General features: G+C 70.2%; 56 protein-coding genes and 2 pseudogenes (2 of these 58 cut by a window edge). 34 read left to right on the forward strand and 24 right to left on the reverse strand.

The genetic code is table 11. The annotated features are described in order from the left end of the window. The 6 genes from Q9S36_RS20860 to Q9S36_RS20885 all read right to left on the reverse strand — a co-directional run. Window positions 1-758 carry the 5' portion of an ABC transporter ATP-binding protein gene (locus tag Q9S36_RS20860; RefSeq protein WP_311286777.1) on the reverse strand. 79 nt of this gene lie to the left of the window's left edge, so the window shows 758 of its 837 coding nt (coding positions 1-758); its start codon is at window positions 756-758; its stop codon lies beyond the left edge, outside the window. Between the two features lie 6 nt (window positions 759-764). Continuing rightward, window positions 765-1,880 (reverse strand): ABC transporter substrate-binding protein, encoded by a 1,116-nt coding sequence (locus Q9S36_RS20865; protein WP_311286778.1) that lies wholly within the window; start codon window positions 1,878-1,880, stop codon window positions 765-767. Between the two features lie 104 nt (window positions 1,881-1,984). Further along, window positions 1,985-4,762 carry a molybdopterin cofactor-binding domain-containing protein gene (locus Q9S36_RS20870; protein WP_311286779.1) on the reverse strand — a complete coding sequence of 926 codons (2,778 nt, stop codon included), beginning with the start codon at window positions 4,760-4,762 and terminating at the stop codon, window positions 1,985-1,987. Beyond that, window positions 4,759-5,598, reverse strand: coding sequence for an FAD binding domain-containing protein (locus Q9S36_RS20875; protein WP_311286780.1), 840 nt, complete (start codon window positions 5,596-5,598; stop codon window positions 4,759-4,761). The genes Q9S36_RS20870 and Q9S36_RS20875 overlap by 4 nt, the downstream gene beginning before the upstream one ends. 10 nt (window positions 5,599-5,608) lie before the next feature. Continuing rightward, window positions 5,609-6,967, reverse strand: a complete 1,359-nt coding sequence (locus tag Q9S36_RS20880) for an 8-oxoguanine deaminase (protein ID WP_311286781.1) — start codon at window positions 6,965-6,967, stop codon at window positions 5,609-5,611. Continuing rightward, window positions 6,964-8,202: an XdhC family protein gene (locus Q9S36_RS20885; protein ID WP_311286782.1), complete on the reverse strand. Its 1,239-nt coding sequence runs from the start codon at window positions 8,200-8,202 to the stop codon at window positions 6,964-6,966. The genes Q9S36_RS20880 and Q9S36_RS20885 overlap by 4 nt, the downstream gene beginning before the upstream one ends. Before the next feature lie 171 nt (window positions 8,203-8,373). On the opposite strand from Q9S36_RS20885, the gene Q9S36_RS20890 reads away from it, so the two are divergent. Next, window positions 8,374-8,937 carry an NTP transferase domain-containing protein gene (locus Q9S36_RS20890; protein WP_311286783.1) on the forward strand — a complete coding sequence of 188 codons (564 nt, stop codon included), beginning with the start codon at window positions 8,374-8,376 and terminating at the stop codon, window positions 8,935-8,937. A gap of 40 nt (window positions 8,938-8,977) precedes the next feature. On the opposite strand, the gene Q9S36_RS20895 is transcribed toward Q9S36_RS20890, so the two are convergent. Further along, a complete protein-coding gene (locus tag Q9S36_RS20895) occupies window positions 8,978-9,910 on the reverse strand; it encodes a 2-hydroxyacid dehydrogenase (RefSeq protein WP_311286784.1) in 933 nt (310 codons plus the stop codon). 59 nt (window positions 9,911-9,969) lie between these two features. On the opposite strand from Q9S36_RS20895, the gene Q9S36_RS20900 reads away from it, so the two are divergent. Further along, window positions 9,970-10,404, forward strand: a complete 435-nt coding sequence (locus Q9S36_RS20900; protein WP_251455272.1) for a DUF1761 domain-containing protein — start codon at window positions 9,970-9,972, stop codon at window positions 10,402-10,404. A gap of 11 nt (window positions 10,405-10,415) precedes the next feature. Here the strand turns inward: Q9S36_RS20900 and purQ are convergent, their stop codons facing one another. Together purQ and purS are read right to left on the reverse strand one after the other, a co-directional pair. Further along, entirely contained in the window at window positions 10,416-11,123 is a 708-nt protein-coding gene (gene purQ, locus Q9S36_RS20905; protein ID WP_251455275.1) for a phosphoribosylformylglycinamidine synthase subunit PurQ, read from the reverse strand. Continuing rightward, window positions 11,120-11,368: a phosphoribosylformylglycinamidine synthase subunit PurS gene (purS, locus tag Q9S36_RS20910; protein ID WP_251455278.1), complete on the reverse strand. Its 249-nt coding sequence runs from the start codon at window positions 11,366-11,368 to the stop codon at window positions 11,120-11,122. Before purS ends, purQ begins: the two co-directional genes overlap by 4 nt. A gap of 318 nt (window positions 11,369-11,686) precedes the next feature. Between purS and Q9S36_RS20915 the strand changes: the two genes are divergently transcribed. From Q9S36_RS20915 to Q9S36_RS20935, 5 genes are all read left to right on the forward strand, one after another. Beyond that, window positions 11,687-12,961: an ABC transporter substrate-binding protein gene (locus tag Q9S36_RS20915; protein WP_311286785.1), complete on the forward strand. Its 1,275-nt coding sequence runs from the start codon at window positions 11,687-11,689 to the stop codon at window positions 12,959-12,961. Window positions 12,962-13,054: 93 nt separating this feature from the next. Next, a complete protein-coding gene (locus Q9S36_RS20920) occupies window positions 13,055-14,068 on the forward strand; it encodes a carbohydrate ABC transporter permease (RefSeq protein WP_251455283.1) in 1,014 nt (337 codons plus the stop codon). Continuing rightward, a complete protein-coding gene (locus Q9S36_RS20925; protein ID WP_311286786.1) occupies window positions 14,065-14,964 on the forward strand; it encodes a carbohydrate ABC transporter permease in 900 nt (299 codons plus the stop codon). The genes Q9S36_RS20920 and Q9S36_RS20925 overlap by 4 nt, the downstream gene beginning before the upstream one ends. Before the next feature lie 86 nt (window positions 14,965-15,050). Beyond that, window positions 15,051-16,496: a family 1 glycosylhydrolase gene (locus Q9S36_RS20930; RefSeq protein WP_311286787.1), complete on the forward strand. Its 1,446-nt coding sequence runs from the start codon at window positions 15,051-15,053 to the stop codon at window positions 16,494-16,496. 46 nt (window positions 16,497-16,542) lie between these two features. Further along, the gene (locus Q9S36_RS20935) at window positions 16,543-17,556 is read left to right on the forward strand and encodes a LacI family DNA-binding transcriptional regulator (RefSeq protein WP_311286788.1); all 1,014 of its coding nucleotides are present in this window, start codon (window positions 16,543-16,545) and stop codon (window positions 17,554-17,556) included. Between the two features lie 45 nt (window positions 17,557-17,601). Here the strand turns inward: Q9S36_RS20935 and Q9S36_RS20940 are convergent, their stop codons facing one another. Both Q9S36_RS20940 and Q9S36_RS20945 read right to left on the reverse strand, forming a co-directional pair. Next, the gene (locus Q9S36_RS20940) at window positions 17,602-18,951 is read right to left on the reverse strand and encodes a solute carrier family 23 protein (RefSeq protein ID WP_311286789.1); all 1,350 of its coding nucleotides are present in this window, start codon (window positions 18,949-18,951) and stop codon (window positions 17,602-17,604) included. 48 nt (window positions 18,952-18,999) lie between these two features. Continuing rightward, a complete protein-coding gene (locus Q9S36_RS20945; protein ID WP_311286790.1) occupies window positions 19,000-19,920 on the reverse strand; it encodes a phosphoribosylaminoimidazolesuccinocarboxamide synthase in 921 nt (306 codons plus the stop codon). Between the two features lie 60 nt (window positions 19,921-19,980). On the opposite strand from Q9S36_RS20945, the gene Q9S36_RS20950 reads away from it, so the two are divergent. Beyond that, entirely contained in the window at window positions 19,981-20,499 is a 519-nt protein-coding gene (locus Q9S36_RS20950) for a hypothetical protein (RefSeq protein WP_311286791.1), read from the forward strand. A gap of 52 nt (window positions 20,500-20,551) precedes the next feature. On the opposite strand, the gene purD is transcribed toward Q9S36_RS20950, so the two are convergent. Continuing rightward, window positions 20,552-21,823: a phosphoribosylamine--glycine ligase gene (gene purD, locus Q9S36_RS20955; protein ID WP_311286792.1), complete on the reverse strand. Its 1,272-nt coding sequence runs from the start codon at window positions 21,821-21,823 to the stop codon at window positions 20,552-20,554. A 44-nt stretch (window positions 21,824-21,867) separates the two neighbouring features. Between purD and Q9S36_RS20960 the strand changes: the two genes are divergently transcribed. The 3 genes from Q9S36_RS20960 (at window position 21,868) to Q9S36_RS20970 (ending at window position 23,163) form a co-directional block, all read left to right on the forward strand. Further along, a complete protein-coding gene (locus tag Q9S36_RS20960) occupies window positions 21,868-22,227 on the forward strand; it encodes a sterol carrier family protein (protein ID WP_251455300.1) in 360 nt (119 codons plus the stop codon). A gap of 65 nt (window positions 22,228-22,292) precedes the next feature. Then, entirely contained in the window at window positions 22,293-22,724 is a 432-nt protein-coding gene (locus tag Q9S36_RS20965; protein WP_311286793.1) for a hypothetical protein, read from the forward strand. A 112-nt stretch (window positions 22,725-22,836) separates the two neighbouring features. Then, on the forward strand, window positions 22,837-23,163 hold the full coding sequence (locus tag Q9S36_RS20970; protein WP_311286794.1) for a potassium transporter Trk: 327 nt from the start codon (window positions 22,837-22,839) through the stop codon (window positions 23,161-23,163). An 81-nt stretch (window positions 23,164-23,244) separates the two neighbouring features. Here the strand turns inward: Q9S36_RS20970 and Q9S36_RS51645 are convergent. Beyond that, window positions 23,245-23,331, reverse strand: a pseudogene (locus Q9S36_RS51645) (zinc-binding alcohol dehydrogenase); the annotation flags it as partial. A 108-nt stretch (window positions 23,332-23,439) separates the two neighbouring features. On the opposite strand from Q9S36_RS51645, the gene Q9S36_RS20980 reads away from it, so the two are divergent. The 3 genes from Q9S36_RS20980 (at window position 23,440) to Q9S36_RS20990 (ending at window position 27,055) form a co-directional block, all read left to right on the forward strand. Beyond that, window positions 23,440-23,883 (forward strand): hypothetical protein, encoded by a 444-nt coding sequence (locus tag Q9S36_RS20980; RefSeq protein WP_311286796.1) that lies wholly within the window; start codon window positions 23,440-23,442, stop codon window positions 23,881-23,883. 254 nt (window positions 23,884-24,137) lie between these two features. Further along, window positions 24,138-25,214, forward strand: coding sequence for a FecR family protein (locus Q9S36_RS20985; RefSeq protein WP_311286797.1), 1,077 nt, complete (start codon window positions 24,138-24,140; stop codon window positions 25,212-25,214). A 50-nt stretch (window positions 25,215-25,264) separates the two neighbouring features. Continuing rightward, the gene (locus Q9S36_RS20990; protein ID WP_311286798.1) at window positions 25,265-27,055 is read left to right on the forward strand and encodes an adenylate/guanylate cyclase domain-containing protein; all 1,791 of its coding nucleotides are present in this window, start codon (window positions 25,265-25,267) and stop codon (window positions 27,053-27,055) included. Here the strand turns inward: Q9S36_RS20990 and Q9S36_RS20995 are convergent. Continuing rightward, window positions 26,999-27,841 carry a Crp/Fnr family transcriptional regulator gene (locus Q9S36_RS20995; RefSeq protein ID WP_311286799.1) on the reverse strand — a complete coding sequence of 281 codons (843 nt, stop codon included), beginning with the start codon at window positions 27,839-27,841 and terminating at the stop codon, window positions 26,999-27,001. The two genes, Q9S36_RS20990 and Q9S36_RS20995, sit on opposite strands and share 57 nt — an antisense overlap. On the opposite strand from Q9S36_RS20995, the gene Q9S36_RS21000 reads away from it, so the two are divergent. Then, entirely contained in the window at window positions 27,840-28,001 is a 162-nt protein-coding gene (locus tag Q9S36_RS21000; protein ID WP_311286800.1) for a hypothetical protein, read from the forward strand. The two genes, Q9S36_RS20995 and Q9S36_RS21000, sit on opposite strands and share 2 nt — an antisense overlap. Before the next feature lie 4 nt (window positions 28,002-28,005). Here the strand turns inward: Q9S36_RS21000 and Q9S36_RS21005 are convergent, their stop codons facing one another. Next, window positions 28,006-28,617, reverse strand: coding sequence for a zinc-binding alcohol dehydrogenase (locus Q9S36_RS21005; RefSeq protein ID WP_311286801.1), 612 nt, complete (start codon window positions 28,615-28,617; stop codon window positions 28,006-28,008). Window positions 28,618-29,182: 565 nt separating this feature from the next. On the opposite strand from Q9S36_RS21005, the gene Q9S36_RS21010 reads away from it, so the two are divergent. From Q9S36_RS21010 to Q9S36_RS21030, 5 genes are all read left to right on the forward strand, one after another. After that, window positions 29,183-30,046: a DUF559 domain-containing protein gene (locus Q9S36_RS21010; RefSeq protein ID WP_311286802.1), complete on the forward strand. Its 864-nt coding sequence runs from the start codon at window positions 29,183-29,185 to the stop codon at window positions 30,044-30,046. A 361-nt stretch (window positions 30,047-30,407) separates the two neighbouring features. Next, on the forward strand, window positions 30,408-31,532 hold the full coding sequence (purM, locus tag Q9S36_RS21015; RefSeq protein WP_396653806.1) for a phosphoribosylformylglycinamidine cyclo-ligase: 1,125 nt from the start codon (window positions 30,408-30,410) through the stop codon (window positions 31,530-31,532). 6 nt (window positions 31,533-31,538) lie between these two features. Then, window positions 31,539-32,999: an amidophosphoribosyltransferase gene (gene purF / locus Q9S36_RS21020; protein WP_251455319.1), complete on the forward strand. Its 1,461-nt coding sequence runs from the start codon at window positions 31,539-31,541 to the stop codon at window positions 32,997-32,999. 106 nt (window positions 33,000-33,105) lie between these two features. Continuing rightward, on the forward strand, window positions 33,106-33,528 hold the full coding sequence (locus Q9S36_RS21025; protein ID WP_311286804.1) for a glycosyltransferase: 423 nt from the start codon (window positions 33,106-33,108) through the stop codon (window positions 33,526-33,528). Beyond that, on the forward strand, window positions 33,525-33,659 hold the full coding sequence (locus Q9S36_RS21030) for a hypothetical protein (protein ID WP_311286805.1): 135 nt from the start codon (window positions 33,525-33,527) through the stop codon (window positions 33,657-33,659). Before Q9S36_RS21025 ends, Q9S36_RS21030 begins: the two co-directional genes overlap by 4 nt. 8 nt (window positions 33,660-33,667) lie before the next feature. Here Q9S36_RS21030 and Q9S36_RS21035 read toward each other — a convergent pair whose 3' ends face one another. The 3 genes from Q9S36_RS21035 to Q9S36_RS21045 are packed head-to-tail and all read right to left on the reverse strand — an operon-like array spanning window position 33,668 to window position 35,451. Beyond that, on the reverse strand, window positions 33,668-33,838 hold the full coding sequence (locus tag Q9S36_RS21035; protein ID WP_311286806.1) for a hypothetical protein: 171 nt from the start codon (window positions 33,836-33,838) through the stop codon (window positions 33,668-33,670). A gap of 46 nt (window positions 33,839-33,884) precedes the next feature. Beyond that, window positions 33,885-34,322: an alternative ribosome rescue aminoacyl-tRNA hydrolase ArfB gene (arfB, locus tag Q9S36_RS21040; RefSeq protein WP_311286807.1), complete on the reverse strand. Its 438-nt coding sequence runs from the start codon at window positions 34,320-34,322 to the stop codon at window positions 33,885-33,887. 1 nt (window position 34,323) lies between these two features. After that, window positions 34,324-35,451 carry a carboxylate-amine ligase gene (locus Q9S36_RS21045; RefSeq protein ID WP_311286808.1) on the reverse strand — a complete coding sequence of 376 codons (1,128 nt, stop codon included), beginning with the start codon at window positions 35,449-35,451 and terminating at the stop codon, window positions 34,324-34,326. A 113-nt stretch (window positions 35,452-35,564) separates the two neighbouring features. Here Q9S36_RS21045 and Q9S36_RS21050 point away from each other — a divergent pair, with 113 nt between their 5' ends. After that, window positions 35,565-35,942 carry a TIGR02611 family protein gene (locus Q9S36_RS21050; RefSeq protein WP_311286809.1) on the forward strand — a complete coding sequence of 126 codons (378 nt, stop codon included), beginning with the start codon at window positions 35,565-35,567 and terminating at the stop codon, window positions 35,940-35,942. A gap of 15 nt (window positions 35,943-35,957) precedes the next feature. On the opposite strand, the gene Q9S36_RS21055 is transcribed toward Q9S36_RS21050, so the two are convergent. After that, entirely contained in the window at window positions 35,958-36,143 is a 186-nt protein-coding gene (locus tag Q9S36_RS21055) for a DUF3073 family protein (protein WP_251455351.1), read from the reverse strand. A gap of 183 nt (window positions 36,144-36,326) precedes the next feature. Here Q9S36_RS21055 and Q9S36_RS21060 point away from each other — a divergent pair, with 183 nt between their 5' ends. Beyond that, window positions 36,327-36,866 carry a universal stress protein gene (locus Q9S36_RS21060; protein ID WP_251455352.1) on the forward strand — a complete coding sequence of 180 codons (540 nt, stop codon included), beginning with the start codon at window positions 36,327-36,329 and terminating at the stop codon, window positions 36,864-36,866. A gap of 8 nt (window positions 36,867-36,874) precedes the next feature. On the opposite strand, the gene Q9S36_RS21065 is transcribed toward Q9S36_RS21060, so the two are convergent. Beyond that, complete coding sequence (locus Q9S36_RS21065) at window positions 36,875-37,486, reverse strand: PadR family transcriptional regulator (RefSeq protein ID WP_311286810.1); 612 nt, start codon at window positions 37,484-37,486, stop codon at window positions 36,875-36,877. Next, entirely contained in the window at window positions 37,486-38,310 is an 825-nt protein-coding gene (locus Q9S36_RS21070) for a DUF4097 family beta strand repeat-containing protein (protein ID WP_251455355.1), read from the reverse strand. Before Q9S36_RS21070 ends, Q9S36_RS21065 begins: the two co-directional genes overlap by 1 nt. Before the next feature lie 152 nt (window positions 38,311-38,462). Between Q9S36_RS21070 and Q9S36_RS21075 the strand changes: the two genes are divergently transcribed. Then, complete coding sequence (locus tag Q9S36_RS21075; protein ID WP_311286811.1) at window positions 38,463-39,236, forward strand: MerR family transcriptional regulator; 774 nt, start codon at window positions 38,463-38,465, stop codon at window positions 39,234-39,236. 55 nt (window positions 39,237-39,291) lie between these two features. On the opposite strand, the gene Q9S36_RS21080 is transcribed toward Q9S36_RS21075, so the two are convergent. Next, the gene (locus Q9S36_RS21080) at window positions 39,292-40,542 is read right to left on the reverse strand and encodes an ROK family protein (RefSeq protein ID WP_311286812.1); all 1,251 of its coding nucleotides are present in this window, start codon (window positions 40,540-40,542) and stop codon (window positions 39,292-39,294) included. Window positions 40,543-40,683: 141 nt separating this feature from the next. Between Q9S36_RS21080 and Q9S36_RS21085 the strand changes: the two genes are divergently transcribed. The 4 genes from Q9S36_RS21085 (at window position 40,684) to Q9S36_RS21100 (ending at window position 45,561) form a co-directional block, all read left to right on the forward strand. Further along, on the forward strand, window positions 40,684-41,955 hold the full coding sequence (locus Q9S36_RS21085; protein ID WP_396653809.1) for an ABC transporter substrate-binding protein: 1,272 nt from the start codon (window positions 40,684-40,686) through the stop codon (window positions 41,953-41,955). Next, window positions 41,952-42,863, forward strand: coding sequence for a sugar ABC transporter permease (locus Q9S36_RS21090; protein ID WP_311286814.1), 912 nt, complete (start codon window positions 41,952-41,954; stop codon window positions 42,861-42,863). The genes Q9S36_RS21085 and Q9S36_RS21090 overlap by 4 nt, the downstream gene beginning before the upstream one ends. Beyond that, the gene (locus Q9S36_RS21095) at window positions 42,863-43,774 is read left to right on the forward strand and encodes a carbohydrate ABC transporter permease (RefSeq protein ID WP_311286815.1); all 912 of its coding nucleotides are present in this window, start codon (window positions 42,863-42,865) and stop codon (window positions 43,772-43,774) included. Before Q9S36_RS21090 ends, Q9S36_RS21095 begins: the two co-directional genes overlap by 1 nt. Before the next feature lie 95 nt (window positions 43,775-43,869). After that, a complete protein-coding gene (locus Q9S36_RS21100) occupies window positions 43,870-45,561 on the forward strand; it encodes an alpha-amylase family glycosyl hydrolase (protein WP_311286816.1) in 1,692 nt (563 codons plus the stop codon). Window positions 45,562-45,653: 92 nt separating this feature from the next. Here the strand turns inward: Q9S36_RS21100 and Q9S36_RS21105 are convergent, their stop codons facing one another. After that, the gene (locus tag Q9S36_RS21105; protein WP_251455363.1) at window positions 45,654-45,818 is read right to left on the reverse strand and encodes a hypothetical protein; all 165 of its coding nucleotides are present in this window, start codon (window positions 45,816-45,818) and stop codon (window positions 45,654-45,656) included. Between the two features lie 223 nt (window positions 45,819-46,041). Here Q9S36_RS21105 and Q9S36_RS21110 point away from each other — a divergent pair, with 223 nt between their 5' ends. The 6 genes from Q9S36_RS21110 (at window position 46,042) to Q9S36_RS21135 (ending at window position 52,784) form a co-directional block, all read left to right on the forward strand. Next, on the forward strand, window positions 46,042-46,929 hold the full coding sequence (locus tag Q9S36_RS21110; RefSeq protein ID WP_311286817.1) for an SDR family oxidoreductase: 888 nt from the start codon (window positions 46,042-46,044) through the stop codon (window positions 46,927-46,929). Window positions 46,930-46,966: 37 nt separating this feature from the next. Continuing rightward, window positions 46,967-47,236: a Rho termination factor N-terminal domain-containing protein gene (locus Q9S36_RS21115; RefSeq protein ID WP_251455365.1), complete on the forward strand. Its 270-nt coding sequence runs from the start codon at window positions 46,967-46,969 to the stop codon at window positions 47,234-47,236. A 22-nt stretch (window positions 47,237-47,258) separates the two neighbouring features. Further along, a complete protein-coding gene (locus Q9S36_RS21120) occupies window positions 47,259-48,227 on the forward strand; it encodes a DNA topoisomerase IB (protein WP_311286818.1) in 969 nt (322 codons plus the stop codon). 24 nt (window positions 48,228-48,251) lie between these two features. After that, complete coding sequence (locus Q9S36_RS21125) at window positions 48,252-48,665, forward strand: CrcB family protein (RefSeq protein ID WP_311286819.1); 414 nt, start codon at window positions 48,252-48,254, stop codon at window positions 48,663-48,665. After that, on the forward strand, window positions 48,662-49,042 hold the full coding sequence (crcB, locus tag Q9S36_RS21130) for a fluoride efflux transporter CrcB (RefSeq protein WP_311286820.1): 381 nt from the start codon (window positions 48,662-48,664) through the stop codon (window positions 49,040-49,042). The genes Q9S36_RS21125 and crcB overlap by 4 nt, the downstream gene beginning before the upstream one ends. 100 nt (window positions 49,043-49,142) lie before the next feature. After that, a complete protein-coding gene (locus Q9S36_RS21135) occupies window positions 49,143-52,784 on the forward strand; it encodes an efflux RND transporter permease subunit (RefSeq protein ID WP_311286821.1) in 3,642 nt (1,213 codons plus the stop codon). A gap of 181 nt (window positions 52,785-52,965) precedes the next feature. Here the strand turns inward: Q9S36_RS21135 and Q9S36_RS51650 are convergent. After that, a pseudogene (locus Q9S36_RS51650) lies at window positions 52,966-53,595 on the reverse strand (hypothetical protein); the annotation flags it as partial. Window positions 53,596-53,965: 370 nt separating this feature from the next. Here Q9S36_RS51650 and Q9S36_RS21140 point away from each other — a divergent pair. Next, on the forward strand, window positions 53,966-55,457 hold the 5' portion of the coding sequence (locus tag Q9S36_RS21140; RefSeq protein WP_311286822.1) for a DEAD/DEAH box helicase. 488 nt of this gene lie beyond the right edge of the window; 1,492 of the gene's 1,980 nt are visible here — the first part of the coding sequence; it begins with the start codon at window positions 53,966-53,968; its stop codon lies beyond the right edge, outside the window.

A 55,457-nucleotide genomic window follows, 5' to 3' on the forward strand; every position in this document is an offset into this window, starting at 1 on the left:
GTGCGCATCATGTCGGGGGTGCGGGGGCGGGGCAGGTCGACCTCGATGATCTTCTTGATGCGGCCGGGGCGCGGGCTCATGACGGCGACGCGGTCCGACAGGAAGATCGCCTCGGAGATGCCGTGGGTGACCAGCAGCGTCGTGGCGGGCTTCTCGGTCCAGATCCGCAGCAGCTCGAGGTTGAGGTTCTGCCGGGTCATGTCGTCGAGCGCGCCGAAGGGCTCGTCGAGCAGCAGCACCGAGGGCTTCAGCGCCAGGGCGCGCGCGATCGAGACGCGCTGGCGCATGCCGCCCGACAGCTGGGCGGGCTTGGCCTTCTCGAACCCGGTGAGCCCGACCAGCTGGATGAGCTCGTCGATGTACGCCTTGTCGGGTCTGCGGCCGGCGATCTCGAAGACCAGACGGATGTTGGTCAGCACGCTCCGCCACGGCAGCAGCGCGTGGTCCTGGAAGGCGATCCCCAGCTCGCTGTCGCGGCGCAGCTGCGCCGGGGTCTTGCCGTCCACGAACACCTCACCCGTGGTCGGGTGCTCGAGGTCGGCGAGGATGCGAAGGATCGTCGACTTGCCGCAGCCCGAGGGGCCGAGAAGCGCCAGGAACGATCCCTTGTCGGTGTGCAGGTGGGTGTCCTGCAGTGCGGTGACGGTCTTCCCGCGCCCGGTGTGGAAGGTCTTGCTGAGGCCGTCGATCCGGATGCCGGTACCGCCGGCCCGCGAGGGGCTGGAGGTACCGGCATCCGATGTGATGTCCGTGGTCATGAGTCCCTAGGGGAGGTAGTCCTTGAGCTCGGGCATCTCGGTGTAGATCTCGTCGATGATGGTCGTGTCGAAGAGGTCCTCGACCGACACCTCCCAGCCGGCGGCGGCGAGGGAGTCGACGGTCTGCTGCTTGAGCTCGTCGGAGATGGTGAACAGGCCGTTCGCCTCGGTCTCCTCGGTGGAGATGAGGAGCTTCTCGGCCTCGAGGCCGAGCGCCGTCTTCTCGGGGTCGAGCGCCCCGAAGATGGCCTCGAGGCCCTCCTCGGACTCGGCGGCCGCGGCGTTGTAGTACTCCTCGACCAGCGACACGGTGTCCTCGGTCGACTCCTGGAAGACGTCCGTCCAGCCCTTGATCTCGGCGATCAGGAACGCCTTGAGAAGCTCGGGGTTCTCGGCCAGGTACTGGTCGGTGACGCTGAAGGTCTCGGCGACGTAGGGCACGCCGTTGTCGGCGTACGACAGGTTGGTGATGTCGTAGCCGGCCAGCTCGACGGTCAGGGCCTCGTTGGTCAGGTAGGCCATGAAGCCGTCGACCTCGCCGTTCATCAGCGGGGTCGGGTCGAAGTCCACGGGCACGACCGTGACGTCGCCCTCGTCGATGCCGTTGGCGTTGAGGAGCGCGGCGAAGACCGAGGCGTTGGAGTCCTGCACGCCGATCGTCTTGCCGATGAGGTCCTCGGGGCTCTGGATGTCGCCGCCGTCGGCGAGCGACAGGATCGTGAACGGGTTCTTCTGGAAGGTCGCGCCGATGATCTTCAGGGGGGCTTCCTGCTCGGCGATCGCGGCGCCGATCGAGGCGGCGTCGCTCAGGGCGACCTGGACCGATCCCGAGAGCAGCTTGGCCACGCCGGTGTCGGGACCCGAGATGCCGATGACCTCGTCGAAGCCCGCCTCGTCGTAGTAGCCGTTCTCGTAGGCGTAGAACTCGCCCGCGAACTCCTCGTTCTTGATCCACGAGTACTGCACGCTGATCTCGCCGTACGAGGCCTCATCGGTGCCCTCGGCTCCGCCGGTCGACGTCTCGCTGCCGGCGCAGCCGCCGAGGATCAGTGCGGATGCGGCGATCGCCGCTGCGACCGTGCCCAGCCGGGCACGCCGCTTCAGGTTGCTGTGAACTGCCATCGGGCTGGCTCTCCCTTGAAAAGTGGGTGATAACGGCATGACGCTAGTCCCGGCACGTTTCGGCGCCCGCCCCGCCGTGTTTCCGAGATGTGACGCGAAGCCGGTCAGGATGCCGGGGTCTGCGCGACGCGCCACACGCGCTCGCGGGTGAACGGCAGCTCGAACGGGCGGCCGCCGAGGGCGCGCGCGATGGCGTTGCCGACGGCGGGAGCCACCGGGTTGTACGGCGACTCGCTCATCGACTTCGCGCCGAAGGGGCCGACGGTGTCGTGGGTGTCGGCGAGGTACACCTCGGTGTCGGGCACGTCGGCGGACTGCGGCACGCGGTACAGCCGGAAGACGGGGTTCGACACCGCGCCGGTCTCGTCGATGAGCACCTCTTCGTAGAGCGCGCTGCCGAGTCCCTGCGCCGCGCCCCCCTCGATCTGCCCGCGCAGCTGGGCGGGGTTGAGCGCGACTCCGGCATCGGCGGACTGCACCGACTGCAGCACGCGCACCGAACCGGTCTCGCGCTCGACCGCAACGCGCACCGCGTGCACGTTGAACGCGAGGCTCCGCCGAGCCCCGGATTCGGATCCGTGGGCGGTCAGTCCCTCGTCGGTGCGCTCCGCGGCATCCGCGGCGGCGACGATCTCGGCGAAGCCCACCACGCGGCTGCCGACGCGTACGCCGTCCGCGGTCAGCTCGGCCGCGCCGTCACCGGCGATGCCGACCGCCAGCGCCAGCATCCGCTCGCGCAGCGCCGTGCAGGCAGAGGCCAGCGCCTGGCCGGCGATGACCGTGCCCGCCGAGGCGAAGGCTCCTGTGTCGTGGCGCACGAGATCGGTGTCGCTGGCCCGCAGCACGAGCCGATCCGCGGATGCCGCGAGCACCGACGCCGCGATCTGCCGGTGCACGGTGCTGGTGCCGTTGCCGAACTCGGCGGTCCCGACCGCCAGGACGAACGTGCCGTCGGAGCGCAGCGTCGCGGTCGTGTCGGAGAAGTGGCCGCCGGGTGCGGCGCCCGCGATGAGCGAGATCGCCATGCCCTCGCCGACCGCCCACCCGGCAGGGGCCTGAACGCCGTTGCCGCGGCGGAGGGCGGACTCGGCGAGGTCGAGGCACTGGTCGAGGCCGTACGAACCCCACACCAGGTCGGGCTCGGGGTGCTCGTGCACCGTCAGCAGCGGGTCTCCCTCGCGGACGGCGTTGATGCGGCGCAGGTCGAACGGGTCGATGTCGAGCTCGTCGGCGAGCATGTCCATCGCCGACTCGACCGCGAGGATCACCTGGCCGAGCCCGTATCCGCGGAACGCCCCCGAGGGGACCGTGTTCGTGTAGACGGCCTCGGCGTCGATGCGCATGACAGGCGTGCGGTAGACGTTGAGCGACTCCGACACGCTGTGGAAGAGCACGCCGATGGCGTGGTTGCCGTAGGCGCCGGTGTCGCTGAGGACGTCGAGGGCCATCGCGGTCAGCGTGCCGTCGGCATCCGCGCCCAGCGACACCGAGACCCGGAACGGATGCCGCACGGACGTGCGCCGGAACTCGTCGGTGCGCGAGAGCTCGTACGCGACAGGGCGTCCTGTGGCGAGCACGGCGAGGGCGACGATGTCTTCGGCGAAGATCTCCTGCTTGCCGCCGAAGCCCCCGCCCACCCGCGGCGCGAAGACACGCACGCGCTCGGGAGGCAGGCCGAAGATGTGGGCGAGCTCGTCGCGCGCGAGGAACGGCACCTGGGTGCTGGAGCGGATGACGAGACGGCCGCCGTCGTCGAGCCACCCGATGGCCCCGTGGGTCTCGAGCTGCGCGTGCGACACGCGTCCGGTGCGCCACGTGCCGCTCACGCGGACCGCGCTCGCCGCGAGGGCGGTCTCGGGGTCGCCGCCGCGCCCGGCGTGCAGGGTCGCCACGACGTTCCGGTGGGCTTCGGCGACCCGCTCGGCCGGCGTGCGGTCGGGGTGCAGCAGCGGAGAACCCGGTCGGCGGGCGTCCTCGGGGTCGAACACGGCGGGGAGCACGTCGTACACGACGTCGATGAGCGCGAGCGCGGCGTCGGCGATCTCGGCCGTCTCGGCGACCACCGCCGCTACCCGCTGGCCGACGAAGCGGACGACGTCGTCGAGCACGCGCGTGTCGTCGGGGTCGTCGGTGCGGTGCTCGTGACGGCCGGTCGAGTAGCGCGTGGCGGGCGCGTCGACGTGGGTCAGCACGGCGACGACGCCGGGGAGCGCCCGTGCGGCGGCAGCGTCGATCGCCGTGATGCGCGCGTGGGCGTGAGGCGAGCCGAGCACGCGGAGCACGAGGGCGTCCGGCGCCTCGGGACCGTCGAACGTGAACGGCTCGAGACCCTGCACGATTCGTCGGGCCGGCTCGGGCGACACCGAGCGACCGACGCCGACGTCGAGGGAGCCGGGTGCGCGGCTGCTTTCAGGCGCGCCGTCGCGTGCCGGGCCGGTGTCGCGCACGGGGCCCAGCACGGACTCCCGGATCGCCTCGCGTATGGGGCGGTACCCGGTGCAGCGGCACAGGTTGCCCTTGAGGCGTCGGTCGAGGTCGTCGAGGTCGTCGGGGGTGAAGGTCGACGCGGTGACGCTCATGCCCGGAGTGCAGAACCCGCACTGGAACCCGAAGTGCTCGACGAGCGCCTCCTGCACCGGGTGCAGTGCGTCAGCGGGGGCGAGGCCGGCGGCTGTCGTGATGACCGCGCCCTCGGCCCGCTGGGCGGGGATGATGCACGAGTGCACGGGGACGCCGTCGAGGATGACGCCGCATGCGCCGCAATCCCCGGCGTCGCAGCCCTTCTTGACCTCGATGTGGCCGTGCTCGCGAAGGAGCGTCCGCAGGCACTGACCCGGCCGCGGCTCGGTCTCCAGCGGCGTCCCATTGACCTCGATCCTCATCGGCGCGACCCTTCTGCAGCCAGCTCCGCGCGGACGCGCTCGGCCAGCACGATGCTCACGCCGCGGCGCCAGTCCGCGGCCCCGAGCGAGTCGGTGAACCAGCCCGATGCCGCCCCCACCGCCTCGGCCAGGGTGGCCTCGTCCGGCATCCGGTCGAATCGCAGCACCACGGGCCGCTCCACGGCAGCGGTGATCGCGATCACCGTCTCGCCGTCGTCCGCGGTGCGCCCGGTGACGACGGCGCCCGAGCGGCCGAGCTCGGCGAGGGCGATCTTGCGGAGGGCGGCGCGCGCCCGCAGCGCGCCGGCGGGGATCACGATCGCCCGCAGCACCTCGCCGGACGCGAGCGCGTTCGTGGCGTTGCCCGTCACGAATTCCGAGACCGGCATATTCACGGTTCCGCCGTACGGCGTCCAGATCTCGGCGACGGCGTCGAGCGCCACGGCGAACGAGATCATCGACCCGGCGGGGAAGGCGCGGCACAGGTTTCCGCCGACGGTGGCGGTGTGCCAGATCTTGTACGAGGCCAGCAGTGCGTCCGCGGCATCCGGGATCATGCGGATCGCGCGCCACGAGGGCGGCACGGGCTGCGTGCCGCGGCCCTCGGCCCACGCCCGCAGGGTCGCGATCGTGCAGGTGGCTCCGATCCGCAGCCCCGCCTCGGTGATCTCGAGGTCGGGCCAGCCCAGCGTGGTGAGGTCCACGAACCCGGTCGTGCCGGGCTGCGGCTCGCTCATCAGCCACGTGCCGCCGCCGAGCACCACCTCGCCGGGGGCGAGGGTGAGATCCTCGCGCGAGCGGGCGCGTCGGAAGGATGTGACGCCGGTGATGTCCATGCGCTGCGCCTCAGAGTCTCTCGGCCAGTTCGCGCGAGGCGCGGGCGACCTCGCGGGCGAGGGCGTCCTCGTCGGTGGTGACGAGTCGGGTCTTCTCGACGACCGGGCGGCCCCCCACGAGCAGACGCTCGAGGGGCGGCAGCGCGCCCAGCCCTAGCGCGGCGACCGGGTCGAGGATCCCGGCGTGCTCGACGCCGTCGACGCGCCACACGGCGATGTCGGCGAGCTTGCCCGCCTCGAGCGATCCGAGCTCATCGTGGCGCCCGAGCACACGGGCGCCGCCGATCGTGCCCATGCGCAGCGCGTCGCGCACGCTCATCGAGTCCGACCCGGTGCGGAGCCGATTCATCAGCACCGCCTCGCGCACCTCGACGCCCAGCTGTCCGGACTCGTTCGAGGCCGCGCCGTCCACTCCGAGGCCCACGGGCACCCCGGCGTCGAGCATCGCCCGCACGGGAGCGATGCCGGCTGCCAGCCGCGCGTTCGACGACGGACAGTGCGCCACGCCCGTGCCGGTCGCGGCATATCTTGCAATCGCGGGATCGTCGAGGTGCACCGCATGCGCCATCCACACGTCGTCGCCGAGCCACCCGAGGTCTTCGAGGTACTGCGTGGGGCTCTTGCCGAAGTGCTCGAGACAGTAGGCGTCCTCTTCGACCGTCTCGGAGGCGTGCGTGTGCAGCCGCACATCGAGGGACCGGGCCAGCACCGCGGCCTCGCGCAGCAGGTCGGCGGTCACCGAGAACGGCGAGCACGGCGCGATGGCCACCCGCACCATCGCGTCGCGCGCGCGGTCGTGGTAGCGCTCGACCGCCTCCTGCGACGCGGCGAGGGCGGCGTCGGTCGTCTCGACGGCGAAGTCCGGCGGCAGACCGCCCTGCGACGCTCCGAGATCCATCGAGCCGCGCGTGGCATGAAGGCGCACGCCGACCCGCGACGCCGACTCGACCAGGGCTCCGACGATGTCGCCCGAACCCCGCGGGAAGATGTAGTGGTGGTCGCCGACCGTGGTGCAGCCCGATCGCGCGAGCACGGCCATCGCCCCGGCCGCACCGGTGCCGGTGAGTCCGGCGTCGATGCGCGACCACAGCGGGTACAGCTCGGTCAGCCAGTCGAACAGGATCGCGTCCTGCGCGTACCCCCGGGTCAGCCACTGGTACAGGTGGTGGTGGGTGTTGATCAGTCCCGGGGTCACCAGGCACCCGGTCGCGTCGATCACCTCGGCGCCGTCCCGCAGCATCCGGTCCGCCGGCCCCGCACCGACCGCCGTGATCACACCGTCGTCGATCACGACATGCCCGCCGTCGAACTCCGCGCCCGAGGCGTCGACGGTGGCGACATAGCCGTTCTCGATGATGGTGCGGGTCATGCCGGGGCTCCTGTCGGAAGAGTGTCGTCGGGGGATGCGCACGCGGCGGATGCTGCGACGACGGCATCCGGGTCTGCGGCCTCCGTGCCCGTCGAAGCGGGCCGGCGGTGCAGCGGACCGGTGCGCTCCCGCAGCGGCACGCCCGAGCCGCCGTGGCGGGACGCGACGATCTCGGCGAGGACCGACAACGCCGTCTCGACGGGCTCGGCGCCGCCGAGGTCGAGCCCGAGCGGCGAGTGCAGCCGGGCCAGGTCGACCTCGCTCACGCCGGCCTCGCGCAGCAGAGCGGCGCGGTGATCGACGGTGCGTCGCGCACCCATCGCGCCGACGAAGCCGACCGGCATCGCCAGCGCCTGGTGAAGAGCGGGCACGTCGAGGCGTTCGTCGTGGGTGAGGACGCACACGGCGGTGCGGGCGTCGACCTCGTCGTCGCCCAGCGAAGCGAGGTACTCGTGGGGGAGTGCTGTGATGAGCCGGTCGGCGTCGGGGAAGCGCTCGGGTGTCACGAGCGTCTGCCACGGGTCGCAGACGGTGACGGCGAATCCCGCGGCGGCGCCCACGCGGCAGAGCGCCGCCGCATGCTCGCCGGCCCCGAGGACGATGAGCCGAGCGCGTGGCGCGTGCGAGAGAAGCAGGATGTCTGCGCTTCGATATGCCGCCGGAAGCATGATGCTGTCTCGCATGGCGATGGCCCGTGCAGCGAGGTGCGTCGCCGACGGGTCGCCGTTGCCGATCGTCACGTCTGGGGCCGCTCGGTTCAGCGTGCTTCGGTCGAGTGCGACGTCGTCGAGTGCGGTTCCGGCCGGCGCGACGCCGGGCAGGGGGATCACACGGCCGGCGGCGGCACCCGATGCCACCAGGGCCACCGACGTACCGCGGTCGTCGGCGGCCCTCTCGAGTGCGGCCATGGTGGCCGCGTCGGCCGGATCGATCCGGTAGGCGATGACGTCGACCTGCCCGCCGCATGCCAGCCCGGCGGCGTGCGCGGTCTCGTCCGAGAACCCGAACCGGGCGCGAGGGGCCGTGCCCGTGGCCAGCGCCGTGTGGGCGAGCACGATCGCGTCGCTTTCGACGCAGCCGCCCGAGATCGAGCCCAGCACCGCGCCGTCCGCGGTGACCGCCATGGTGGCGCCCACCCCTCTCGGGGCGCTGCGGGCCACGTTCGTCACCGTCACCGCCGCGACGGAGACCCCCGCACGCAGCAGCGGCAGCAGGTCACGGGCCAATTCGAGCATGTGGCAACGCTAACCCGCCCTGTGTTACGTGCGCACTACGCTCGAAACCTGGCCGGGCTGGAACCCGGCTGGGCTCGGATCCTGCTCGGGCTCGATGTCGGTCGGGGCTCGCAAATGGTAGAGGCCCACAGAGGGATCGCGGCTCGGACGTCGTGCGGAAGAAGGAAAGCCATGCGGGTATGCGGGCTCGTCCTCGCCGCCGGCGCGGGCACCCGCTTCGGCGGGCCCAAGGGACTGGCCCGCGACGCCGACGGCGAGCCGTGGGTCGCCCGAGCGGTCCGGATGCTGCGCGCCGGTGGCTGCGACGAGGTGCTCGTGGCGGTGGGAGCCGCGGGCGACGCGGTGGCCGCCTTGGTTCCGTCCGAGGCTAGCGTCGTCCGCGTGCCGGAATGGCGGGCCGGCGTCTCCGCCACCCTGCGAGCGGGTTCGGCCGCGGCATCCGAACGATCGGCCGACGTCGTCGTCGTGACCCCCGTCGACACCCCCGACGCTCCCGCCGACGCCGTCACCCGGGTCCTCGCCGTCCTCGGCGACGACCCCGCGGCGGGACTGGCGCAGGCGGTCTACCGGGGCCGGCCCGGGCACCCGGTCGCCATCGGCCGAGCGCATCTGGCCGCGCTCGGCGCCGCGGTGTCCGGAGACCGCGGAGCGCGACCCTACCTCGCCTCACACGACGTGATCGAGGTCGAGTGCGGCGACCTCTGGTCGGGCGAGGATGTCGACGCCCGCGCGTGACCGCACGTACCGGTCGCCCTTGCGGCAACCGGGCCCGGCGTCAGCTTTCGATGACGACGTTGAGCGGCTCGTCGCCGGCCAGCATCCGGTCGATCTGCCGGCGCACCAGCCGGGCGATGCGCGGGCGCATGGCCGTCGACGCGCCGCCGACGTGCGGCACCACGAGTGCCCCGGGCATCGACCACAGCGGATGGCCCTCGGGGAGGGGTTCGGGATCCGTGACGTCCAGCGCCGCCCGCATCCGCCCGCGGCCCAGGTGATCGACCAGCGCGCCGGTGTCGACGAGCGACCCGCGTCCCACGTTCACCAGCAGCGCGTCGTCGGGCAGGGCGGAGAGGAAGGCGTCGTCGACGATGTGCCGTGTGGACTCACCGCCGGGCAGCGACACGATGACGATCTCGGCGCGCGGCAGCAGGTCGGGCAGTTCGTCCACGCCGTGCACCGGCATCCCGTCCTCGGTGCGTGCGCTCGAGGCGACGGCGGTGATCTCGACCTCGAAACCGGCGAGGCGCGCGGCGATCGCCTTGCCGACGCCGCCGTAGCCGAGCAGCAGCACACGCCGGTCGGCGAGGCTCTCGGCGAACTCCGGTGCCCACCGGCCGTCGGTCTGGGCGCGGACGTACGCGGGGATCCGGCGCTGCGCCGCCAGGGCGAGCGCGACGGCGAGCTCGGCCGTCGAGGTCTCGTGCACCGACGCGGCGTTCGCGAACACGTGCCCGGGAGGCAGGTGATCGGCGATCCCCTCGTAGCCGATCGACTGGCTCTGCACGAGGCGCGTCTCGACGCCCGCGAGGTGGGGGAGCATGACGCTCGCACTCATGTACGGGGGCACGACGATGTCGATCCGCTCACGGGGTGCCGCGGCATCCATTCGCCACTGGATGACCTCGACACCCTCGGGGAGCGGTTCGAGGTCGGTGGCCAGTTCGGCGCTCGGGACGGACACGATGAGATTTCGGATGCCGGTGCTCACCGTTCCACGCTACCCGGCGCTACGCTCGGCGCGACGGCAACCGAGAGGCTGGAGGCGCCATGCAGGTTCCCGAGATCAACTACTGGGCGGTCATCCTCGCGACGCTCTCCACCCTCGTCGTCGGCACCGTCTGGTACTCGCCGAAGGTGTTCGGCACCCGCTGGGCGGCGCTGGCGAAGGTCGACATGGACCGTCCCGGAGCCTCCGCGCTGTGGCCGATCATCACCACGGTCATCGTCAGCTTCATCTCCGCCTGGGTGCTGGCCGGCTCCACCTCGATCGCATGGCACTTCTACGGCGGTGGATACCTGCTGGCGGCGCTCGGCACCGCCGTGATCCTGTGGGCGGGCTTCACCGCCGCGCGCTTCATCACCCACGACGCCTTCGAGGGGCGCCCGACGTCGCTGACCGTGATGAACATCGGCCACGAGGTCGTGACGTTCGTGGTGATGGCGCTCATCATCGGGCTCTGGCCGCCCGCCGGAACCGTCTGACCCGCGAGAACCTAGGCGGCGGCGCCCACCACCGCGCGCACGGCGGCGGTGAAGAAGCTCAGGCCGTCGACTCCGGAACGGGTCGCGGCGGCCGTGTCGGGACCGAAGCCGGGCTCGACCGCGTGCTCGGGGTGCGGCATGAGGCCGACGACGTTGCCGTGCTCGTTCGTGAGGCCTGCGATGTCGTCGAGCGAGCCGTTCGGGTTCACGCCGACATAGCGGAAGGCCACGAGGCCTTCGCCTTCGACCCGCTCCAGCGTCTCGGCGCTGCAGATGTAGCCGCCGTCGGCGTTCTTCAGGGGGATGACGATCTCCTGGCCGCGTGAGAAGTGGTTCGTCCAGGCGGTGTCGGAGTTCTCCACGCGCAGGCGCTGGTCGCGGCGGATGAACTGCTGATGCGCGTTGCGGATCAGACCGCCCGGCAGCAGGTGCGCCTCGACCAGCATCTGGAATCCGTTGCAGATGCCGAGGATGGGCATGCCCTTGGCCGCGGCGTCCTTGACCTCCGACATGATCGGCGCGAGCGCGGCGATCGCCCCGGCGCGCAGATAGTCGCCGTAGCTGAAGCCGCCGGGCAGCACGAGCGCGTCGACGCCCTCGAGGTCGTGCGAACCGTGCCACAGGGCGACCGGCTCTGCGCCGGCGAGTCGCACGGCGCGCTGCGCATCGCGGTCGTCGAGCGAACCGGGGAAGGTGATGACCCCGATGCGGACGGTCACTCGACCACCTCGACGCCGACCACGTCCTCGATCACCGCGTTCGAGAGGATCTCGTCGGCGACCTTGCGGGCCGCCGCGAGCACGTCCTCGGTGACCTCGCCCTCCACGGCGAGCTCGAAGCGCTTGCCGATGCGGACCGAGCTGAAGTCCTCGATTCCGAGCCGGGACAGAGCCCCGGCGACCGCCTTGCCCTGGGGGTCCAGGAGCTCGGCCTTGGGCATGACGTCGACGACGATGGTGGGCATCTGAATTCTCCTGGCGGCCGCAGGCCGCAGCTATCGGTCGTTGAGCGACGAGCGCAGCCAGAAGCCGAACGCCGGATGTCGCGGGCAGGGAACGCCGACAAGTCTACGGCGCAGGGCGATGCCACGACGAAACGGTGTCGTGATCAAACCGTGACCACCTCGTGGGAGCGCTCCCTTGACAGACGTGGGAGCGCTCCCGTAACGTAACCCGCACATCGTGAGAGCGCTCCCAAACGCACTCGCGTTCGATCGGCCGATAGGGAATCGGCCGCATCCCGTCACCTCACACGACACCACCCACACCACAAAGGAGTGACAGTGAAATCACGCGCCTTCCGCAGGAGCGCAGCGGCCGTCGCCGCGTTCTCGGCCACAGCAATCGTCCTCGCGGGCTGCTCGACCGGCGACACCGCCGGCGAGGGCTCGAGCGAGGGTGGGGAGATCACCCTCACCGTCGCGACGTTCAACGACTTCGGATACACGGACGAGCTCTTCCAGGAGTACATGGACGAGAACCCCGACGTCACGATCGTCCACAACCGCGCCGCCGAGTCCGGCGATGCGCGTGCGAACTACTTCCAGAAGCTCGGCAAGGGCGGTCTGGCCGACATCGAGGCCGTCGAGATCGACTGGTTCGCCGAGGCCATGCAGTACTCCGACCTGCTCGCCGAGGCTCCCGACAGCGTCAAGGGCCGCTGGCTCGACTGGAAGGAAGCCGCCGCGACCGACGCAGACGGCCGCCTCGTGGGCTTCGGCACCGACATCGGCCCGCAGAGCATCTGCTACCGCGCCGACCTGTTCGAGGCCGCCGGCCTGCCCAGCGACCGCGAGGGCGTCGCCGAGCTGTTCGACGGCGACTGGGAGAACTTCCTCGACGTCGCCGACCAGTACCGCGAGGCCACCGGCAAGCCGATGATCGACTCCGCCAACTCGGTGCTCCAGGGCATCGTGAACCAGATCGAGTACACCTACTCCGAGGCCGACGGAACGTCCATCGCCACCTCGAACCCCGAGATCGCCGATGCCTACGAGCTCGTCATCGAGCGCGCCGTGCCGAACTCGGCCTACTCGGGCCAGTGGTCCGACGACTGGTTCGCCTCGATGGCCAACGGCGAGTTCGCCACCATGCTGTGCCCGGGCTGGATGCTCGGCGTGATCTCGGGCACCGCGCCCGACGTCACCGGCTGGGACATCGCGGATGTCTTCCCGAACGGCGGCGGCAACTGGGGCGGGTCGTACCTGACCGTCCCCGCCGACGGCGAGAACGTGGATGCCGCACTCGCACTGGCCGACTGGCTGACGGCTCCCGAGCAGCAGATGAAGGCGTTCGAGGCTGCGGGCACGTTCCCGAGCCAGCTCGAGGCCCTCGAGAGCGAAGAGCTCACGAGCGCCACGAACGAGTACTTCAACGAGGCGCCCACCGGTGAGATCCTCTCCAACCGCGCCGCGGCCGTCACGGTCACGCCCTACAAGGACGCCGACTACTTCAAGTACCACGACGCCCTGCAGAACGCGGTGAACCGCGTGTTCGACGGTCTCGAAGACCCCGAGACCTCGTGGAACACGTGGGTCGCCGAGGTCGAGGCCTTCTGATCCCCAGGCGGGTGCGGGCCCACAGCCCGCACCCGCCCTCCCGGGCAGCTCCGGCCGCCCCCCCTGCCACACCACAGATCGACCGGAGTCATCGTGACCGCCACCGAAACGCGCCCGCCGGCGACATCGGCGCCGTCGAAGACGGAGCGCCCCGTCCGGGTCCTTTCCTTCAGCCAGCGCCTGAGCAAGTGGGACCTGAAGTTCTCGCCCTACCTCTACATCTCGCCGTTCTTCATCCTCTTCGCGATCGTCGGACTGTTCCCGATCGTGTTCACGGCGATCATCTCTTTCCAGGAGTGGGACCTCGTCCGCAACTCCGGTGAGTTCGTCGGCTTCGACCAGTACAGCTGGATCCTCGCCAACCCGCAGTTCTGGACCGCGCTGCGCAACACCTTCAGCATCTTCCTGCTGTCCACGGTGCCGCAGCTGATCGCCGCCGTGTTCATCGCGGCCCTCCTCGACCGCAACATCCGCGCCAAGACCTTCTGGCGGATGAGCGTCCTCATCCCGTTCGTCATGGCGCCCGTCGCCGTCGCCCTGATCTTCAGCAACATGTTCGGCGACAACTTCGGCCTGGTGAACAACCTGCTCCGCGACTGGTTCGGCATCGCGATCCCGTGGCACAAGGACCCGTTCTGGAGCCACGTCGCCATCGCCACGATGGTCAACTTCCGCTGGACCGGCTACAACACCCTCATCCTCCTCGCGGCGATGCAGGCCATCCCCCGCGACTACTACGAGGCGGCGACCGTCGACGGCGCCGGCCCCCTGCGCCAGTTCTTCAGCATCACGATCCCGTCGCTGAAGGCCACGCTCATCTTCGTCATCATCACCTCGACGATCGGCGGCCTGCAGATCTTCGACGAGCCCCGCATGTTCGACAACACCGGTCAGGGCGGACCCGCGCAGCAGTGGCTGACGATCACCCTGTTCCTCTACAACATCGGCTGGGGCGAGTCGAACTTCGGTCGCGCCGCAGCGCTCGCCTGGATCCTCTTCGTGATCATCCTGATCATCGGTCTCATCAACCTGCTGGTCACCCGCTCCCTCGTCCGCGACGAGGGCACCCGCAACCCGAACCTCGGCAGGAAGGCACGCCGCTCATGAGCACGTCCACCGCCACACGCACCACGGCCGGTCGGCCGGCTCGCATCCGCGCCGGTCGCACCACCCGCATCAAGGGCCAGCGAGCAGGCTTCTGGGTCTACATCGGGCTGGTCGTCATCCTCGTCGCCTCGGTGTTCCCCTTCTACTGGTCGTTCCTCATCGGCTCGGGCGACGCCTCGACCATCAACGACCCCGACATGTCGTGGCTGCCCGGCGGGAACTTCCTCGCCAACGCCGCCTCGGTGCTGAACGACCCCGCCGTGAACTTCTGGCGGGCGCTGTGGAACTCGATCTTCAGCTCGGCCGTCATCGCCGTCTCGGTCGTGGTGTTCTCGACGCTGGCGGGCTGGGCGTTCGCGAAGCTGCGCTTCCGCGGATCGGGACCCCTGCTGGTGTTCGTCGTGGCGACCATGGCGGTGCCGATGCAGCTGGGCGTCGTGCCGCTGTACATCCTCTTCAGCGACCTCGGCTGGACCGGCAACATCGGCGCCATCATCATCCCGTCGCTCACGAGCGCCTTCGGGGTGTTCTGGATGACGCAGTATCTTCGCCAGGCCGTTCCGGACGAGCTCATCGAGGCGGCGCGCGTCGACGGCGCGAACTCGTTCCGTACCTTCACCACGATCGGTCTCGTCGCGGCACGACCCGCCGCCGCGATGCTGGGGCTGTTCACCTTCGTCACCGCGTGGAACAACTTCTTCTGGCCGTTCATCGTGCTCGACCGCCGCGACCCCACCCTGCCCGTGGCGCTGTCGCTGCTGCAGTCGAACTACTTCGTCGACTACTCGGTCGTGCTGGCCGGTGTGCTGCTGGCGACCATCCCGCTGCTGATCCTGTTCGTCTTCGCGGGCAAGCAGCTGGTGAGCGGCATCATGGCCGGCGCGGTGAAGGGATGACCGCGCCGATGTCATCGAGTACGACAACAGCGAGCGAGAAGGCCAGGATGGACATGCTGACGACTCCGAGAGAGGACGTGGTCCCCATGACCTCGACCCCCGAACGCGGATTCCCGTCGAACTTCCTGTTCGGCGCCGCCACCGCCGCCTTCCAGATCGAGGGCGCCGCCCACGAGGACGGGCGCCGCGACTCCATCTGGGACGCGTTCTGCCGGGTGCCCGACGCGGTCATCAACGGCGACAACGGCGACGTCGCGTGCGACCACTACCACCGCTACCGCGACGACGTCGCGCTCATGAAGTCGATGGGCCTGCAGACCTACCGCTTCTCGACGTCGTGGGCGCGCGTGCGCCCCGACGGCGGCGCCGTGAACCCGGCGGGTATCGATTTCTACAGCCGTCTGGTCGACGAGCTGCTGGGGGCCGGCATCCTGCCCTGGCTCACCCTGTATCACTGGGACCTGCCGCAGGCGCTGCAGGATGCCGGGGGCTGGGCGAACCGCGACACCGCGGAGCGCTTCACCGAGTACGCGATGTCGATGCACGACGCGCTCGGCGACCGGGTAGGCGTGTGGACGACGCTCAACGAGCCGTGGTGCTCGTCGTTCCTCAGCTACACCGCAGGCATCCACGCCCCCGGGCATTACAGCATCGAAGAGGGTCTCCTCGCCTCGCACCACCTCATGCTCGGGCACGGTCAGGTGATCCGCGAGCTGCGGGCGCGCGACAGCACGCTCAACCTCGGCATCACCCTCAACCTGACCGTCGCCGACCCGGTCGACGCCGATGATCCGGCGGATGCCGACGCCGCCCGTCGCATCGACGGCCAGTTCAACCGCTGGTTCCTCGACCCCCTCTTCCGCGGCGCGTACCCCGCCGACATCGTCGAGGACGTCCGATCAGTGGATGCCGGGGCGGTCGCCGCCTTCGAGCAGGCGGTGCGCCCGGGTGATCTCGAGACCATCTCGACCCCCATCGACTCGCTCGGGGTGAACTACTACCACGGCGAGTTCGTCGGCGGTCACGCCCCTGAGGTGCCCCCGATCCCGGGCGACGCGCCGACCGTGCGCGTGGGCGGATCGCCGTTCCCGTCGCACGAGGGCATCTTCTGGCACGACCGCGGCCTTCCGCGCACGCCGATGCAGTGGGAGGTGCAGCCCGAGGGGCTCACGCGCCTGCTCGGACGCGTGTGGGACGAGTACGCCCAGCCTGCCGGGACCGTGCTGTACGTCACCGAGAACGGCGCCGCCTACGACGACGTCGCGGTGGTCGAGGACGGCGAGACCCGCGTGCACGACGCGGACCGGGTCGACTTCGTCCGCTCGCACCTGGGTGCGATCCTCGATGCGCAGGATGCCGGGGTCGACGTCCGCGGCTACTTCTACTGGTCTCTGCTCGACAACTTCGAGTGGGCCTGGGGCTACGAGAAGCGCTTCGGCATCGTGCGGGTGGACTACGCCACCCAGGAGCGTGCGGTGAAGGACTCGGGCCTGGAGTACCGTCGCATCATCGGCCGCCGCGCGCTCGACTGAGAGCCTGCGGCCGCAGCGCCCGCAGGCAGAGGAAGGCACGTGATCCATGAGCATTGACTCCGCCCGCGCGTCGGTGACGATCGAAGAGGTCGCCGCCGCCGCAGGGGTCTCGAGGTCGACGGTGTCGCGCGTGGTCAACGGGTCGACGGCGGTCAGCCCCGAAGCGCTCGACGCGGTGCGCAAGGCGATCGCCGAGCTGAACTACGTGCCCAACCGGGCGGCGCGTTCGCTGGCGAGCAAGCAGACCCACGCGATCGCCCTGGTCGTGCCCGAGGACACCACTCGCTTCTTCGGCGACCCCTTCTTCGCCGCGATCGTCTCGGGCATCAACGCGCGACTGGGGCGCACCGATTACGTGCTCAACCTCTTCATCGCCAGCGACGACCCGGGCGACAAGACCACGAGCTACCTGCGCTCGGGCGCGGTGGACGGCGCGATCGTCGTGTCGCACCACACCAGCGACACCTTCATCGACCGGATCGCCGCCGTCGTGCCGGTCGTCTACGGCGGCCGGCCCGTGCGCGAGCGCGAGCGCGACTACTACGTCGACGTCGACAACATCCGCGGGGGGCGCGAGGCCACCGAGTTCCTGATCGACCGCGGTCACACCCGTATCGCGACGATCACCGGGCCCTCCGACATGCCCGCCGCCGTCGACCGCCTCGACGGCTACCGGCAGGCGCTCGCCGCGCATGGGCTGACCCCGGCCGGCGTCGAGGACGGCAACTTCACCGCCGACGGGGGTGCGGCCGCGATGCGGCGGCTGCTCGCCGCAGGCGAGCGCCCCGACGCGATCTTCGTCGCCAGTGATCTCATGGCGCGCGGTGTTCTCGCGGTGCTTGCCGGGGCCGGCATCCGGGTGCCCGACGACATCGCGATCATCGGCTTCGACGATTCACCCGTCGCGACGAGCGTCACGCCGGCCCTCACCACGATGAAGCAGCCGTCCCTCGTGCAGGGCGAGACGATGGCCGGCGTGCTGGTCGACCTTCTCGCCGGCCGGAACCCGCAGCACGTCACGATCCTCGAGACCGAGCTGGTGGTGCGGGACTCCGTCTGACGCGCCCGCACCGGGCCGGCCGGGCACCCGCGCCGGGCCGCCCGGTCAGCCGCGGCGGGCGTCGCCCGGCTTGGAGTCGGCGGGGTCGCCGCCGAGCGGACCCACCGCCGGGATCGGGCCGCCGTCGTCCGCGCCGGTCTGCCGCCAGCGGGCGATGGCGTTGCCGAGGTGGTAGATCACGAGCGCCGCGGCCGCGCCCAGCACGATCGCGCCGAGCTGGAAGTCGCCCCACTGCATGGTGAAGCCGGCGATGGCGATCACGAGGGCGACGGCTCCGGTGTACTGGTTCACCGGACGCGAGAAGTCCACGCGGTTGTCGACCCAGATCTTGATCCCGATGATCCCGATGAGTCCGTAGAGCGCCGTCGTCACCCCGCCGAGCACGCCCGCGGGGATCGAGTTGAAGATCGCGCCGATCTTCGGCGACATCGCCAGCAGGATCGCGACCGTTCCCGCGACCCAGTAGGCCGCGGTGGAGTACACGCGGGTCGCCGCCATGACGCCGATGTTCTCGCCGTACGTGGTGGTTCCCGAGCCTCCGAAGAAGCCGGCGAGGGTCGTCGCGGCGCCGTCGGCGATGAGCGCCCGGCCGGTGTAGGCGTTCACGGACGAGTCGGTCATGGCGGCGACGCCGCGGACGTGACCGACGTTCTCGGCGATCAGCACCAGGACGACCGGCAGGAACATCGCGATCGCGCTCCACGTGCCGGGTGAGGCGAAGTCGGCGAGCTGGAACTCGGGCAGGCCGACCCACGCGGCCTCGCCGACGGCGGTGAAGTCGATCTCGCCGAACAGCAGCGCGGCGAGATATCCGACGATGACGCCGAGGAAGATCGAGATCCGACCCAGGAACCCGCGGAACAGCACGCTGAACAGGATCACCGACGCCAGCGTGATCGTCCCGACCACGGGGGACTGCTCGAAGTTGGACCATGCGACCGGCGCGAGGTTGAAGCCGATGAGGGCGACGATGGCGCCGGCGACCACAGGAGGCATGAGCCGGTCGATCCAGCCGAGTCCGGCGAACTGCACGATGAAGCCCACGGCGGCCAGCAGCACGCCGACGGCGACGATGCCGGCGAGGGCAGACCCCATTCCCGCGGATGCCGTCGCGGCGGTCACCGGCGCGATGAACGCGAAGGACGAGCCCAGATAGCTGGGCAGGCGGTTCTTCGTCACGAGCAGGAACAGCAGCGTGCCGAGCCCCGAGAACAGCAGGGTGGTGGCGACGGGGAAGCCGGTGAGCACCGGGACGAGGAACGTCGCCCCGAACATGGCGATGACGTGCTGCGCGCCGATGGCGATCGTCGCCGGCCAGTTCAGTCGCTCGTCGGGACGGACGACGCGTCCGCGCTCGACGGTCCGGCCGTTGCCGTGAAGGCTCCACACAGGCATCCGCGCTCCTTGCGCTCGTAGGGGTGGGGGGGGTGGTGGGGCCCGCCGTCAGTCGGCGGTCAGCAGATCGAGGAGCTCGTGGTAGCGGGCGGCGGTGCGCTCGACGATGTCGGCCGGCAGCGACGGGGGAGTGCCCTGCTTGTCCCAATGGGCCGCGAGCCAGTCGCGCACGATCTGCTTGTCGAAGCTCGCCATCCGCTCGGCCGGGGTGTCGCCGGTCGCCCAGGCGGCGGCGTCCCAGTACCTCGAGGAGTCGCTCGTGAGCACCTCGTCGGCGAGGGTCATGACGCCGGCGTCGTCGAGCCCGAATTCGAACTTCGTGTCGGCGAGGATCAGGCCGTGGCCTTCGGCCGTGCGGGCGGCGCGCGAGTAGATCTCGAGCGACAGGTCGCGCAGCAGACTCGCCCGCTCGAGACCCACCAGCTCGATCGACTGCTCGAAGGTGATGTTCTCGTCGTGCGCGCCCAGCGGCGCCTTGTACGCCGGGGTGTAGATCGGCTCGGGCAGCCGGTCGCCGTCCTGCAGACCCTCCGGAAGACGGATGCCGCACACCGTGCGGTGCTCGCGATACTCCGCCCATCCCGAGCCGGTGAGGTAACCGCGCACGACGCACTCGATCGGCTGCATGTCCAGCCGTCGCACAACCATCGCCCGATCGGCGACCGCGGCGGGCGGCGTCGCCCCGGGAACGAGATGGTTCGGGATGCCGCGACCGCCGTCGCCGCCGGCCAGCTGGTCGAACCACCACAGACTGAGCCGCGTCAGCAGCGCGCCCTTGTCGGGGATCCCGGGTTCGAGTACGTGGTCGAACGCGCTCACCCGGTCGCTGGCCACCACCAGCATCCCGTCGCCCTGCTCGGAGGAGGCGTCGCCGCCGGCCGGCTCGTACAGGTCCCGCACCTTGCCGGAGTAGACGTGCCGCCACCCGGGCAGCTCGAGCGGGGAGGCGGAGGCAGGCGAGGCGGTCACCCGCCCATTATCGCGGAGCGTCGCTGGAGGAGATGATCGAGTGCCTCCTAGTTTGTTCCCATGACCCTGTGCCGCCGTCCCCGCTTCCGCCTCATGTTGGGTGCCGCTATCGCGGCAGGGGTGCTGGTTCTCGGAAGCTGCGTGGCCGAGCCGGTCTCCAACGGGGTCTCGGCGTCCCCCACTCCCCAGACCCGGGCCGGTGGACCCTCCTCGCCCACTCGCATCGACCTCGCGATACCGGCGCGCAACGCCGCCGAGATCGCCCGCGTCGTGCTGACTGTCGACGACGGTGCCGCGAACTCGGAGGTTGAGGTCTCCGACATCCCGACAGCGGGTCGCGAGCACCTTGTGGAGGGTGCGTGCGCGCCTGCCGGCGAAACCGTCGATATCGATTTCCGGGTGCGCCTCGCCGACGAGGGGGGCCAGGACGTCCTGAGCGGGTCCTTCGTGTGCGACGGCGAACCGTTCTCTGAAACGTTCGTGGTGACCACCGACACCCCCTTGCAGATCGACTTCACCCACGCCGATGGCGCAGCCCTCGCGTGGGCGCGGGTGCTGCGTTCAGAAGCAACGGACTGAGCGGGTCGCCTCGAATCGCTTCCAGCGAGAACGGGCCCGCAGGCCAGCGAGATCAGTGCTCGACGACGCGAGCGGCGATGTCGGTGCGGAACTGCCCGCCGGCGAGTTCGATGTGCCCCAGCGCGCGGTAGGTGCGCTCCCGCGCCTCGGCGAAGGTCGTGCCGAGCCCGACGACGTTGAGCACGCGTCCGCCGGTGGCCACGAGGTGGTCGCCCTCGAGCGCCGTGGCGGCGTGCGCGAGGTGCACACCCTCGACGGATGCCGCGGCATCCAGTCCTGCCAGCGGCCGGCCGGTCAGCGGCGACGACGGATAGCCCTCGCTGGCGAGGACGACGGTCACGGCGACGGCATCGGCGAAGGCGGGGCGCGCGCGGTCCTCGAGGTGCCCCGAGGCGGCGGCCAGCAGCAGCTCCGACAGCGGGTCGACCAGGCGCGGCAGGACCACCTGGGTCTCCGGGTCGCCGAACCGGGCGTTGAACTCGATCACCTTGACACCGGTGTCGGTGAGGATCAGCCCCGCGTACAGCAGACCGATGAACGGCGTGCCTTCGGCGTCGAGCTGACGGATCACCGGCTCGGCGACCTCGCGGGTGACCAGGTCGACGAAGGCGTCCTCTCCGCCGAAGCGCTCCAGCAGCCACGGCAGCGGCGAGTACGCGCCCATGCCGCCGGTGTTGGGCCCGGAGTCGCCGTCGCCCAGGCGCTTGAAGTCCTGCGCAGGGCTGAGGGGCAGTACGCGGTCCCCGTCCGAGAGGAAGAAGAGCGACACCTCGGGTCCGGACAGGAACTCCTCGACGAGCACCGGACCGCTCGGCAGGTAGGTGTCGGCGTGAGCGAGGGCGGAGGCGCGGTCGTCGGTGACGATGACGCCCTTGCCGGCGGCGAGCCCGTCGGCCTTGACGACGTACGGCGACCCCAGCTCGTCGATGGCCGCCTCGACCTCGGCGCGCGTGCGCGCTCGCAGCGCGCGGCCGGTGGGGACCCCCGCGGCCTCCATGATCCGCTTCGCGAACGCCTTCGAGCCTTCCAGTTGGGCTGCGGCCTTGCCCGGACCGAACACGGGGATCCCGTGCGCGCGCACGGTGTCGGCGACGCCCGCGACGAGCGGCGCTTCGGGGCCGATCACGACGAGGTTGACGTTCTCGGCGTTCGCGAAGGACGTCACCGCCGCGGGGTCGTTCGCGTCCAGGTCGACCAGGGTCGCGTCGCGCCCGATGCCGGCGTTGCCGGGGGCGGCGAGGATCTCGTGCCCGGCCTCCTCCGAGAGCAGGGCGAGGATGATGGCGTGCTCGCGCGCGCCCGAGCCGAGGACCAGGATCTTCACCCTGCCCAGCCTAGCGAGGCGCACTCCCGCGTACCGTGGTGTGCATGGCAGCCCGCAGGATCACCGTCGACGACGGCCGCGCCGCGCTCGCCGCGGTCCGCGGCGTCGACGCGCCCGCCCGCACCGACCTCGCGACCGCCGTCCGCTACCTGCTGCAGCTCCTGGCGGAGAAGGCGCCCGGCCGCAGCGTCGAGGTGCGCGTGCCCCCGTTCGGCGCCGTCCAAGTGGTCGAGGGGCCTCGGCACACCCGGGGCACACCCCCGAACGTCGTCGAGACCGACCCGGCGACCTGGATCGCGCTGGCGCTCGGCGATGAGAAGTGGGCGGATGCCGCGACGAGCGGCCGCATCCTGGCGTCGGGGACGCGTGCCGACGTCTCTCACCTGCTGCCGCTGCGTCCCTGACACATCGTCGATTCCGGACCCGGATTTCCCGCCCGTCCCGTCTCGTCCGGTGGGACAATGAGCCCATGGCAGGCGCACGCGGTGCCGCGGCGGGCCGGGGAACCCCGTCCGAGCACGACCACATCGTCGACGACGAAGTGGTCTCGGTCGTCGTGCGCCGCTCGCCGCGCTACGGCCGCTTCCTCTTCCTCGGCGTCGTCGTGGGGCTCGTCGTCGCCGGGATCCTCACCGCCGTCGCCGCCGCGACCGGCGACCCCGGCGGACCGCTCACCGCCGGCGCCTCCGGTTTCCTGCGGGTCTACGGTGCGCTCGCCGCGGTGTGCGTGGGCGTCGGACTGCTGGTGTTCGGCACGCTCGCCATCGCCCTCGACCGCATGATCGGGCGACGCCACCGGGCCGAGATCGCGGAGCGGGCGACCGTGCTCACCGACGACCTCACGTCCCCCGTCTCGGACGATCCGCCCCGGTGGGGAGACGAGCCCGAACGGCGCCCCTGACCTTCCGGTGCCGTCCTCGCGGCGCCTGGCCTTCCGCGGCGAGCTGGGGCCGGTGCCTGCGGAGCCCGCGGCCCCGGATCTCGGCTCCCGCACCCGGGGGATAATGGACGACATGACCGACAGCCCGGGTGACCGCCGTGAACGCGTGAGCGTGCGGCGCGCTCCGAAGATCTCGGTGTTCCTCGTCGCGGGCGCCGGTCTCGGCATCCTCATCGCGATGATCCTCACCTTCGCGTTCGACGGAACCACGCAGGTGAGCGACAACACCGGGCTCGAATACTCGCAGGGACAGGTCTTCGGGTTCCTGGCGCTCATGGGCATCGCCGTCGGGCTCGCCCTCGGCGGGGCGGTGGCGCTCGTGTTCGACCGGGTCTCACGGCGCCGCGCGCGTGAGGTCGAGGTGCGGCATTCGTCGATCCACATCGACGAAGAGGCCTGAGCCGACCGCCGGCCCGCTCGGCCCGCCCTGTTCGGCTCGGCCCGCCGGGTTCGTCAGGCCCGGTTAGTCAGGCCATGCTCCTCAGGCCAGCTCGGCGATGATCGGGTGGATGGCCGCGTCGAACGCGGCGATGTCTCCGCGCAGCCCGTCGGTCACCGCGACCGTCAGCGGCTCGACGGTGGGTGTGTTCCCTCCGTGACAGAGCCGGCGCCTCGATGAGAGGACTCTGGCCTTGCGTCCGATGGACGTGTCGCCACTCTCACTCAAGGAGCCATCATGAACACCACCTCCCGCTCTATGGACAGCAAGCCCTCCCGCCGGTTCGGCCGCTACATCCGCAAGGTCGCAGTCGGCGCTACCCTCGCCACCGCGATCGGGCTTGGCGCGGGCGTGCTCGCCGCACCGCCCGCCTCAGCGGCGACGTCGATCGGCTACTGCTTCTTCTACACCGACGGCAGCCCAGCCGCCGGGATCTACACCCAGGTCAGCCGGCTTCTCTCCAACGGAAACTGGGAGCGAATCGGCTATGGCCGTACGGGCAGCACAGGGTGCGATGTCCGCGACACTCGGGCCTTCGCCAACAATTACATCAAGGTGTTCGCCGGCTCGGGCCAGGAGTGGGGTGTCCGGGTCACCGGGTCGACGCGGAATGTCGCATATCCCGGCTATCACCACGCGAACCTCGGGTGGAGCTACGTGAGCATCCTTCGCGCCTACTGAGGTGTTGTTGTCCCTGGCGTGTGGGAGGGGGGAGAGTACCGCCCCGGGCTGCGCCGAATGGCCTGACTCCTCTCCCTCCTTTCTTCCGGCCTGAGACCCGCTGAGCCGCCCGCCCCCCAGGTGAGCGGCTCAGCCGTGTTCCGGCACTCATTGACCCGCTGTGGGGGCGCCGATAAAATCGGGCCACCGTCGACGCAGTGCACGCTGGGGTGCGAGGCGAGACCTGACCCTGGGGAGTGGTCATGAGGCGACGTGTGGGTGTGCTCGCCGGGCTGGTAGCGGTGAGCGTCCTTGCCGGATGCGCAGGCGGGCCGTCGGCCGACATAGACCCGTTGGTGAGCGCGGTGATGCTGGCGTCGCAGGACAGCGAAGCGCGGGATGTCACCGAACGGACGACCGCATCCGAGGGTGACGTGGTGTCGACCGATCGTTCGGGGTTGGCCGAAGTGATCTTCCCCGATACCTCCTTCATGAGAGTCGGGCCGTCCAGCGAGGTCTCGATCACGGAGCTCGGATCCGCTGAGGTCCAACGCACGACGATCGAGCTCGATGTCGGCGAGACCTGGCACAGCGTCCGTGAGCTCGTCGCCGAGGACGCCGTGTACGAGGTGGTGACGCCGGTGGGTGTCGCCTCGGTGCGCGGCACCGTGTTCTCCGTGATCTGCACACCCGGCCCCGAGTGTGTGTTCATCGTCTACGAGGGCATGGTGCGAGTCATGACCACGGACGGGCGCGAGTTCGAGCTCGATGCTTACCGTCGGATCGTGCTGCCGGACGGGGAACCGGCCGTCATGCCGGCCGACGCGCTTCCCGACTGGGTGATGGAGAACATAGAGCGTGATGGCGAGCGCGAAGGTGCGACGCCTCTGCCGCCGCCGCCCGCAGAGGCGGCATCCGCTTCCGGGGAGTGGGATGTGACCATCACGACGATCGAGTCCAATACTTCCGACTACCCCGTCGGAGGTGTGGATGAGGTCGTGTGGACTCTCGAGCAGTCGGGATGCGAGCCGGAGTGCACGCTTTCGGTTGCCTCGGCCAACGGCTGGGAGGAGACGGCCCATTTCGAGGGGACCGAGATCGTCTTCGGCCGAACGGGCACCTTCGAGTGCGTCTATGACGACGGATCGCCCACGGGGGAGACCGGAACGATCGAGCTCGTCTATCGTTTCCAGCCCGATGAGACGAACGCCGGGGAGGCGACTCGGATGAGCGGAATGCTCTCGATCGTCGAAACGCTCGACCCGCCGTACACCAAGTGCGACATGCGGACGTCTGACGGGAGCAACGTGGTCGAGGCGGAGCGGATCCTCACGCTGGTGCGGCATCCGTAGGCGGCGACGTGACACCGGGTCGAGTAGCGGTCGCAGCCTACGGTGTGGCGGTGCTTCTGTCGCTGGGCCTGACACTCGCTGGCGCAGGTGGCGACTGGGCCAGGCGCGCCTCGGACGTGTTGTGGCCGATCGGCGACGCCGATCCGCGAGTGGTGGTGGTCGCCATCGATGCGGCGTCGCAGGCTGATGCCGGGGATTGGCCCTGGTCGCGCTCTCAGCAGGCGGCGCTGCTCTCGGCGATCGCGGACGAGCGTCCGCTCGCGCTGGGATTCGATGTCATAGCGGGGCCTGGGCCCGACGGCGACGGCACGGGCGAGCTCGCCACGACACTCGCCCGGGTCCCGAGCGTCGTGGCCACAGCCTTCGCCTCGGCGGTGCGCGCCGAGCGCGGAGTTCTCGTCGGATCCGAACCGCTCGCCCCTGACCCGCTGATCGCGGCAGCGGGGCTCGTCGGCCACACCCTTGTGCCTGCCGACGCTGACGGCGTGACGCGCACGGTACCTCTCGTGGTCCAGACGCCGAGGGGCCAGCACCTCCCTGGCTTCGCTCTGGCGCTCGCGGCCGCTGCTTCCGAGGCTCGCAATGGTGCTGCGCCTCCGCTGCTCCGTCCGCGGGCGGTGCAATATCGTGGGCTGACGGTCCCCGTCGAACACGGCGCGTTGCTCCGGATCTCATGGACGGACGAAATCCGTTCCGATGCGCGCGCCGTCGTCGCGGCGGCGGATGTCCTCGACGGCACGGTCTCGGACCAGCTGCGCGGAGCCATCGTGCTCGTCGGTGTCGCCGACGTGACCGTCGGGGACACACACGTGACGCCCCTGCAGCCCGGTGCCACGACTCCCGGTGTACTGGTGCAGGCTCAGGCGGTGAACACGATCCTCCACCGGTCCTGGGTGACGCCGGCGCCCTGGTGGCTGACGGCTGTGACGATACTCATCCTTGGCGCAGTCGCCGCGTTCGCCGCGTGGCGCCTGGCTCCGTGGGCGGCGTCAGGCGCGGTGCTCGCGCTCGTCGCGGCCTGGGTACTCGCAGCCATCGCGGCCCTGCCGCTCACCGGCATCCAGCTCGATCTGGTACGTGTGCCCGCGTCAGTCCTGGCCTGTGCCGCGGGGGGAGGGATTGTGCGGCTCGCATCGGAGCAGCGCGATCGGCGCCGCGCCGCCGACCTGCTATCTCGGTACGTCCCGCAGGGCGTGGCCCGCAGACTCCTTGACGAGCGTGGCGAGCGTGCTCTCGACCAGGGCATCCGCATGCCGGTTGCTTTGCTGTTCTGCGACCTTCGGGCCTTCACCCCGATGGCCGAGTCTCTCGATCCCGACGATGTGCGACACATGCTCGATGCGTATTACGGGTACGTCTGCGCGCGGGTCTTCGCTGCCTCGGGGACTGTGATGCAGTTCGTCGGCGACGAGGTCTTCGCGACATTCGGTGCGCTGCAGATCCTCGATGACCCTCGGGCGACGGCCCGCGCGTGTGCGAGCGCGCTCGTGGCTGACGTGGGACAGCTGGATGCCGAACTCTCCGCGGCCGGACTGCCGCCGGTCCGCTTCGGGGTCGGCCTGCATTACGGGCCGGTGGTCGCCGGCACGGTCGGGGCCTCCGGTCGCAGGCAGTATGCCGTCGTGGGTGATGCTGTCAACGTCGGATCGCGATTGTGCGCAGCGGCGGCAGAAGGCGAGATCGTCGCGTCCATCGAGGTTTGGCCCTCCGGGGCCTACGAGGCGGAAGAGCTGGAAGTCAAGGGCAAACGCGCCGCGATCCTGGTGCGGCGGGTGCGAGCGGCTTCATCGAACGTGGGCGCGGAGCGCCTCGATGCGGGGCACCTCGATCCGACCCCGTGAGACACGGATGAGTCGCTGCGCGGCCAGCTTGCCCAGGATCTGATTGATGGTCGGCCTCGTCGCCCCCGTCAGTCCCGCGATGTCGTCCTGAGTGAGCGGGATGATTGCGTCGTCCGAGCCGTCCTGAGCGAACAGCTCCGCCAATTCGAGAACCCTGCGCGCGCATCGGCGGTCGACGGTCTCGAAGACCGCCTGCGTCAGATGCTCGCTCAGGTCGACAACACGGTCGGCGAGCGCGTCGATGAGAGCGCGATCGATCGCCGGGTGCGCGCTGCGCAGCTCCGTGAAGTCGCGTTCCGCCAAGACGAGGGTCGTGGTCGCGGTCAGCGCCACCACGCTCGAGGTACGCACCCTCGCGGGGGTGAGCAGTGCCAGTTCGCCGAAACTGTCTCCGTCGCTCAGGACGGTCACGGTAACCGATTCGCCACGGGCGGTCCCGATTGTGACACCGACGTGCCCGGACTCGATGTAGTAGATCCCCGACCCGGGATCACCCTGGAAGACGATCGTGTCACCGTGCCGCCACTGCCGGCGCACCATGCGAGAGCGCACCGCCGTGACCACCTCGGCGGGAAGGCTCTCGCTCAGGATTCGCATTTTCGCTCCCCGCTCGGGACCTGCCGTGACGGCATCCTCCCGCCTCCGTGCGCCGTATGCAACGGCCCGGGCCGACGCTGCCAATGTCACCAGGACGACACACGCGCCGTTTGCGCGCGGGCGGACCGAGCAGCTTCTCGAGAGGACAGTGAGGTCATCGAAGAAACACCCGAGCAAGGAGCCCGTCATGCGAAACCTCATCGAGCGTCACCCGACGATGCAGATGCTGATCCTCGCCGTCGCGGTCGTCGTCAGCCTGTACCTGGCGACCGCAGTCGTCGACTTTCTCACCGTCGTCAACCCGGCCGACATGTTCCGTCTCGCCGACTTCATGCGCCGGCACCACTGACCGCTCAGGCCAGCTCGGCGATGATCGGGTGGATGGCCGCGTCGAACGCGGCGATGTCTCCGCGCAGCCCGTCGGTCACCGCGACCGTCAGCGAGCCGATCCACCACACGCCCCGCTGGGCGAGGGGCAGTACCTGCACGTTCAGCTCGAACGAGTGCGCACGCCGCCCCACCTGCCGCTCGTGCTCGGCGATCGCGCTCGCGTAGGCGCGATAGGCGACCCCCGAGCCGGCGTCGCGGACGTAGCGGGCGTGCGCCGACTGAGCGAACGCGACGGCCTCGGACGCGTGGGGGGCCATGGCCGCCCGCAGCAGGTCGGAGCCCTCGATCGGCAGGGCCACGAGTGTCTCGAAGCCGTCGACCAGATCCAGCGGCACGGGCGAGGGGTGCGCCTGCGGCTCGACCGTCATCGCCCAGTACTCCCGCCACTGCCTCTCGAGCAGGTCGTGCTCATCGGTGTCGCGGTCGGGAGCCGTCGCGCGCGGCGGGATGCCGCGCAGCAGCGGCAGCTCGTCCGGCGAGCGGATCCCGAGCACCTGCCGCAGGTAGAGCGCGAGAAGCACCGGCTGACCTGCGTCCTCGCGGATCAGCCACTCCGGCGTTCCGGCCCCAGCCATGCCGCCATTGTAGGGTGCGCCCGGCGAGCCGGGCCAAGCGCGATGCCGCGCCCGTCACTCGCGCGACGACTCGTGCGCACCCCTCATCTCCTGATCGCCTTCCGCTGCTGGTCGCCTTCCCTCCTTGGTCCTCCTCCGCTCCTTGGTCGCATGCCACTCCTCCGCTCGCCGCGCTCGACGGAGGGGATGTCGGCGAACGGAGGATGCAACGACGCAGATCGACCTCCCGTCGCGGCATCCGCCTCTCTTCGCGGCGACGAGCGGAGGGCGTGCGGTCCCGGGCAGTACCGTCGGCCCGACCCGAACCCGAAGTCGGACGCCATACCTCAGGGGGGTCCGGCCCCGGCGTGGCCCGGCCCCGGGCAGTACCGTCGGCCCGACCCGAACCCGAAGGCGGGCCACACCTCAGGCGTGGCCCGGCCCGGGCCAGGCCCCGGAAGACCCGACCGGCATCGGCCTGTCCCCTCACGCGTGGTCTCCTCCCCAGGCTCGCCAGGGCGGCAGCGTGTCCCCGGACTCTCCGCGAGCCCGTCGTCGCCGGCCGACCGCACGACATCATGACCGGATGCCGCAACGCACGCCGCTGCAACGACGAATGGACGCCCTGCTCGAGACACTCGAGAAGGAGGGCGGGGTGGTGCGCGGTGCGAAGCTGCGGTCTCTCGGTCATTCCGAGCGGGCGATCGCCGCGGCGGTCGCCTCGGACAAGGCCGTGCGGGTGCGGCGACGGTGGGTCGCCCTGCCTCACGCCGATGCCGCCCTCGTCGCCGCCGCCCGCGCCGGCGTCGTGCTCACCTGTTCCACGCACGCCAAGCGTCTGCAGCTGTGGGACCCGGGAGGAGACAAGGCCTGGCACGTGGCCGCGCCGCCGCACTCCGGTCGTGTCTCGGTCGCGAAGGGAACCGTGGTCCACCGGGCGAAGCCGCTGGTCGCCCGTGATCCCGACGCCCTTGAGGATCCGATCGAGAACGTTCTCGTCCGGGTGGCCGAATGCAGGCCGCACGAGGCGGCGCTCACGATCTGGGAGTCGGCGTTCCGCAAGCAGCTCGTGGAGCGCGCCGCCATGGCTCAGCTGCCCCTGTCGTCGCGGGCCCGCGCGGTGCTGGACGACGCGCAGGTGTTCTCCGACTCGGGGCTCGAGACGATCGTGATCCCGAGGCTCAAGTGGATGGGCGTCCCGATCGTGCCGCAGGCGTGGGTCGCCGGACACCGCGTGGACTTCCTCATCGGCGATCGCCTGGTCCTCCAGATCGACGGCGGTCACCACGTCGGCGCGCAGCGCGACTCCGACAACCGCCACGACGCAGCCCTCCTGCTGGCGGGCTACCGGGTCGTCCGTGTGGGCTACCGCCAGGTGGTCGACGACTGGCCGTCGGTGCAGCATCTGATCATGGTCGCCATCGCGCAGGGCCTGCACCTGGCCGCATGACGTCGGGACTCTCTGTTGGGCACCAGCCCGCACCCGCCGCCCGGGCTGGTGCCCCGGCATCCTGCCCGCCGCGAGCGGTGCTGACGACCCGGCCTCCTGCCCCGCCGCGAGCGGTGTTGACGACCCGGCATCCTGCCCCGCCGCGAGCGGTGTTGACGACCCGGCATCCTGCCCCGCCGCGAGCGGTGCTGACGATCCGACATCTCACGCGAATCGGATGCCGCGACGCACGCATCTCACGCGAACCGGATGCCGCGGCGCGCGCCCCTCTCGCGAACCGGATGCCGCGACGCCCCCGAGGCCGAACCGGATGCCGCGACGCACGGCGGATGCGGCATCCGGTGCCGGGTAGGCTGTGCGGGTGGGATCCCCATCAGAAACTCCTGCGAACCCCTACGCCGCGGCCGGGGTCGACACCGCCGCCGGCGACCTCGCCGTCGAGCTGATGAAGTCGGCTGTCCGGCGCACGCACGGGCCCGAGGTGCTCGGCGGCGTCGGCGGGTTCGCCGGCCTGTTCGATGCCACCGCACTGCGCGCGTACACGAAGCCGCTCCTCGCGACGAGCACCGACGGCGTCGGCACGAAGGTCGCCATCGCGCAGGCGATCGACAAGCACGACACCATCGGTCAGGACCTCGTCGGCATGGTGGTCGACGACATCGTCGTGGTGGGGGCCAAGCCGCTCTTCATGACCGACTACATCGCGTGCGGCAAAGTGTTCCCGCAGCGGATCGCCGACATCGTGCGCGGCATCGCCGAAGGATGCGCCGCCACCGGCACCGCCCTGGTCGGCGGCGAGACCGCCGAGCACCCGGGTCTTCTCGGCGTCAACGACTACGACGTCGCGGGCGCCGCGACCGGAATCGTCGAGGCCGACAAGGTTCTCGGTGCCGAGCGCGTGCGCGCCGGCGACGTCGTGCTCGCCCTCGCCTCGAGCGGGCTGCACGCCAACGGCTACTCGCTCGTCCGCCACATCGTCGCGCGCGCCGGTCTGCAGTACGGCGGTCACGCGGCTGATTTCGGCTCGAGCTGGGGCGAGGTGCTCCTCGAGCCGACCCGCCTCTACACGAGCCCGCTGCTGCGCCTCATCGCCGACACGGGCGACGCCGTCCACGCCCTCAGCCACGTCACGGGCGGCGGCATCGCCGCCAATCTCGCGCGCGTGCTCCCGCGGGGCTCGTGGGTCGACGTCGACCGGTCCACGTGGTCGCCGTCGCCGGTGTTCCGTGTGCTCGCCGACCTCGGCGACCTCGACCTCGCCGCGACCGAGGGCACCTGGAACCTCGGAGTCGGGTTCCTCGCGGTGGTCGCCGCAGACAGGGCCGAGGCTGCGGCATCCGCTCTCGGGGCCGAGGGCATCGAGACCTGGCAGGTCGGCGTCGTGAGCGACGGTCCGCTGCCGGACGGAGATTTCGAACAGGGCGCCAAGGGCGTCGATGGCGGCGCGGTCCGCCTGGTCGGTTCCTATCAAGACGGAGCGAAGTAACTTCACATGTGCGGCATCGTCGGGATGGTGGGGCGCGGCCCCGTCAACCAGGAGATCTACGACTCCCTGCTTCTGCTGCAGCACCGCGGACAGGACTCGACCGGGATGGCCACGGCCGAGCCGAGCGGCGTCTTCCACGTCTACAAGGCGAAGGGGCAGGTGCGCGAGGCCTTCCGCACGCGCGACATGCGGGCCCTCCTCGGAAACCTCGGCCTCGGTCACGTGCGCTACGCCACCAAGGGCACCGCGTCCAGTGAAGAAGAGGCGCAGCCCTTCTACGTCAACGCCCCCTACGGCATCGTCCTGGTGCACAACGGCAACCTCACCAACACGCGCGAGCTGACCCAGGAGCTCTTCACCAAGGACCGCCGGCACCTCAACACCAGCTCCGACACCGAGCTGCTGGTCAACGTCCTCGGCGGCGAGCTGCAGGCGGTCATCTCCGGCCTCGAGCTCGATCCGGCCCAGGTCTTCCAGGCGGTCACGCGCGTGCACGAGCGCGTCGAGGGGTCGTACGCGGCGATTGCGCTGATCGCCGGATACGGTCTGCTGGCCTTCCGTGACCCGTACGGCATCCGGCCCCTCATCCTCGGCACGCGCAAGAACGACGACGGCAGCTACGAGTGGGTCGTCACGAGCGAGTCGCTCGTGCTCGAGAACGGCGAGTTCGAGGTCGTCCGCGACATCGACCCGGGCGAGGCGGTCTTCGTCGACCTCGCCGGCAACCTGCACACGCAGCAGTGCGCCCCCGATCCGAAGCTCGTGCCGTGCTCGTTCGAGTACGTGTACCTCGCTCGTCCCGACTCCGTCATGAACGGCATCTCGGTCTACGAGGCGCGCCTGCGCATGGGCGACCGGCTCGCGGACACCATCGCGAAGTACACGCCGAAGGAAGCCATCGACGTCGTGATGCCGATCCCCGATTCCTCGCGCCCCGCGGCGATGCAGGTGGCGCGCAAGCTCGGGATCGAGTACCGCGAGGGGTTCTACAAGAACCGCTACATCGGCCGCACCTTCATCATGCCCGGGCAGGCGGTGCGCAAGAAGAGCGTGCGGCAGAAGCTCAACGCCATGTCGAGCGAGTTCAAGGGCAAGAACGTGCTGCTCATCGACGACTCGATCGTCCGCGGAACGACCTCGAAAGAGATCATCCAGATGGCTCGGGATGCCGGGGCCAAGAGTGTCACGTTCGCCTCGGCCGCGCCGCCGGTGCGCTATCCCCACGTCTACGGCATCAACATGCCCTCCCGCCACGAGCTCGTCGCGCACGGGCGCACGATCCCCGAGATCGCCGCGGAGCTCGGCGCGGACTACATGGTCTACCAGGAGGTCGAGGACCTGAAGGCCGCCATCCTCGAGGGCTCCGACGTCGAGGACCTCGACATGAGCTGCTTCGACGGCCGGTACATCACCGGCACCGTCACCGAGGAGTACCTGGAGTGGGTCGAGGGCTCGCAGGAGTCCTGACCCCCGCCTGTCGCGCCGCGTGTTCCGCGGGCGGAGGGTCGGCTAGGGTGTGGTCAGGGGTGCCGGGAAGTCTGGTCGGCGACGTCGTCGTCTACCGGAGGAATCCATGAAGGCACTCATTCTCACGTTCGGCACCCGCGGAGACATCGACCCGTTCGCCGCATTGGCCCAGAGGCTGGCCGAGGCCGGGCACGACGCGGTCCTCGCCGCTCCGGAGGCCCACCGGAGCGTCGTCTCGGAGCCCGCCGGGTTCTCGCCGATGGGAACAGAGATGGACGAGATCGTCCGCGCGGGCATGGCCGGCTTGAAGGGTCCCGCCCAGGCGCTGACGCTGGCGCGTCGCATGACGGGCGCGATGCGGGCGTCCCTGCAGGAGCAGTGGGATGCCGCGCAGGAATTCGAGCCCACCCTCATCGTCGGCCGCCGTTCGGGGGTCGTCGGATCCACGAGCTCGGTGTCGGCCCGCGGCCGCTGCCGCTGCGCAGCGCGACCGCCGACACCCTCACGGCCCGCATCCTCGACCTGGTGACGTCGGCGGGCTTCGCGCACCGGGCGCGCGAGATCGGTGCGGCGATCCGCGCCGAGGACGGGCCGGGTGCCGCGATCGCCGCGCTCGAGTCGATCCAGGCCGCCCACCGCACCTACCGACGGGTGGGCTGAGCGCGACCTCAGTCGGACGACCGCGTGTGGTCTTGGACGTCCGGCTCGGCACGAAGGACGTCGGCGATCTCCTCCTCGGGACGGGGGGCGACGTTCTCGTCCTCCTCGAGCTCCGGCACGGTCGGCTCATCCGGAGCGGGAACATGCGGGTGCGCGTGAGGCTCCTGCTGAGTGGTCATGGTGTTTCCTCCGATCGACGAGCGATCCCAGCGTAGGACGGCCACGTCAGTCGTGGGGTGGGCGCCGGAGGCGCTTGACATCGGTGCGCCGCTTCTTCGCCTGCAGCCGGCGCTCCTTGGCGCCCCTGGTCGGGGCCGTCGGCCGCCGTGTCGGCGAGGGCGGCCGTACCGCCTCGGCCACCAGGGCGGCGAGGCGGGCGCGTGCGGCTTCGCGGTTGCGCAGCTGAGCACGGTGCTCGGATGCCGTGACCGTCAGCACGCCGTCGACCAGACGACCGGTCAGACGCTCGAGGAGTCGCTCGCGCTGCCGCGGTGACAGCACGGCAGAGCGGGCGGCGTCCCACACCAGCTCCGCGCGGGAGTCGGCGGTGTTGACACCCTGTCCGCCCGGTCCCGACGAGCGCGAGAACCGCCACGAGAGCTCGGACTCGGGGATGGTGATCCGCGCGTCCACGCGCAGACCCGGTCGGTGGGAGGCGGGCATGTCAGAGACCCTCGTGGAACTCCTCGATGAGGCTGTCGACGACCGCGGTCATGGCACCGTTGCGGTCGGAACCGGCAGCCTCGGCGCCCGCGGCCACCGCACGCTGTCGCGTGGTCGACGTGCCGGCGGACGCGATCGCGATCACCCTCTCGACCTCGTCGCGGCATCCGAGCGCCTCGGCGTCCTCGGCGACGAGATCGACCAGCTCGTCCATGAGCTGCGGGAAGGGCGTGATGGTGTTCGCCCCGAAGTCGATGAGTCCCTCCGCGACGCCGTATCGCTGCGCGCGCCATCGGTTCTCGCCGATGAGGAAGCGGTCGTACACCCGCCAGCGCTGATTCTTCGCGCGCAGTCGCCACAGCATCCGCATCAGCGACTGGTTCACCGCAGCAAGGGCGACGGCATCCTCGAGACGGGGTGAGACGTCCATGATGCGGGTCTCGAGGGTCGGGTAGGAGTGCGACGGCCGGATGTCCCACCAGATCTTCGACGAGTCCTCGATGATGCCCAGGTCGACCAGGATGGCGACCGAGCGCTGGTACTCCGCCCAGCTGACGTAGGCGGGCGGCAGTCCGGTGCGCGGCAGGTTGTCGAACACCGAGATCCGGTACGAGGCCAGGCCCGTGTCCTCTCCCTGCCAGAACGGCGACGATGTCGACAGGGCGAGTAGATGCGGCAGGAAGTAGGCCATCTGCGGCATCAGATCGGCGCGCAGGGCATCGTCGCCGAGCCCGATGTGGACGTGGCAGCCGCAGATGAGCAGACGCCGTGCGACCCCGGCCAGGTCGCGCTCGAGGCCGTGGTAGCGCTCCTTGTCGGTGTGGTGGGCCTGCTTCCAGTCGGCGAACGGGTGGCAGGCGGCGGCGATGGGCGACAGCCCGTGACGGGCGGCGTGCGCCGACACGGTTGCACGCAGGCGCCGCAGTTCGTCGCGGGCGCCGGCGGCGTCGACGCACACCCGCGTGCCGATCTCGACCTGGCACTGCTTGTATTCGGGGCTCACCTGCAGCTGAAGCTCGGTGCGCAGCCCGTCGAGGAAGCCCTCGGGAGCGACCGCCAGTGCTCGGGACTCGCGGTCGACGAGGAGGTACTCCTCTTCGATGCCCATGGTGAAGGCCGGTTCCGGCATGGCTGGCTCCTTCGGTCGTCACTTCATCGTCGCGGACGCCCCACCCCGGACGCCATCGCCACGCGGGCCGCACTCCCAGCATCCTCGCGATACATCGTGTTAGGTTCCCCGGCATGACGAGCACCGAGCAACCTGGTGGACTCGAAGCGACGGTCCGCGCCGAGATCGCCGAAGCCGAGCGACCCGACAGACCGATCAGACGGATGCTGCGCCGTGCACGGACATGGGTGTCGCGGCATCCGCGTATCGAGAGCGCCTACCGGGCGGCGGTCGGCGTCGTGGGCGGCGCGCTCGCGATCGGCGGTCTGATCCTGGTGCCGCTTCCCGGGCCCGGGTGGCTCGTCGTGTTCCTGGGTCTGGCGGTGCTGGGCACCGAGTTCGCCTGGGCGAAGCGCATCGCGGCGTGGCTCAAGCGCATGCTCGACCGGTTCTGGTCGTGGTGGCGCGCGCGCCGCGCACGCAAGGCCGCCGCGAAATCGGCGGCGGGGTGACGACGGACGAGGCGGTCAGGCTCGTTCTAGCTCGTCCTCGTCCTCGTCTTCGTACTGGTCGGCCCACTTGTCGACGAGAGCGTCGTCGTCGGTGGGGTGCCCGAGCTCACGCTCGAGCGCCGCGTAGTTGACGCTGTACGTGTCGTACTTCAACTCGCGGGCGATCTTGGTGTGCTTCGCCTTCTGACGGCCACGCCCCATGCGAGACCCCCTCATTTCACCAGTCGCGGGCTGTACGCGGGGGAATTCCGCTTCAGACAAACCCGGGCATTCACGTAATCCGGCTGCGCCGGGAAGAGTAGCATTCAGAATACCACGGTGCTCCGGCGCCCCGGCGGGGGATGTCCCAAGCCCGTGATCACGACGACGAAGGGGCGAGCGGACATGGCCGACGAGGCATACGGAGTCGATCGGGTGGTGGCCAGTGATGCCGCCACGCAGGGAGCGGTCATCGCGGGGATCATCCCGGGGCAATCGCCTCGCGTTCTGAAGGAAGCCGCCCGCTACGCCTCCCTGCTGAAGGCTCCGCTGCTGGTCGTCCACGTGGACGTCACCCGTTTCGTGACGTATGAGGATCCCGACGGCTACGTGCATTCCGCGCCGATCGACATCGACATCTCATCGGGAGAGACCGACCTCGTCGAGGTCCGCCGTCTCGCGGACTCGCTCCTGTCGGGACACGATCTGCAGTGGAGCGTGCAACAGCTGGTGGGCGACCCCGCCCTGGCCATGAAGCACCTCGCCGAGAAGATCGACGCGAAGCTGCTGGTCGTCGGCACGCGCAAGCGGGGGATCGGCGAGTCGATACGGGAGTTCTTCACCGGATCGGTCGCCGCCCGCCTGGCCCACCGTCAGCCCCGGCCGATCCTCGTCGTGCCGCTGGGCGAGCCCGTGGCGGACGACGAGGAGATCTGGCCGGTCTGACGTCTGGCTCAGCCCTTCACGCTGCGGATCACATCGTCGGCGAGCCGCTCCAGGTCCGCGACGAAGCGGTCCACCGTCTCGGTCGGGAGCGCGCCGCCCTTGGCGACATGCGTCCGCAGGTCGGTCCGCACGCGTGCGCGGAACTCGTTCACCGCGGCATCCGCTCGATGCAGCTGCTCGCGGCTGCGCATCTTCGGATCCTCGGGCCCGCGCGGGGCGGCGGGGCTCTCGCGCTCTTCGCGGCTGGCGGCGGCGAGGTCGGCGCGGAGGCTCTTCATCGCCTCGCGCACGCTGCCGCGTACTTCGTCGGCGATGAGCCGCACGGAATCGGCGAGGTTGGCCTCGATGCCCTCGAGTTCGCCCGCGCGGGCACCCACTTCGGCGCGGCCGGCGTCGGTGATCTCGTAGACCGTCTTGCGGCCGTCCACGGACTTCGTCACCAGCCCCTCCTCCTCGAGCTTGGCCAGGCGCGGATACACGGTGCCGGCGCTCGGGGTGTAGGTGCCTCCGGTGCGGTCGGACAGCGCCTGCATGATGTCGTAGCCGTGTCGGGGTCCCTCATCGAGCAGGTTGAGCAGGTACAGGCGGAGGTCGCCGTGCGAGAAGACGGGGGGAGCCATCAGGACACCCCTCCCTCCGCCTGGCGACGGAGCACGGTGAGATCGCCCGAGACGGAGTGCAGTCGCACGTCCGCGAAGGTCCCGCTGAGTTCGCCGACCGAGCCGGTCCAGCTGGTGGGGCCGGTACCGGAGCGGGTGACCCCGTCGACCTGTACCCGGCCGCTCACCGAGCGCATGACGTAGTTGGCGGCCAAGCCGTCGTCCAGGCGGGCCGTGATGTTGCCGCTGACGGTGTTGACGCCTGCGGATTCCAGGACGCCGGCGGAGTCCACGAGCACGGATCCCGAGACGGTGTCGACGCTCGCCTTGCGCAGGTGGCCGGTGGCGGCGACGTCGCCTGACACGCTGTTGGCGCTCAGGGCGCCGACCAGCTGACGGATCTGCACGTCGCCCGAGACGGCGTTGGCGGTCAGGTCGCCGGTGAGCCCGTCGACGATGATGTCGCCCGAGACGGTGTTCACGCGGGCATCGGTGGTGAGCCCCGACACGAGCGCACTGGCCGACACCACGCCGAGGTTCAGTGCGACCTCGCGGGGCACGGCGACGCTGATCTCGGCCTTGGGGCCGCCTGAGCCGAAGTTGCGGAACACCTCGAGGAAGTTGTCCCAGCGCAGCTGCGGGTGGTCGATCTCGACCACGTCGCCGGTGACCTCGATGCGGAGGTCCTTGGTCGTCACGGCGTGCACTTCGATGCGAGCGCCGGGCTCGTCGTGGGCGACGACGTCGATCTGACCGCCGACGAGGCCGACCTTCAGCTTGCGGACGGTTTCGAGGTCGATCACGCGGGTCTCGCCCGGGTGGATGATCCACTTCTCGAGGGTCATGTCTCCTCCAAAGAGTTCTGCCATGTCGAGATATATCGCGACTTGGTGAGGCTAACACGATATATCGCGATCGTCCAGGGATGCCGTGCAGAAGTGTCTTGACATTGACGTAACGGCAACCTCTACCGTCGTCTTCACAGGGGGTGATCGCCGTGGAATGGTCGATCCAGCAGATCGCGAAGCTGACGGGCACGACAAGCCGTGCCCTGCGCCACTACGGGGAGCTCGGACTCCTCGCGCCGAGTCGTGTCGGTGTCAACGGCTACCGGTACTACGACGCGACTGCGCTGGTGAGGCTGCAGCGGATCCTGCTCTTGCGGGAACTGGGCCTCGGTCTCGCGACCATCGCGCAGGTGCTGGAACGGGACACCACGCAGCAGCAGGCGTTGGAGTCCCACCTGGCGTGGCTTCGAGACGAGCAGCATCGCCTCGAGCGTCAGATCCGCTCCGTGGAGTCCACCCTCGACGCACTCGAGAAAGGAGAGCAGCCGATGGCTGAGCAGATGTTCGACGGTTTCGACCACACCGTCCACAAAGAAGAGGTCGAACAGCGCTGGGGGGCGAAGGCGTACGCCGACGGCGACCGCTGGTGGCGCGGCATGAGCGAGCACGACCGCGCGGCGTGGCAACAGCGCAGCTCCGACCTCGCGGCGGCGTGGATCGTCGTCGCCGAGAGCGGCGTGACGCCCGATTCGCCCGAGGCGCAGGCGGTGGCTGCCCGGCACGCGGAGTGGCTGCGCTCGGTTCCGGGCACTCCGGCCGACTCGGGGGATCCTGCCGACCTCGCGGGCTACCTGCGAGGGCTCGGCGAGATGTACGTCGCGGATCCCCGGTTCGGTGCGAACTACGCCACGGCCCGTGGCGGCGCGCACGGCGCCGAGTTCGTCCGCGACGCGCTCTCGGCTTACGCGGACACGCTCCGTTAGCGCCCGATGGCCGGAACGGATGCCGCGATGAACGCACCGGCGGTCGCGGCATCCGTCATGCCGTCGTCGCGACCGGGTCGCCTGCCGCCATCGTGGGCGACCCGGCCCAGCGGGCGCCGAGGTCGAGCACGCCCGTTCGCCCGGCTTCCAGTGCGGCGGAGACCGCGCCGATGCACACGACGTCGACACCGAGCGTCGAGGCGACGAGCTCTGGGGCGGGGAGGTCGAGTTCGCGGGGCAACGACGCCCGTGCGGCCCGGACGAGGTCGGCGGCGTCGTCGGCCGTCATCCCCGACAGCACGACTCGCCGGGGATCGAAGAGACTGCCGAACACGCCCGTGATGATGCCGAGCACCCGTCCCGCCCGCGCGACGACGGACTGTGCGTGCGGGTCGCCGCGACGGGCGTCGGCGAGGACGGCTCTGCCGTCGGACGCGATCGTCGACGGGGGAGTCGCCGGAGCATCTTCGCGCGCCCACAGGCCGATTCGCCCGATCAGGCCACCCGCGTCGTCGACGCCTGCGACGTGATCGAAGGCCACCATCTCGGCTACGCCGCCGTGCGCGCCCCGCAGCAGATTTCCGTCGACCACGGCTCCCGCACCCAGAAATTCACCGCTGAGGATCGTGACGTAGTCGCTCACGCCCGCCGCGGCGCCGACAGATCCCTCTGCCACCGCGGCGAGCGACGCATCGTTCGACACGCGGACGAGGGGGACCCACGCTCCGAAGAGCTCCGCGAGGTCGGGGTTCATGCGGCGCCAGAAGCCGTTGCGGTGCGGCGGGGAGACGCCTGTCGCATCGACCGGTGCGGGCACGCCCGCGCATAGTGCGAGCACGTCCGATCGACTGCGCCCCGCCGCGCGGAGGGCGTCGTCCACCGCCGCCGTCGCCGCGGCTCTTCGCTGCTCGGGGGAGTCGTGATCGAGGTCGGTGTGGGTGTGCTCGAGCGTCAGCATCCGTCCGCGCAGATCGGCCACCGCGGTCGTGATGTGGTCCGGCCCGACGTCGGTCCCCACGACGACCGCGGCGTCGGCGCGCAGCTCGAAGCGCCGTGCCGGCCGGCCCTTCCGGTAATCGCCTACGGAGCGGGCGTTGGGCAGTTCTGTGAGCAGCCCGATTCCGACGAGCTCCTCGATGACGTCGATGGTCGTCGATCGCGTGAGACCGACTGCCGACATGGCGTCGCTCGCGGTGAAGACCTCCGCATCCCACGCGTACGCGAGTACGCCGTCGAGGCTCGCGCGGCGCACTGCCGCTGCGGGTGAGCTCGGGATCGACACGGGTATTGACCTTTCAGTCGTCACCCTGCATTATGGACTACATCAATTTGATTCGTGTAGTAAATCTACTCATCGAACCAACGAGTCGTCGCTGTCGACGGCCCTGGAGAGGACAGCAACGTGGCTGATGCATTCCGACGAACGAGAGGCCGGGTCTCGAACGCCCTGGCCCTCGGTGTGCTCGGGTCCCTGGTCGGCACCCTTCTCGTGGGGTGCTCCGCGGATGGACGCGAGACGATCCGCTTCACATTCAGCAAACGTGAGGCGCTCGAGTTCATGAACGAACTGGTGGCGGATTACAACGCGTCCCAGGATGCGGTACGCGTCGAGATGGACACGTCCGGGGTGGACGTCGTGTCGGCGAGCTTCGTACGGGGCAACCCGCCCGACATCATGCTCGCCAACTACAACTTCGAGGTCGCCAGATTCGTGCAGCGTTGCGCGCTGAGCGACCTCTCCGGCACGGAAGCCGCTGCCACCGTCCGTGAAGACCTTCAGCCTCTGATGGACCAGTACGGCAGCTGTGAAGGCCGCATCAGCGCGCTTCCCTACTCGGTCATGGCGGCGTCCGTCATCTACAACAAGGAGATCTTCGCCGAGAACGACCTGGAAGTCCCCCAGACATGGAGCGAACTGCTCGAGGTCTGCGACGCGCTCGAGGAAGCGGGGGTCGCACCGTTCTATGCCACCTTCAAGGATGACTGGACGGTAGGTCAGGGCTGGTACGACTACTCGGTCGGCGGATCGATCGACGTGCTGGAGTTCTTCGATCAGATGAACGCCGAAGGGACCGCCGTCGGCCCGGACTCGACGGTGTCCTTCCAGAAGGACTTCGCCGAGCCGGTCGAGAAGATGACCCAGCTGGCCACGGAGTACGTGAACGAGGACGCGCCGAGCCGGGGCTACGGTGACGGGAACCTCGCCTTCGGCAACGGCGAGGCGGCCATGTACCTGCAGGGGCCATGGGCATTCGGCGAGATCGCCAAGACCGCGCCCGACCTCGAACTGGGGACATTCCCGCTGCCGCTCACCGAGGACCCCGAGGATCTCAAGGTCCGCGTCAACATGGACCTGGCGGCGATGATCCCGGAGGGATCGCGGCACAAGGAGGCCGCGCGGGACTTCCTCGAGTACCTCTACCTGCCCGAGAACATCGAGGCTTACAACGAGGCGCAGCTCGGCTTCGCCCCCACCACGGATGCGCCCGCCCCGGACGACCCCCGCATCGAGGGGATGATCGAGTACTACGAGGACGGCCGCATCTACCAGGGGCCATCCGTGCTCGTCCCGCGGACCATGCCCATCTTCAACTACGCGCAGGCGATGGTGCTCGGGTCCGACCCGTCCCGAGTGCTGCGCACCATGGACGCGGACTGGGCGCGCATCGCCTTCCGCGCCCCGATCGTCGCGAACCACACAGAGGAGTCCACGCGATGAGCGCGACCACCACCATCGTCACGTCCGGGAACAGCAGGGCGCGGCGCAGCACGCGACGCGTCGAGCCGATCTACTACCTGTTCCTGCTGCCGAGCCTCGTGCTGTTCACCCTGGCCATCACGGTTCCCGGTGTGATCGGGATCTTCTTCAGCTTCACCGACTCCATCGGGATCGGCGCGTGGAGCTTCAACGGGCTGACGAACTACATCGCCCTGTTCAGCGACCCCGCCATCCTGCAGAGTTATCTGTTCACGTTCGGTTTCGCGGTGGCCACCGTCATCGTCGTCAACGTGCTGGCCTTCCTGCTCGCTGTGGGCTTGACCGCACGCATCCGGTTCAAGACCGGGCTCCGTGCGATCTTCGTGATCCCCATGGTGATCTCGGGCATCATCATCGCGTACGTCTTCAACTTCCTCTTCTCCAACTCGGTGCCCGCTGCGGCGGGGGCACTCGGCATCCCCTTCCTCCAGACCAGCCTGCTCGCCAATCCCGATCTCGCCTGGATCGCGATCGTGATCGTCACGGCGTGGCAGGCGATTCCCGGCACCCTGCTCATCTACATCGCCGGCCTGCTGTCCATCCCCGGTGACGTGTACGAAGCGGCGGATCTGGACGGCGCGTCCAAGTCCCAGCAGCTGCTGCGGATCACCCTTCCGCTGGTGGCCGGCTACGTCGTGATCAACGTGATCCTCGGCTTCAAGGGCTTCCTGAACGCCTACGACATCATCGTCGGCCTCACCAACGGCGGACCGGGAACCGCGACGCGAAGCATCGCGATGACGATCATCGCCGGCTTCAACGGCGGCGACTACGCCTACCAGATGGCCAACGCGACCATCTTCTTCATCGTGGCCGTGCTCATCTCGGTCTTGCAGCTCTCGCTCACGCGCGGAAGGAACCAGTTCTGATGACCACCACACAGCCGGCCCTCGCCTTCGAACAGGCCGATGTCTCCGTCGGGCTGCAGAAGTCGCGGTCCTCACAACGCTCCAAGCGGACCGAACGGGTGAACTGGTCGACGACGATCATTCTCATCCTCTGCGCCGTGACCGTGCTGCTACCGCTGTACGTCACGATCTCGATGGCGTTCAAGACGACGGACCAGGCCGTCGACGGCAACGCCTTCTCGCTCCCGGCGCCGTTCAGCATCGACGGCTTCGTCCAGGCGTGGAACCTGACGAAGTTCCCCGTCGGCGCCGCGATCTCGCTGTTCGTGACGGCCGGCACGGTCATCGCGACCATCATCCTCGCCGCGTTCGCCTCGTACGCGATCGTGCGCAACTGGGACCGCCGGCTGTTCCGGTACTCGTTCTTCTACCTGCTCGCCGCGATGTTCATCCCGTTCCCGGTCGTCGCACTTCCGCAGATCCAGCTCACCGGACGGGTGGGACTCGACAACCCCCTGGGTGTGGTGATCCTCGCGACGATGTTCCAGCTGAGCTTCAGTGTGCTGCTGTTCACCGCGTTCCTGCGTTCGATTCCGCTCGAACTGGAGGAGAGCGCCCGCATCGACGGCGCGTCGACGTGGCAGACGTTCTGGCGGGTCATCTTCCCGTTGCTGGCCCCGATGAGCGCCACCGTCGGCATCTTCGCGTTCCTCTACGCGTGGAACGACTTCATGATGCCGTCGCTGATCATCTCCGACCCGGCGTTGCAGACCCTCCCCGTGCGGCAGAACCTGTTCCAATCCCAGTTCAGCAACAACTACAACGTCTCGTTCGCGTCGTACCTGATGGCCATGGCCCCCGCGATCGTCGTGTACCTGTTCACCCAGCGCTGGGTGATGGAGGGCGTGACGCAGGGCGCCGTCAAGGGCTGAGCCTGAACCGAACCCGGCCCCACCCGAACCGAACCCGGCCCCACCCGGACCGCCCGCCGGACACCCCGGCTCCACCCCAGAAAGGACGCCCACCCGTGACCACCGTCACCGGAACCGACTCCGCCCGCCACGACTCCGACGAGCTCCTGCCGCCGTGGTGGCGTCAGGCGACCGTCTACCAGATCTACCCCCGCAGCTTCGCCGACGGCGACGGCGACGGCATCGGCGACATCCCCGGCGCCCTCTCGCGGGTGCCGTACCTCGCCGAACTCGGCATCGACGCAGTGTGGCTCAGCCCGTTCTACCCGTCCGAGCTCGCCGACGGCGGCTACGACGTGGCGGACTACCGCGACGTCGACCCGCGCCTGGGAACCCTCGACGACTTCGACGCCCTCGTCGCCGCACTTCACGAGCGCGGCATCCGGGTCGTCGTCGACATCGTCCCGAACCACACCTCCGACCAGCACGCGTGGTTCCAGGAGGCGCTGGCCGCAGGCCGGGGGTCCGCGGCGCGCGAGCGCTACATCTTCCGCGACGGCACGGGGCCGGACGGCTCCGAGCCCCCGACGGACTGGGACAGCATCTTCGGCGGGTCGGCGTGGGAACGGGTCGCCGACGGGCAGTGGTATCTGCACAACTTCGCCGTCGAGCAGCCCGACCTCAACTGGTCGAACCCCGAGGTGCGTGCGGACTTCGTGCGCACCCTGCGCTTCTGGTCGGATCGCGGCGTCGACGGGTTCCGCATCGACGTGGCCCACATGCTCACCAAGGACATGACCGAGCCTCTGCTGTCGAAGGCGGAGCTCGAGGCGCTGCCGAAGGACGGCAACCACCCGATGATCGACCGCGACGACGTCCACGAGGTCTATGCCGAGTGGCGCCAGGTGTTCGACGAGTACGACCCGCCGCGCACCGCGGTCGCAGAGGCGTGGGTCGACCGCTCCCGGATCCCGCTGTACGCGCGGGCGGAGAGCCTCGGCCAGGCGTTCAACTTCGACCTGCTGCAGGCGGACTTCGACGCGCGCCAGTTCCACACCATCGTGGACGACAATCTCGCGCTCGCGGCGAGCTCGGGCTCGTCGACCACGTGGGTGCTGTCGAACCACGACGTGGTGCGTCACGCCACCCGCTACGGTCTTCCCGACGCCGAGCGGACCGAGACGGGGGCGCCGACACGCAAGCACGGCAACGAGTGGCTGCTCTCGGGCGGGCGCGAGCCCCAGCTCGACCGCGAGAAGGGCCTGCGCCGCGCCCGCGCCGCCGCGCTCTTCCTGCTCGGTCTCCCCGGCTCGGCATACCTCTATCAGGGGGAGGAGCTCGGGCTGCACGAAGTGGCCGACATCCCGGACGCCCAGCGGCAGGATCCCACCTTCTTCCGCAGCCCGGGGGAGGACGTGGGTCGAGACGGATGCCGCGTGCCGCTGCCGTGGACCGCGGACGGCGCGTCGCTCGGCTTCGGCACCGGCGGTGCCCATCTGCCGCAGCCGGAGTGGTTCGCCGCGAGCGCCGCCGACGTCCAGGACGACGACCCCGACTCCACGCTCACGATGTACCGCCGCGCCCTCGCGCTGCGCCACGAGCTGCAGACGGACGAGCAGCTCGAGTGGGTCGACACCGGCGAGGCCGACGTGCTGCGATTCCGCCGCCCCAACGGCTGGGAGGTCGTGACGAACTTCGGCACGCAGCCGCACGCCCTCACGCCCGGGCGCGAGGTGCTGCTGGCCAGCGGCCCGGTCGACACCGACCTGGTCCCGGGCGAGACGACGGTGTGGCTGGCGCCGGCCTGATCCGACCCCGCCGCGAGCGCACCTGAAAAGACGGATGCCGCGCCCAGACTCGGGGGCGCGGCATCCGTTGGTTCAGCCGATGGCGGGGTCGATCAGGGGCGGCGACCGCCGCTGATGACCCGGAACAACAGCACGATGAGGGCGATGACCCCCACGATGAGGGCGACCCAGAGCAGCCAGCTCAGGGCTTCGCCGAGTCCACCGACGATCGCCAGGATGATCGCCACGACGATGATGATGATGAGGGCGAGGTTCATGCGAGTATCTCCTTCGCTAACCGGTCTCGTGGGGGTACGGGTCCGGATGCCTCGTGGGCATGACATGAGAGTGTCACCCCGCGGCGCCGCAACGTAGGGGGTTGACGAGCGCCGATGCGCGGTGCTAGTTCCCAGCGGACTCCCAGCCTGGCGCCGATAAGCCCCGCCGCGAGCGCTGTCAAGCCCCCGAGCGGTGGGCGCGCGCGCGTCGTAGCCTGCGGACATGACCCAGCCGCCGATGACCGACCCCACCCGCAAGCACCACTCGGAGGGCTTCCCGGCGCAGTCGCAGGAGCAGCCCGGCCTCACCGGTGAGATGACTCCGACTCCGGACCACGGGGAGCGGACGTACCAGGGCTCGCTCGATCTGAGCGGGCGACGCGCGCTCATCACCGGCGGCGATTCCGGCATCGGCCGCGCCGTCGCGATCGCGTTCGCACGTGAGGGCGCGGACGTGGCCATCGCCCACCTGCCCGAAGAGCAGGAGGACGCCGACGACACGCTCCGATGGGTCACAGAGTCCGGGGCCAAGGGACTCAGCCTCCCGGGCGACCTGCTCGAGGAGGAGTACTGCGCCGACATCGTCGAGCGCACGATCGCGGAGTTCGGCGGGCTCGACGTGCTCGTGCTGAACGCGGCGTACCAGAAGGACCGGGAGGGTGTCGAGTCGCTGCAGACCGCAGAGTTCGATCGGGTGTTCCGCACGAACCTGTATGCGCCGATCTTCACCGCCCGCGCCGCCGTGCCGCATCTCGAGCCCGGCGCGTCCATCATCGTCACCACCTCGATCCAGGGCTTCGACCCGTCGCCCTCCCTCGTCGACTACGCCATGACGAAGGCCGCGCAGGTGGCGTTCGTCAAGGCGCTCGCCGAGGAGCTCGGGCCCCGCGGCATCCGGGTGAACGGCGTCGCCCCCGGACCGATCTGGACCCCGCTGATCCCCGCGACCGGGTGGGACGCCGAACGGCTCGCCACCTTCGGGCAGGACACCCCGCTCGGCCGCGCCGGCCAGCCGGCAGAGCTGGCCGCGGCCTACGTCTACCTCGCCGGCGAGGGCGCCTCGTACGTATCGGGGGCGATCCTCCCCGTCACCGGCGGGCGAGGACTGTGACCAGCCCTGATCACGATGCGAGAGGAAAGGAGCGATCATGCCGAAGGGACGCGGATCGTCGAGTCTGAAGGATCCGGAGCTGTACGAAGAGCTGCGCAAGGACGGAGCGACCAAGGAGAAGGCGGCTCGTATCTCGAATGCCGCGGCCGCGCAGGGGCGCTCGGCCGTCGGCCGCCGCGGCGGCGCGGCCGAGGACTACGAGGAGCGAACGGTGCCGGAACTGAAGAAGCGCGCGAAGGAACTCGGCCTGTCGGGCTACTCGGGCAAACGCAAGTCGGAACTGATCGATATGCTCCGTAACCGGTGATCGGGCACCACGAGGAGGGCGCATGCCGAGACTGAGGCGTGTGCGCCCTGGGGTGGATGCCGGATTCCGCCGTGTCCGCGCCGGGAGCGGATTCCGCTACCTCGACGCGCGAGGCAAGCCCGTGGCCGACCGCGACGTCGAGCGGATCAAAGCGCTGGTCCTGCCTCCGGCGTGGGAGGACGTATGGATCTGCGCCGATGAGGACGGGCACATCCAGGCCGTCGGCACAGACGAGGCCGGACGCCGCCAGTACCGGTACCACGACGCGTGGAGCGAAGGCCGCGACCGCGGCAAGTACGCGCGGGCGCTGCAGCTCGCCGAGGCGCTCCCTCGTGCCCGCGCCCGCGTGACGACGTCGCTGCGCCGCGACGCCCTCGACCGCGAGCGGGTCCTGGCGGTCGCGTTCCGGCTGCTCGACCAGGCCGCCCCCCGCATCGGCTCGGAGCGCTACTTCGCCGCCCATGGCAGTCGAGGACTCACGACGCTGCAGCGTCGCGACGCGACGGTCGCGGCATCCGTGATCTCGTTGACGTTCCCGGGCAAGAGCGGCAAACGGCAGACGCTGTCGGTCGACGACGCCGAGCTCGCCGCCGTCGTGGAGCTGCTGGCCGCCGGCCGTCCGAGGTCGCCGCTGCTGGCGTGGGAGCGCGGCCGCCGTCGCGTGCCGCTGACTCCCACCGACGTGAACGCGTACGTGCGCTCGCTCACCGGCGGGGCCTTCACCGCGAAGGACTTCCGCACCCTGCGCGGGACGATCCTGGCGGCCGAAGCGCTCGCGCGGATCGGAACGGTCGACACCAAGACGCAGCTGAAGCGCGCCGAGACGCTCGCCGTGAGGGCGACCTCGGAGGCGCTCGGGAACACCCCCGCGGTGGCCCGCAACTCCTACATCGACCCGCGGGTGTGGAAGCGCTATCGCGACGGCCAGCTTCTGGATCTGTCGATCTCGCCCGAGTCCGCGATCCGCGCGCTGCTGCGCCCGGGACGCTGAGGCGGGCGCCGCTAGCGTAGGTCCATGCCCTCGCCCGTCGACCCGCGCACGCTCGCGGCCGTCGTGGCCGGCGGCGCGATCGGGGTGCTCGCGCGAGCGGTGATCCTCGCGCCGGTCTCGGACCCGGCTGCGGTGCCGTGGGCCACGTTCGGCGTCAACGTCGCCGGGTCGCTCCTCCTCGGCGTCGTGGTCGGGTGGCTCGACGACCGGCGCCCGCGGCTGCGCGCGTTCCTGGGCACCGGGGCGCTGGGCGGCTTCACGACCTACAGCGCGTTCGCGGTCGAGGCGGCCGTCTGGGCGGCCGCGCCGTGGGCGGCGCTCGGTCTCGTCGCGGCATCCGTCGTCGTCGGTGTGGCCGGAGCTGTCGTCGGGCTCTTCCTGGGCCGGCGACTGGCCGACGCCCCCGGGCGCATCGAGCCGGCCGAGGACGCCGAGTGAGCCCCGGGCTGCTGGCGCTCGTCGCCGTCGCGGGCGGTGTCGGCGCGGGGCTGCGCTACGTGGTCGATCGGATGCTGGCCCCTCGGCCCGGGGGCTTTCCCCGCGGCATCCTCGTCGTGAACATCACCGGGTCGTTCGCCCTCGGACTGCTCACCGGCCTCGGCACCGCGGTGGTCGCGCCGGATGTCCTCGCCGTCGTCGGCGTCGGGCTGCTCGGCGGCTACACGACCTTCAGCACGGTGTCGGTCGAGACCGTGCTGCTCGCACAGCGGCGGCGTCGTGGTCAGGCGATGGCGAACCTCCTCGGCACCCTGGTGCTCGCCATCGCGGCGGCGGCGGCCGGGCTGTGGACCGGTGGCCTGCTTGCGCCGGCCTGAGGGTGCCATCCGGCCGGGGCCGGGTGAGCGCGTGGAATACTGAAACCCGATACATCCGCGTATCGATTGCCCCGGCAATCCTCCGATTCGAAGGCGCTCCGTGTCGAACCTCGCCGTCCTGAGCCTCAGAAACCGCGCGCTGATCGCGCTCATCACGATCGTGGCTGCCGTCTTCGGCGGGCTCGCGCTGAACGGGCTGAAGCAGGAACTGATCCCCTCGATCGAGTTCCCGCAGCTCGTCGTCGTCTCGACCTACCCCGGCGCGTCGCCCGAGGTCGTGAACAACGACGTCTCGACCCCGATCGAGAGCGCGATCCAGGGGGTGCCCGGGCTCGAGGCCACCAGCGCCACCAGCACCACGAACGCCTCGGTGATCCAGGCCTCGTTCACCTACGGCACCGACCTCGCGACCGCAGAGCAGAAGATCAACCAGGCCATAAACCGCATCGCGGATCAGCTTCCCGACAGCGTCGACCCCACGGTGCTCTCGGCGAGCATCGACGACTTCCCGGTCATCCAGCTCGCCCTCACCGGCTACGAGGATGCCGAGGCCGTCCAGTCGCAGCTCGAGGCGAGCGTCATCCCCGAACTCGAGGACGTCGACGGCGTCAACTCCGCCGAGATCGTCGGCGGGGTTGGGCAGCGCATCACCATCACCCCCGACCAGGACGCGCTCGCCGAGGCCGGCTTCGGCCAGGAGGACATCACCGACGCGCTCGACCAGAACGGCGTGCTCTTCCCCGGCGGCGAGATCACCGAGGACTCCGAGACGCTGACGGTGCAGACCGGAACGAAGATCACCTCGGTCGACGAGATCGCCGCACTGCCGCTCGTGCCCTCGAACGCCGAGCAGCTGGCCGCCGGCCAGACCACGATCGCCGACGTCGCGGAGGTCGCCCGCGAGGCCGATCCCACCACGACGATCTCGCGGGTGGACGGCGAGCCGGCCCTCACGATCGCGGTGACGAAGCTGCCCGCCGCCAACACCGTGGACGTGTCGCACGGCGTCCTCGACGCGCTCCCCGCTCTCGAGGACGCGCTCGACGGCGCGACCTTCACGGTGGTGTTCGACCAGGCCCCGTACATCGAGGAGTCCATCGAGACCCTCGCCGTCGAGGGGATGCTGGGCCTCGTCTTCGCCGTCCTGGTGATCCTGGTGTTCCTGATGTCGGTGCGCTCGACGCTCGTCACCGCGATCTCGATCCCGACCAGCGTGCTGATCACCTTCATCGGGATCCAGGCGTTCGGGTACTCGCTGAACATCCTCACCCTGGGTGCGCTGACGATCTCGATCGGTCGGGTCGTCGACGACTCGATCGTTGTGATCGAGAACATCAAGCGCCACTATGTGGGGGATGCCGACAAGCTGGCCTCCATCAAGCTGGCGGTGCGCGAGGTCGCGACCGCCATCACCTCCTCGACCATCACGACGGTGGCCGTCTTCCTGCCCATCGCGTTCGTGGGCGACATCACCGGAGAGCTCTTCCGGCCGTTCGCCCTGACGGTGACGATCGCGATGTCGGCGTCGCTGCTGGTGGCGCTCACGATCGTGCCGGTCCTGGCGTACTGGTTCCTCCGCCCCGGCAAGCCGCTGCGGGACGCCGCGGGCAACCCCGTCGACCCCGAGGACCCCGAGGCCCCGCCGACCCGCCTGCAGAAGGGATACCTGCCGATCCTGCGGTGGACCCTGCGGCACTCGTGGGTGACGCTTCTGCTCGCGGTGCTGGTGCTCGGGGGAACCGTCGCGGTGGCGCCGTTCATGAAGACGAACTTCCTCGGCGACTCCGGTCAGAACACCTTCACGATGACGCAGGAGATCGGCGCGGCCCCGAGCCTCGAAGCCGAGAGCGCCGCCGCCGAGCAGGTGGAGGAGGTCCTCAGCGGCATCGACGGCATCCAGACCTTCCAGGTGTCGATCGGCTCGAGCGGCTCGGCACTGCGCGACGCCTTCGCCGGTGGCAGCTCGGGGATCACCTACTCCATCACCACCGACCCCGACGTCGACCAGGTCGCGCTGCGCGAAGAGGTGCAGGACGCCGTGGCGACCCTCGAGGGCGCCGGCGAGATCGCCGTGGCGGCGACCGGCGGCGGATTCGGGTCGAGCGACATCGAGATCGAGGTCACCGCCGCCGACTCGGCTACCCTGCGCGAGGCGACGGATGTCGTCGTCGAGACGGTGTCGGCGGCCGAGGGCGTGGGTCAGGTCACGAGCAATCTCGCCGGGTCGCTGCCCTTCATCGCCGTCGAGGTCGACCGCGAGCGGGCCGCGGAGCTCGGGCTGTCGGAAGTGGCGGTCGGCGGACTCGTGTCCAACGCCATGCAGCCGCGTTCGATCGGCACGGTCGAGATCGACGACACCGCGCTGACGGTCTACCTCGCCACGGACGCGACCCCCGCCTCGCTGCAGGAGCTGCGCGAGCTCACCGTTCCGACGGCGAGCGGGCCGGTCGACCTCGACGAGGTCGCGACGGTCGAGGAGAGCGAGGGTCCCGTCTCGATCACGACCCAGCGCGGCCAGCGCACCGCGACCGTGACGGTGACGCCCTCGACCGACGACCTGACCGCGGCCAGCGCCGCGGTGACCGAGGTGCTCGCCGATGTCGAGCTGCCCGCGTCCGCAGACGCGGCGCTCGGCGGCGTCGTCTCACAGCAGCAGGACGCTTTCACACAGCTCGGGCTCGCCCTGCTGGCGGCGATCCTCATCGTCTACGTCGTCATGGTCGCCACGTTCAAGTCGCTCCGGCAGCCGCTGCTTCTGCTGGTGTCGGTGCCGTTCGCGGCGACCGGCGCCATCCTGCTGCAGATCATCACCGGCGTCCCCCTCGGCGTCGCGTCGCTCATCGGCGTCCTCATGCTCATCGGCATCGTGGTGACCAACGCGATCGTGCTCGTCGACCTCGTCAACCAGTACCGCGAGAAGGGCCTGTCGGCGCACGACGCGACCCTCGCGGGCGGGGCGCGTCGCCTTCGCCCCATCCTCATGACGGCGCTCGCGACGATCTTCGCCCTCACCCCGATGGCGCTCGGCATCACCGGCAGCGGCGGCTTCATCTCGCAGCCGCTCGCGATCGTCGTCATCGGCGGACTGGTGTCGTCCACGGTGCTCACTCTGCTGGTGCTGCCGACGCTCTACAACCTCGTCGAAGGCGCGTCCGAGCGCCGCGCTGCGCGCCGGGGCGCGGATGCCGGGGCTGCCGCGAGCTCGGAGCAGGCGGTCGCCGAGCCGGTGCTCGCCGGTGTCGGCGCGACCGAGACCCGCCGCGCGCGGCGTCTGCGAGAATCAGCCGCGACCGCGGGAGCCGCCGCGACGGGAGGGATGGACACCGTGCCGAACGACGATGTGAATGTGCCGATGATCGAGGAGGCGCCGGATGTCGAGGTGGCGGCATCCGCTCCCGCGCCCGAGGGCGCGCGGGACGCGGCCGCGGACGCCACCCCTGCGCACGGTGAGCCGATCGCCGTGCCCGAGGCTGATGTGCCGATGATCGAAGAGGCGCCGGACGTCGAGGTTCCGGAGTCCGCGGGCCCGCCGGCTGCGGCCGTCCACGGCGGGCCGACGAGCGAGGACCCGTCAGACGAGGCGATCAGCGACGACGTCGAGGCGAGCGATGAGGATGCGTCGCGACCGGACGCCGATGCGGATGTCGGGGGAGGGTCCGAGCCCGGCTCTGCGACCGACCCCGGGCACGCGAGCGCGCAGCCCGAGGATGCGACGACCGACGGGGACGATTCCGCGCGGTGATGCTCCGGTTCGCTGCGGCGCCGCTGCGGCGAACCGTCCCGCGCAGGGCGACGTGGCGGCCGCTGCGCAGGGGGACGTGGACCGCGATCTCGTCGGTCACGGCGTCGAGTGCGATCGCCGGGAGGGCCTCGTCGATCACCGGCGCGTCGCGCAGCATCCGGTTGAAGTACGTGACCCAGACGGCGACGGTGCCGAACGCGATGGCTTCGTAGCTGGCGAGGTTGATGACGCCCGTGATCAGCGCGGTCATCCCGACCGCCAGCAGGACCACGCAGATGATCGTGAGTCCGCGGAAGCGGCGGGTCACCCCGCGCAGCCCGAACGCCGACGCGATCAGGGCGAGGAACGACAGGGCGAGGCCGGCCGCCGCGCGGTCGTGCATGACCTCGTCGATGGGGATGGGCACAATGCCTACGACGATCATGTGCGCGCCGGCGGAGATGAGCGACCAGCGGATTCCCCGCGAGGTGCGGCGCCCGACGGTCGCGGGCAGGTCGGCCCCGAGAAGGATGCCGTAGCACGACAGCAGCAGGCCCGCGACGATGACGGTGGAGTTGAAGGTGCGGGCCGAGAGGTCGCCGAACGTGCCCAGCCGCGAGAAGTGCAGCTGCCACCACAGCGGGTCGCTGGTGGTGATGATCGCCACGAGGACGCCCACGGCGAGGAAGGCCATCGCCACCTCGAAGGTGCGGTGCGACAGGGGCCGGTCGATCCAGCGCGACCCCGGCGCGGGCACGACGGGGTGCGCAACGACGGTCGCCACCGCGACCGGTGCGTACCCGGGTGCTGCACTGAGAGTCGTCGAAGTCATTCTGCCCACCGTGGGGGCCGTGGCTCATGTGCTCCGGGGTACGGCAAGACTCCCGAAGCAAGTGGCGCCGCTGGCCCGCTGGATCCCCCCTAGCATGACGGCACTCGCTTTTGACGAATGTTATCGTCGTCTGCCTCGGGCTTGCGTCTGTAGTCTCTCAGGAAAACGCGGCTAAACTGTAGCGTCGGCTCGGGACACCGCGTGGGATCTGCTCTACGCGGCTGCTTTTCTGTGAGTTCCAGGGGCCGATGGTGGGGGCGATCGCCCCGACGACCATCACATGAATGGCCCCGGCCGACGGATGTCCGGGTTGATCGAGCGTGCGCGTTCGACGCTGTTCTCGTGCAAGAGAACCCAGAAGGACACCACCGTGCCCAAGAACAAGAAGCCCGCCGGCGGCCGTGCCGCCAAGAACTTCGAGCCCCGCTACGGCGCCAAGACGTCGTTCCAGGATCGCAAGCGCCGTCCCGGAGAGGCGTCCGCCGGCAAACCCGGGAGCCGCAGCGCCGGTCACCGCGGACACCAGGCCGACGCCAAGGATGCCGCCCCCAAGCGCCGCTGGACCGCGCAGGAGCGCGCCGGCCGAGATGAGGCACGCGGCATTCGCACCCATGCCCGTGACGACCGTCCGGCGCGTCGCGACGACCGTCCGGTGCGGTCGGACCGTCCGGTTCGTTCGTTCGATGACCGCCCGCGTCGGGATGACCGTCCCGTGCGTTCGGACCGTCCGGTTCGTTCGTTCGACGACCGTCCTCGCCGCGACGAGCGTCCGGCCAGGTCGTTCGACGACCGTCCGCGTCGCGATGACCGGCCCGCCCGCGGATTCGATGACCGCCCGCGCCGGGATGACCGCCCCGTGCGTTCGGACCGTCCGGTTCGTTCGTTCGACGACCGCCCGCGTCGCGACGACCGGCCCGCCCGCGGATTCGATGACCGCCCGCGCCGGGATGACCGCCCCGCTCGTTCGGACCGTCCGGTTCGTTCGTTCGACGACCGTCCGCGTCGCGACGAGCGTCCGGCCAGGTCGTTCGACGACCGTCCGCGTCGCGATCAGAGCGCCGGACGTTCGGACTGGAAGGCGACACCCGCCCGCGACAAGGCGCACGAGGACCGCGTCGACGTGGTGCACGAGCGCCTGCAGGCACAGGCCATCCAGGCCGAAGAGGTCCCCGGTTCGTTCGACGAGCTCGGTCTCGGCCAGAACATCGTGCGCGTGCTCGCCGACCTCGGCGCGTCGACGCCCTTCCCGATCCAGGCGGCCACGGTCGCCCCGATCCTCGAAGGCCGCGACGTCCTCGCCCGCGGCCGCACCGGCTCGGGCAAGACGATCGCGTTCGGCGCCCCGCTGGTCGAGTCGATCCTGCGCTCGCAGGCCGGCAGCCGCCGGGAGTTCGGCCGGTCGCCCAAGGCCCTCATCCTCGCCCCGACGCGCGAGCTCGCGCTGCAGATCGACCGCACGATCCAGCCCATCGCGCGCAGTGTCGGCCTCTTCACGACCCAGATCTACGGCGGCGTTCCCCAGGGCCGCCAGGTGGGCGCGCTGAAGAAGGGCGTCGACATCATCATCGGCACGCCCGGCCGCATCGAAGACCTCGTGCAGCAGGGCAAGCTCGACCTGTCCGAGATCCGCATCGCGGTGCTCGACGAGGCCGACCACATGTGCGAGCTGGGCTTCCTCGAGCCGGTCCAGCGGATCCTCCGCCACACCAGCGACGGCAGCCAGAAGCTGCTCTTCTCGGCGACCCTGGATCGAGAGGTCGCAGCGCTCGTCGATGAGTTCCTCGTGAACCCCGCCGTCTACGAGGTCGCCGGCGAGGACCAGGACACCGGCACGATCGACCACCGCATCCTCGTCATCGATC

The organism is Microbacterium sp. ARD31 (genome assembly GCF_031844425.1).

Excerpts from the sequence above, each read along its gene's own strand:
- Q9S36_RS20865 (WP_311286778.1), bottom strand. The coding sequence starts at position 1,880 with ATGGCAGTTCACAGCAACCTGAAGCGGCGTGCCCGGCTGGGCACGGTC.
- Q9S36_RS20870 (WP_311286779.1), bottom strand. The coding sequence starts at position 4,762 with ATGAGGATCGAGGTCAATGGGACGCCGCTGGAGACCGAGCCGCGGCCG.
- Q9S36_RS20875 (WP_311286780.1), bottom strand. The coding sequence starts at position 5,598 with ATGGACATCACCGGCGTCACATCCTTCCGACGCGCCCGCTCGCGCGAG.
- Q9S36_RS20880 (WP_311286781.1), bottom strand. The coding sequence starts at position 6,967 with ATGACCCGCACCATCATCGAGAACGGCTATGTCGCCACCGTCGACGCC.
- Q9S36_RS20885 (WP_311286782.1), bottom strand. The coding sequence starts at position 8,202 with ATGCTCGAATTGGCCCGTGACCTGCTGCCGCTGCTGCGTGCGGGGGTC.
- Q9S36_RS20890 (WP_311286783.1), top strand. The coding sequence starts at position 8,374 with ATGCGGGTATGCGGGCTCGTCCTCGCCGCCGGCGCGGGCACCCGCTTC.
- Q9S36_RS20900 (WP_251455272.1), top strand. The coding sequence starts at position 9,970 with ATGCAGGTTCCCGAGATCAACTACTGGGCGGTCATCCTCGCGACGCTC.
- purS (WP_251455278.1), bottom strand. The coding sequence starts at position 11,368 with ATGCCCACCATCGTCGTCGACGTCATGCCCAAGGCCGAGCTCCTGGAC.
- Q9S36_RS20925 (WP_311286786.1), top strand. The coding sequence starts at position 14,065 with ATGAGCACGTCCACCGCCACACGCACCACGGCCGGTCGGCCGGCTCGC.
- Q9S36_RS20930 (WP_311286787.1), top strand. The coding sequence starts at position 15,051 with ATGACCTCGACCCCCGAACGCGGATTCCCGTCGAACTTCCTGTTCGGC.
- Q9S36_RS20935 (WP_311286788.1), top strand. The coding sequence starts at position 16,543 with ATGAGCATTGACTCCGCCCGCGCGTCGGTGACGATCGAAGAGGTCGCC.
- Q9S36_RS20940 (WP_311286789.1), bottom strand. The coding sequence starts at position 18,951 with ATGCCTGTGTGGAGCCTTCACGGCAACGGCCGGACCGTCGAGCGCGGA.
- Q9S36_RS20950 (WP_311286791.1), top strand. The coding sequence starts at position 19,981 with ATGACCCTGTGCCGCCGTCCCCGCTTCCGCCTCATGTTGGGTGCCGCT.
- Q9S36_RS20960 (WP_251455300.1), top strand. The coding sequence starts at position 21,868 with ATGGCAGCCCGCAGGATCACCGTCGACGACGGCCGCGCCGCGCTCGCC.
- Q9S36_RS20965 (WP_311286793.1), top strand. The coding sequence starts at position 22,293 with ATGGCAGGCGCACGCGGTGCCGCGGCGGGCCGGGGAACCCCGTCCGAG.
- Q9S36_RS20970 (WP_311286794.1), top strand. The coding sequence starts at position 22,837 with ATGACCGACAGCCCGGGTGACCGCCGTGAACGCGTGAGCGTGCGGCGC.
- Q9S36_RS20980 (WP_311286796.1), top strand. The coding sequence starts at position 23,440 with ATGAACACCACCTCCCGCTCTATGGACAGCAAGCCCTCCCGCCGGTTC.
- Q9S36_RS21000 (WP_311286800.1), top strand. The coding sequence starts at position 27,840 with ATGCGAAACCTCATCGAGCGTCACCCGACGATGCAGATGCTGATCCTC.
- Q9S36_RS20995 (WP_311286799.1), bottom strand. The coding sequence starts at position 27,841 with ATGACGGGCTCCTTGCTCGGGTGTTTCTTCGATGACCTCACTGTCCTC.
- Q9S36_RS21005 (WP_311286801.1), bottom strand. The coding sequence starts at position 28,617 with ATGGCTGGGGCCGGAACGCCGGAGTGGCTGATCCGCGAGGACGCAGGT.
- Q9S36_RS21010 (WP_311286802.1), top strand. The coding sequence starts at position 29,183 with ATGCCGCAACGCACGCCGCTGCAACGACGAATGGACGCCCTGCTCGAG.
- purF (WP_251455319.1), top strand. The coding sequence starts at position 31,539 with ATGTGCGGCATCGTCGGGATGGTGGGGCGCGGCCCCGTCAACCAGGAG.
- Q9S36_RS21025 (WP_311286804.1), top strand. The coding sequence starts at position 33,106 with ATGAAGGCACTCATTCTCACGTTCGGCACCCGCGGAGACATCGACCCG.
- Q9S36_RS21035 (WP_311286806.1), bottom strand. The coding sequence starts at position 33,838 with ATGACCACTCAGCAGGAGCCTCACGCGCACCCGCATGTTCCCGCTCCG.
- arfB (WP_311286807.1), bottom strand. The coding sequence starts at position 34,322 with ATGCCCGCCTCCCACCGACCGGGTCTGCGCGTGGACGCGCGGATCACC.
- Q9S36_RS21045 (WP_311286808.1), bottom strand. The coding sequence starts at position 35,451 with ATGCCGGAACCGGCCTTCACCATGGGCATCGAAGAGGAGTACCTCCTC.
- Q9S36_RS21050 (WP_311286809.1), top strand. The coding sequence starts at position 35,565 with ATGACGAGCACCGAGCAACCTGGTGGACTCGAAGCGACGGTCCGCGCC.
- Q9S36_RS21055 (WP_251455351.1), bottom strand. The coding sequence starts at position 36,143 with ATGGGGCGTGGCCGTCAGAAGGCGAAGCACACCAAGATCGCCCGCGAG.
- Q9S36_RS21060 (WP_251455352.1), top strand. The coding sequence starts at position 36,327 with ATGGCCGACGAGGCATACGGAGTCGATCGGGTGGTGGCCAGTGATGCC.
- Q9S36_RS21065 (WP_311286810.1), bottom strand. The coding sequence starts at position 37,486 with ATGGCTCCCCCCGTCTTCTCGCACGGCGACCTCCGCCTGTACCTGCTC.
- Q9S36_RS21070 (WP_251455355.1), bottom strand. The coding sequence starts at position 38,310 with ATGACCCTCGAGAAGTGGATCATCCACCCGGGCGAGACCCGCGTGATC.
- Q9S36_RS21090 (WP_311286814.1), top strand. The coding sequence starts at position 41,952 with ATGAGCGCGACCACCACCATCGTCACGTCCGGGAACAGCAGGGCGCGG.
- Q9S36_RS21095 (WP_311286815.1), top strand. The coding sequence starts at position 42,863 with ATGACCACCACACAGCCGGCCCTCGCCTTCGAACAGGCCGATGTCTCC.
- Q9S36_RS21105 (WP_251455363.1), bottom strand. The coding sequence starts at position 45,818 with ATGAACCTCGCCCTCATCATCATCATCGTCGTGGCGATCATCCTGGCG.
- Q9S36_RS21110 (WP_311286817.1), top strand. The coding sequence starts at position 46,042 with ATGACCCAGCCGCCGATGACCGACCCCACCCGCAAGCACCACTCGGAG.
- Q9S36_RS21115 (WP_251455365.1), top strand. The coding sequence starts at position 46,967 with ATGCCGAAGGGACGCGGATCGTCGAGTCTGAAGGATCCGGAGCTGTAC.
- Q9S36_RS21120 (WP_311286818.1), top strand. The coding sequence starts at position 47,259 with ATGCCGAGACTGAGGCGTGTGCGCCCTGGGGTGGATGCCGGATTCCGC.
- Q9S36_RS21125 (WP_311286819.1), top strand. The coding sequence starts at position 48,252 with ATGCCCTCGCCCGTCGACCCGCGCACGCTCGCGGCCGTCGTGGCCGGC.